General features: G+C 45.2%; 63 protein-coding genes, 1 tRNA gene and 1 pseudogene. 34 read left to right on the top strand and 31 right to left on the bottom strand.

Annotated features, from left to right (window positions below):
* Window positions 1-105 precede the first annotated feature (105 nt).
* Window positions 106-300: pseudogene (locus tag H6F44_RS09190) on the top strand (hypothetical protein); the annotation flags it as partial.
* Between the two features lie 84 nt (window positions 301-384).
* Here the strand turns inward: H6F44_RS09190 and H6F44_RS09195 are convergent.
* Window positions 385-540 carry a hypothetical protein gene (locus H6F44_RS09195; RefSeq protein ID WP_190350659.1) on the bottom strand — a complete coding sequence of 52 codons (156 nt, stop codon included), beginning with the start codon at window positions 538-540 and terminating at the stop codon, window positions 385-387.
* Window positions 541-616: 76 nt separating this feature from the next.
* On the opposite strand from H6F44_RS09195, the gene sat reads away from it, so the two are divergent.
* From sat to bchI, 3 genes are all read left to right on the top strand, one after another.
* Window positions 617-1,819 carry a sulfate adenylyltransferase gene (gene sat / locus H6F44_RS09200; RefSeq protein WP_190350660.1) on the top strand — a complete coding sequence of 401 codons (1,203 nt, stop codon included), beginning with the start codon at window positions 617-619 and terminating at the stop codon, window positions 1,817-1,819.
* Between the two features lie 90 nt (window positions 1,820-1,909).
* A complete protein-coding gene (locus H6F44_RS09205; protein ID WP_190350661.1) occupies window positions 1,910-2,431 on the top strand; it encodes a thioredoxin domain-containing protein in 522 nt (173 codons plus the stop codon).
* Between the two features lie 120 nt (window positions 2,432-2,551).
* Entirely contained in the window at window positions 2,552-3,622 is a 1,071-nt protein-coding gene (gene bchI / locus H6F44_RS09210; RefSeq protein ID WP_190350662.1) for a magnesium chelatase ATPase subunit I, read from the top strand.
* Window positions 3,623-3,651: 29 nt separating this feature from the next.
* Here bchI and H6F44_RS09215 read toward each other — a convergent pair whose 3' ends face one another.
* Both H6F44_RS09215 and H6F44_RS09220 read right to left on the bottom strand, forming a co-directional pair.
* Window positions 3,652-4,095: an RrF2 family transcriptional regulator gene (locus H6F44_RS09215; protein WP_190350663.1), complete on the bottom strand. Its 444-nt coding sequence runs from the start codon at window positions 4,093-4,095 to the stop codon at window positions 3,652-3,654.
* Between the two features lie 65 nt (window positions 4,096-4,160).
* Window positions 4,161-4,343, bottom strand: a complete 183-nt coding sequence (locus H6F44_RS09220; RefSeq protein ID WP_190350720.1) for a hypothetical protein — start codon at window positions 4,341-4,343, stop codon at window positions 4,161-4,163.
* 302 nt (window positions 4,344-4,645) lie between these two features.
* Here H6F44_RS09220 and H6F44_RS09225 point away from each other — a divergent pair, with 302 nt between their 5' ends.
* From H6F44_RS09225 to H6F44_RS09235, 3 genes are all read left to right on the top strand, one after another.
* Entirely contained in the window at window positions 4,646-5,305 is a 660-nt protein-coding gene (locus H6F44_RS09225; protein ID WP_190350664.1) for a sigma-70 family RNA polymerase sigma factor, read from the top strand.
* A gap of 19 nt (window positions 5,306-5,324) precedes the next feature.
* Entirely contained in the window at window positions 5,325-5,813 is a 489-nt protein-coding gene (locus H6F44_RS09230) for an anti-sigma factor family protein (RefSeq protein ID WP_206754449.1), read from the top strand.
* Between the two features lie 120 nt (window positions 5,814-5,933).
* Complete coding sequence (locus H6F44_RS09235; RefSeq protein ID WP_190350666.1) at window positions 5,934-7,166, top strand: HhoA/HhoB/HtrA family serine endopeptidase; 1,233 nt, start codon at window positions 5,934-5,936, stop codon at window positions 7,164-7,166.
* A gap of 123 nt (window positions 7,167-7,289) precedes the next feature.
* Here the strand turns inward: H6F44_RS09235 and arsS are convergent, their stop codons facing one another.
* Window positions 7,290-8,393, bottom strand: coding sequence for an arsenosugar biosynthesis radical SAM (seleno)protein ArsS (arsS, locus tag H6F44_RS09240; protein ID WP_190350714.1), 1,104 nt, complete (start codon window positions 8,391-8,393; stop codon window positions 7,290-7,292).
* A gap of 61 nt (window positions 8,394-8,454) precedes the next feature.
* Complete coding sequence (locus H6F44_RS09245) at window positions 8,455-9,183, bottom strand: TVP38/TMEM64 family protein (protein ID WP_190350667.1); 729 nt, start codon at window positions 9,181-9,183, stop codon at window positions 8,455-8,457.
* Window positions 9,184-9,430: 247 nt separating this feature from the next.
* Here H6F44_RS09245 and H6F44_RS09250 point away from each other — a divergent pair, with 247 nt between their 5' ends.
* The 3 genes from H6F44_RS09250 to H6F44_RS09260 all read left to right on the top strand — a co-directional run bounded on the left by H6F44_RS09250 (window position 9,431) and on the right by H6F44_RS09260 (window position 12,776).
* Window positions 9,431-10,423, top strand: coding sequence for a metallophosphoesterase (locus H6F44_RS09250; RefSeq protein ID WP_190350668.1), 993 nt, complete (start codon window positions 9,431-9,433; stop codon window positions 10,421-10,423).
* A 7-nt stretch (window positions 10,424-10,430) separates the two neighbouring features.
* Window positions 10,431-11,183 (top strand): GvpL/GvpF family gas vesicle protein, encoded by a 753-nt coding sequence (locus tag H6F44_RS09255; protein ID WP_190350669.1) that lies wholly within the window; start codon window positions 10,431-10,433, stop codon window positions 11,181-11,183.
* A gap of 108 nt (window positions 11,184-11,291) precedes the next feature.
* Window positions 11,292-12,776, top strand: coding sequence for a sugar transferase (locus H6F44_RS09260; RefSeq protein ID WP_190350670.1), 1,485 nt, complete (start codon window positions 11,292-11,294; stop codon window positions 12,774-12,776).
* A gap of 212 nt (window positions 12,777-12,988) precedes the next feature.
* On the opposite strand, the gene msrA is transcribed toward H6F44_RS09260, so the two are convergent.
* The 7 genes from msrA to panB form a co-directional block, all read right to left on the bottom strand.
* Window positions 12,989-13,642 (bottom strand): peptide-methionine (S)-S-oxide reductase MsrA, encoded by a 654-nt coding sequence (msrA, locus tag H6F44_RS09265; RefSeq protein WP_190350671.1) that lies wholly within the window; start codon window positions 13,640-13,642, stop codon window positions 12,989-12,991.
* A 217-nt stretch (window positions 13,643-13,859) separates the two neighbouring features.
* Window positions 13,860-14,156, bottom strand: coding sequence for a DUF1816 domain-containing protein (locus H6F44_RS09270; RefSeq protein ID WP_190350672.1), 297 nt, complete (start codon window positions 14,154-14,156; stop codon window positions 13,860-13,862).
* A 152-nt stretch (window positions 14,157-14,308) separates the two neighbouring features.
* Entirely contained in the window at window positions 14,309-15,868 is a 1,560-nt protein-coding gene (gene rlmB / locus H6F44_RS09275; protein ID WP_190350673.1) for a 23S rRNA (guanosine(2251)-2'-O)-methyltransferase RlmB, read from the bottom strand.
* Complete coding sequence (locus tag H6F44_RS09280; protein ID WP_322096193.1) at window positions 15,852-16,208, bottom strand: Mini-ribonuclease 3; 357 nt, start codon at window positions 16,206-16,208, stop codon at window positions 15,852-15,854. Before H6F44_RS09280 ends, rlmB begins: the two co-directional genes overlap by 17 nt.
* Before the next feature lie 260 nt (window positions 16,209-16,468).
* A complete protein-coding gene (locus tag H6F44_RS09285) occupies window positions 16,469-16,849 on the bottom strand; it encodes an STAS domain-containing protein (RefSeq protein WP_199302060.1) in 381 nt (126 codons plus the stop codon).
* Between the two features lie 228 nt (window positions 16,850-17,077).
* On the bottom strand, window positions 17,078-17,497 hold the full coding sequence (locus tag H6F44_RS09290) for a BLUF domain-containing protein (RefSeq protein ID WP_190350674.1): 420 nt from the start codon (window positions 17,495-17,497) through the stop codon (window positions 17,078-17,080).
* Between the two features lie 59 nt (window positions 17,498-17,556).
* A complete protein-coding gene (gene panB / locus H6F44_RS09295; protein WP_190350675.1) occupies window positions 17,557-18,321 on the bottom strand; it encodes a 3-methyl-2-oxobutanoate hydroxymethyltransferase in 765 nt (254 codons plus the stop codon).
* 123 nt (window positions 18,322-18,444) lie between these two features.
* Here panB and petP point away from each other — a divergent pair, with 123 nt between their 5' ends.
* The 3 genes from petP (at window position 18,445) to H6F44_RS09310 (ending at window position 20,091) form a co-directional block, all read left to right on the top strand.
* The gene (petP, locus tag H6F44_RS09300; protein WP_190350676.1) at window positions 18,445-18,639 is read left to right on the top strand and encodes a cytochrome b6f subunit PetP; all 195 of its coding nucleotides are present in this window, start codon (window positions 18,445-18,447) and stop codon (window positions 18,637-18,639) included.
* A gap of 95 nt (window positions 18,640-18,734) precedes the next feature.
* The gene (locus H6F44_RS09305; RefSeq protein WP_190350677.1) at window positions 18,735-19,052 is read left to right on the top strand and encodes an HU family DNA-binding protein; all 318 of its coding nucleotides are present in this window, start codon (window positions 18,735-18,737) and stop codon (window positions 19,050-19,052) included.
* Window positions 19,024-20,091, top strand: coding sequence for a Get3/ArsA fold putative tail anchor-mediating ATPase NosAFP (locus H6F44_RS09310; RefSeq protein ID WP_190350678.1), 1,068 nt, complete (start codon window positions 19,024-19,026; stop codon window positions 20,089-20,091). The genes H6F44_RS09305 and H6F44_RS09310 overlap by 29 nt, the downstream gene beginning before the upstream one ends.
* 85 nt (window positions 20,092-20,176) lie before the next feature.
* Here the strand turns inward: H6F44_RS09310 and H6F44_RS09315 are convergent, their stop codons facing one another.
* Both H6F44_RS09315 and H6F44_RS09320 read right to left on the bottom strand, forming a co-directional pair.
* Entirely contained in the window at window positions 20,177-20,353 is a 177-nt protein-coding gene (locus H6F44_RS09315) for a 50S ribosomal protein L32 (RefSeq protein ID WP_190350679.1), read from the bottom strand.
* Window positions 20,354-20,433: 80 nt separating this feature from the next.
* On the bottom strand, window positions 20,434-20,661 hold the full coding sequence (locus tag H6F44_RS09320; RefSeq protein WP_190350680.1) for a hypothetical protein: 228 nt from the start codon (window positions 20,659-20,661) through the stop codon (window positions 20,434-20,436).
* A gap of 221 nt (window positions 20,662-20,882) precedes the next feature.
* On the opposite strand from H6F44_RS09320, the gene H6F44_RS09325 reads away from it, so the two are divergent.
* From H6F44_RS09325 to aroC, 8 genes are all read left to right on the top strand, one after another.
* Entirely contained in the window at window positions 20,883-21,644 is a 762-nt protein-coding gene (locus H6F44_RS09325) for a HEAT repeat domain-containing protein (protein WP_190350717.1), read from the top strand.
* A 209-nt stretch (window positions 21,645-21,853) separates the two neighbouring features.
* Window positions 21,854-22,351: an allophycocyanin subunit beta gene (apcB, locus tag H6F44_RS09330; RefSeq protein WP_190350681.1), complete on the top strand. Its 498-nt coding sequence runs from the start codon at window positions 21,854-21,856 to the stop codon at window positions 22,349-22,351.
* Window positions 22,352-22,501: 150 nt separating this feature from the next.
* Window positions 22,502-23,581: a class II fructose-bisphosphate aldolase gene (gene fba / locus H6F44_RS09335; protein WP_190350682.1), complete on the top strand. Its 1,080-nt coding sequence runs from the start codon at window positions 22,502-22,504 to the stop codon at window positions 23,579-23,581.
* A gap of 232 nt (window positions 23,582-23,813) precedes the next feature.
* The gene (locus H6F44_RS09340) at window positions 23,814-24,689 is read left to right on the top strand and encodes a response regulator (RefSeq protein WP_322096195.1); all 876 of its coding nucleotides are present in this window, start codon (window positions 23,814-23,816) and stop codon (window positions 24,687-24,689) included.
* Between the two features lie 266 nt (window positions 24,690-24,955).
* Window positions 24,956-26,185, top strand: a complete 1,230-nt coding sequence (locus H6F44_RS09345) for an FIST signal transduction protein (RefSeq protein ID WP_190350683.1) — start codon at window positions 24,956-24,958, stop codon at window positions 26,183-26,185.
* A 146-nt stretch (window positions 26,186-26,331) separates the two neighbouring features.
* Entirely contained in the window at window positions 26,332-26,712 is a 381-nt protein-coding gene (locus tag H6F44_RS09350) for a hypothetical protein (protein WP_199302061.1), read from the top strand.
* A gap of 34 nt (window positions 26,713-26,746) precedes the next feature.
* Window positions 26,747-26,820: transfer RNA gene (locus H6F44_RS09355), tRNA-Arg, on the top strand.
* Between the two features lie 104 nt (window positions 26,821-26,924).
* A complete protein-coding gene (aroC, locus tag H6F44_RS09360; RefSeq protein ID WP_190350684.1) occupies window positions 26,925-28,007 on the top strand; it encodes a chorismate synthase in 1,083 nt (360 codons plus the stop codon).
* Window positions 28,008-28,168: 161 nt separating this feature from the next.
* Here the strand turns inward: aroC and H6F44_RS09365 are convergent, their stop codons facing one another.
* The gene (locus tag H6F44_RS09365) at window positions 28,169-28,597 is read right to left on the bottom strand and encodes an STAS domain-containing protein (RefSeq protein WP_190350685.1); all 429 of its coding nucleotides are present in this window, start codon (window positions 28,595-28,597) and stop codon (window positions 28,169-28,171) included.
* Window positions 28,598-29,149: 552 nt separating this feature from the next.
* Here H6F44_RS09365 and H6F44_RS09370 point away from each other — a divergent pair.
* Genes H6F44_RS09370 through queC form a run of 4 tightly spaced genes read left to right on the top strand, consistent with a single transcriptional unit; the run spans window position 29,150 to window position 32,308 of the window.
* Window positions 29,150-29,530 carry a resolvase gene (locus tag H6F44_RS09370; protein WP_190350686.1) on the top strand — a complete coding sequence of 127 codons (381 nt, stop codon included), beginning with the start codon at window positions 29,150-29,152 and terminating at the stop codon, window positions 29,528-29,530.
* Window positions 29,531-29,542: 12 nt separating this feature from the next.
* Complete coding sequence (cobJ, locus tag H6F44_RS09375) at window positions 29,543-30,991, top strand: precorrin-3B C(17)-methyltransferase (protein WP_190350687.1); 1,449 nt, start codon at window positions 29,543-29,545, stop codon at window positions 30,989-30,991.
* A 25-nt stretch (window positions 30,992-31,016) separates the two neighbouring features.
* Window positions 31,017-31,634, top strand: coding sequence for a 7-carboxy-7-deazaguanine synthase QueE (locus H6F44_RS09380; RefSeq protein WP_190350719.1), 618 nt, complete (start codon window positions 31,017-31,019; stop codon window positions 31,632-31,634).
* Window positions 31,634-32,308 carry a 7-cyano-7-deazaguanine synthase QueC gene (gene queC / locus H6F44_RS09385; RefSeq protein WP_190350688.1) on the top strand — a complete coding sequence of 225 codons (675 nt, stop codon included), beginning with the start codon at window positions 31,634-31,636 and terminating at the stop codon, window positions 32,306-32,308. Before H6F44_RS09380 ends, queC begins: the two co-directional genes overlap by 1 nt.
* Here queC and H6F44_RS09390 read toward each other — a convergent pair.
* Window positions 32,282-33,496, bottom strand: coding sequence for an anhydro-N-acetylmuramic acid kinase (locus H6F44_RS09390; RefSeq protein WP_190350689.1), 1,215 nt, complete (start codon window positions 33,494-33,496; stop codon window positions 32,282-32,284). The two genes, queC and H6F44_RS09390, sit on opposite strands and share 27 nt — an antisense overlap.
* Before the next feature lie 100 nt (window positions 33,497-33,596).
* On the opposite strand from H6F44_RS09390, the gene H6F44_RS09395 reads away from it, so the two are divergent.
* Window positions 33,597-34,313 carry a hypothetical protein gene (locus H6F44_RS09395; protein WP_190350690.1) on the top strand — a complete coding sequence of 239 codons (717 nt, stop codon included), beginning with the start codon at window positions 33,597-33,599 and terminating at the stop codon, window positions 34,311-34,313.
* Window positions 34,314-34,354: 41 nt separating this feature from the next.
* Here H6F44_RS09395 and rimM read toward each other — a convergent pair whose 3' ends face one another.
* The 13 genes from rimM to H6F44_RS09460 form a co-directional block, all read right to left on the bottom strand.
* Complete coding sequence (gene rimM / locus H6F44_RS09400; RefSeq protein WP_190350691.1) at window positions 34,355-34,894, bottom strand: ribosome maturation factor RimM; 540 nt, start codon at window positions 34,892-34,894, stop codon at window positions 34,355-34,357.
* 44 nt (window positions 34,895-34,938) lie between these two features.
* Complete coding sequence (gene rnc, locus H6F44_RS09405) at window positions 34,939-35,622, bottom strand: ribonuclease III (protein ID WP_190350692.1); 684 nt, start codon at window positions 35,620-35,622, stop codon at window positions 34,939-34,941.
* Window positions 35,623-35,627: 5 nt separating this feature from the next.
* Window positions 35,628-36,566, bottom strand: coding sequence for a pentapeptide repeat-containing protein (locus H6F44_RS09410; RefSeq protein WP_190350693.1), 939 nt, complete (start codon window positions 36,564-36,566; stop codon window positions 35,628-35,630).
* 114 nt (window positions 36,567-36,680) lie between these two features.
* The gene (locus H6F44_RS09415; protein ID WP_190350694.1) at window positions 36,681-38,417 is read right to left on the bottom strand and encodes an ABC-F family ATP-binding cassette domain-containing protein; all 1,737 of its coding nucleotides are present in this window, start codon (window positions 38,415-38,417) and stop codon (window positions 36,681-36,683) included.
* A 78-nt stretch (window positions 38,418-38,495) separates the two neighbouring features.
* On the bottom strand, window positions 38,496-39,140 hold the full coding sequence (gene ruvA, locus H6F44_RS09420) for a Holliday junction branch migration protein RuvA (protein ID WP_190350695.1): 645 nt from the start codon (window positions 39,138-39,140) through the stop codon (window positions 38,496-38,498).
* Entirely contained in the window at window positions 39,137-40,180 is a 1,044-nt protein-coding gene (locus H6F44_RS09425; protein ID WP_190350696.1) for a coiled-coil domain-containing protein, read from the bottom strand. Before H6F44_RS09425 ends, ruvA begins: the two co-directional genes overlap by 4 nt.
* Window positions 40,181-40,292: 112 nt before the next feature.
* Window positions 40,293-41,471 carry an LptF/LptG family permease gene (locus H6F44_RS09430; protein WP_190350697.1) on the bottom strand — a complete coding sequence of 393 codons (1,179 nt, stop codon included), beginning with the start codon at window positions 41,469-41,471 and terminating at the stop codon, window positions 40,293-40,295.
* A 27-nt stretch (window positions 41,472-41,498) separates the two neighbouring features.
* A complete protein-coding gene (locus H6F44_RS09435) occupies window positions 41,499-41,945 on the bottom strand; it encodes a putative toxin-antitoxin system toxin component, PIN family (protein ID WP_190350698.1) in 447 nt (148 codons plus the stop codon).
* Window positions 41,942-42,211: a hypothetical protein gene (locus tag H6F44_RS09440; RefSeq protein WP_190350699.1), complete on the bottom strand. Its 270-nt coding sequence runs from the start codon at window positions 42,209-42,211 to the stop codon at window positions 41,942-41,944. Before H6F44_RS09440 ends, H6F44_RS09435 begins: the two co-directional genes overlap by 4 nt.
* Before the next feature lie 10 nt (window positions 42,212-42,221).
* Window positions 42,222-42,437 (bottom strand): hypothetical protein, encoded by a 216-nt coding sequence (locus tag H6F44_RS09445; protein ID WP_190350700.1) that lies wholly within the window; start codon window positions 42,435-42,437, stop codon window positions 42,222-42,224.
* A gap of 21 nt (window positions 42,438-42,458) precedes the next feature.
* Window positions 42,459-43,187: an LPS export ABC transporter ATP-binding protein gene (gene lptB, locus H6F44_RS09450; RefSeq protein ID WP_190350701.1), complete on the bottom strand. Its 729-nt coding sequence runs from the start codon at window positions 43,185-43,187 to the stop codon at window positions 42,459-42,461.
* A 73-nt stretch (window positions 43,188-43,260) separates the two neighbouring features.
* Window positions 43,261-43,875: an LptA/OstA family protein gene (locus H6F44_RS09455; protein WP_190350702.1), complete on the bottom strand. Its 615-nt coding sequence runs from the start codon at window positions 43,873-43,875 to the stop codon at window positions 43,261-43,263.
* Entirely contained in the window at window positions 43,872-45,467 is a 1,596-nt protein-coding gene (locus H6F44_RS09460; protein WP_190350703.1) for a bifunctional pantoate--beta-alanine ligase/(d)CMP kinase, read from the bottom strand. The genes H6F44_RS09455 and H6F44_RS09460 overlap by 4 nt, the downstream gene beginning before the upstream one ends.
* A 239-nt stretch (window positions 45,468-45,706) precedes the next feature.
* Here H6F44_RS09460 and H6F44_RS09465 point away from each other — a divergent pair, with 239 nt between their 5' ends.
* From H6F44_RS09465 to H6F44_RS09485, 5 genes are all read left to right on the top strand, one after another.
* Window positions 45,707-46,129: an Hpt domain-containing protein gene (locus H6F44_RS09465; protein WP_190350704.1), complete on the top strand. Its 423-nt coding sequence runs from the start codon at window positions 45,707-45,709 to the stop codon at window positions 46,127-46,129.
* 235 nt (window positions 46,130-46,364) lie between these two features.
* Complete coding sequence (locus H6F44_RS09470; RefSeq protein WP_190350705.1) at window positions 46,365-46,748, top strand: hypothetical protein; 384 nt, start codon at window positions 46,365-46,367, stop codon at window positions 46,746-46,748.
* Window positions 46,749-46,809: 61 nt separating this feature from the next.
* Window positions 46,810-47,256, top strand: coding sequence for a tRNA (cytidine(34)-2'-O)-methyltransferase (locus H6F44_RS09475; protein ID WP_190350706.1), 447 nt, complete (start codon window positions 46,810-46,812; stop codon window positions 47,254-47,256).
* 123 nt (window positions 47,257-47,379) lie between these two features.
* Complete coding sequence (locus tag H6F44_RS09480; protein ID WP_190350707.1) at window positions 47,380-48,132, top strand: hypothetical protein; 753 nt, start codon at window positions 47,380-47,382, stop codon at window positions 48,130-48,132.
* Between the two features lie 17 nt (window positions 48,133-48,149).
* A complete protein-coding gene (locus H6F44_RS09485; RefSeq protein WP_190350708.1) occupies window positions 48,150-48,665 on the top strand; it encodes a hypothetical protein in 516 nt (171 codons plus the stop codon).
* Window positions 48,666-48,816: 151 nt separating this feature from the next.
* Here H6F44_RS09485 and H6F44_RS09490 read toward each other — a convergent pair whose 3' ends face one another.
* The gene (locus H6F44_RS09490) at window positions 48,817-49,248 is read right to left on the bottom strand and encodes a hypothetical protein (protein WP_206754450.1); all 432 of its coding nucleotides are present in this window, start codon (window positions 49,246-49,248) and stop codon (window positions 48,817-48,819) included.
* Window positions 49,249-49,595: 347 nt separating this feature from the next.
* On the opposite strand from H6F44_RS09490, the gene H6F44_RS09495 reads away from it, so the two are divergent.
* Window positions 49,596-50,672, top strand: a complete 1,077-nt coding sequence (locus tag H6F44_RS09495) for a PIN/TRAM domain-containing protein (protein ID WP_190350710.1) — start codon at window positions 49,596-49,598, stop codon at window positions 50,670-50,672.
* Window positions 50,673-50,713: 41 nt separating this feature from the next.
* Window positions 50,714-52,312: a hypothetical protein gene (locus H6F44_RS09500; protein ID WP_190350711.1), complete on the top strand. Its 1,599-nt coding sequence runs from the start codon at window positions 50,714-50,716 to the stop codon at window positions 52,310-52,312.
* 92 nt (window positions 52,313-52,404) lie between these two features.
* On the opposite strand, the gene murI is transcribed toward H6F44_RS09500, so the two are convergent.
* Window positions 52,405-53,229, bottom strand: coding sequence for a glutamate racemase (murI, locus tag H6F44_RS09505; RefSeq protein ID WP_190350712.1), 825 nt, complete (start codon window positions 53,227-53,229; stop codon window positions 52,405-52,407).
* Between the two features lie 187 nt (window positions 53,230-53,416).
* Between murI and H6F44_RS09510 the strand changes: the two genes are divergently transcribed.
* On the top strand, window positions 53,417-53,935 hold the full coding sequence (locus H6F44_RS09510; protein WP_190350713.1) for an inorganic diphosphatase: 519 nt from the start codon (window positions 53,417-53,419) through the stop codon (window positions 53,933-53,935).
* The last annotated feature ends 173 nt before the right edge of the window (window positions 53,936-54,108 follow it).

The following is a 54,108-nucleotide window of genomic DNA, read 5'->3' on the forward strand; positions in this document are numbered from 1 at the left end:
ACTGCATTTTCTTGTTACTATTTTTATTCCTCTTTATTCTTCCTATTTCTTCCTTGCTTGTACATAAGTATATTTACTTACCGCAAACTTGGGATGCTCCCAGAACAGCAAGCCCTAGAGAAAGAATATCAAGATAGTCTAAATACCTTGTTGCCAATCAAGCAGCAACTAACGCGCTGTGATCAACTAATTGATGCGATCGTTTATCGACTCTATGGTTTGACTGAAGCAGAAATCGCGATCGTAGAAGGCAAAATTACGCCAAATATCCTCACCAATTGCTTTCCTTTTCAAAACTAATACAAGAAGTATTGCTCCTGTCGCCAAAGTAAACTTTAATCCTGTGCGAAAAATTCTGGCATATAGTAGCGGGCAATATCATCTTTAGTAAGCAATATGAAAATGACGATGTTCGCCCAAATCTTCTAAAATATCTTCAAATTCTCGCCAGATAATTCTATCAAGGACAATGCATTGACCTGCTGCAATTGGATTTGGGCGATCGCCACTTTTGCAGACATAAGGCTTCCTGCTGCTCATATGAATTGCTATGATTTGGTGGCAAAAAAAGTTAATATTAATTTAACATTGCCGATATCTAAATATTTTCATTACCATGGCTCGACAACTCAAAAATATTGCACCTCACGGTGGTCAACTGATTAACCGCCTCGCCTCTGCCGATCAAAAAGAAGTTTTCTATAGCAAAGCTGACCACTTGCCGAGAGTGCAATTAACTGAGCGATCGCTATCGGATCTAGAACTAATTGCGATCGGCGGCTTTAGCCCCCTCACAGGATTTTTAGGACAGGCAGATTACACATCAGTGGTGATGAATATGCGCCTTGCCAATGGCTTGCCTTGGTCAATTCCGATCACCCTGCCTGTTTCTCAAGAAATCAGCGATCGCCTCACTATCGGCACCCTCGTCCGCCTTGATGACCCCAATGGCGTATTTATCGGTGTCCTAGAGCTTAGCGAAAAATACAGCTACGACAAACTCAAAGAAGCGCTCCATGTCTATCGCACCAACGAAGATCGTCACCCTGGGGTCAAAGTCGTCTATGCCCAAGGTGAAATCTATCTGGCTGGTGATGTCTGGTTACTAGAGCGCCGCCCCCATCCTCTTTTCCCCACTTACCAAATCGATCCCGCCGAATCCCGTCAGCTATTTATCGAAAAGGGCTGGCGCACCATTGTCGGATTCCAAACCCGTAACCCCATTCACCGCGCCCATGAATATATCCAAAAATGCGCCCTCGAAATTGTTGACGGTCTATTTTTACATCCGCTAGTGGGTGCAACTAAGAGCGATGATGTGCCTGCCGATGTGCGGATGCGTTGCTACGAAATCATGCTGGAACATTATTTCCCCCTCGATCGCGTCACTTTGGCAATTAACCCTGCGGCGATGCGCTATGCAGGCCCCCGTGAAGCCATTTTCCATGCCCTAATTCGCAAGAACTATGGCTGTACTCATTTTATTGTGGGGCGCGATCATGCGGGAGTAGGTGACTATTACGGAACCTATGACGCGCAATATATTTTCGATGAATTTGAAGCGGGCGAACTAGGCATTATTCCCCTCATGTTTGAACACGCTTTCTATTGCAAACTCACTAAGGGCATGGCAACCACCAAAACCAGCCCCAGTGCACCCGAAGATCGTGTGCATTTATCAGGAACCAAAGTGCGCGAAATGTTGCGCCGTGGCGAATGCCCACCGCCTGAATTTTCACGCCCTGAGGTCGCGGCAGAGTTGGCAAAGATCATGCATAAAATGGCAGTGGAAGAGGCTTCCACTAGTTTTCAAATCTGAGACAGTTTGCCCTCTAGTTTGCCCAATACCTGCTATCGAAAGATAGAATGACTGAAACTTCTATCTTTCAATATTATTTTGATATTATTTATGAATTCCCCCAATACTGAAAGTACGATTACACCGTCAAATCGATTACGGAATTTGATCGTGGCGATCGCAGCGATCATTTTGACGACAGCGCTATTTTTAGGGTTGCAGACCCAACGCAGTAGCACCTCATTGAATATGGTTGCTGCTGCCGCATTGCCCATAGATGTAGCTCTCAGTAATGATCGTCCCACCTTAATCGAATTTTATGCTGATTGGTGTAAAGTATGCCAAGGGATGGCGAAAGATACGATGTCATTGCAACAGGAATATAGCGATCGCCTCAATTTTGTGATGTTGAATGTTGACAATACAAAGTGGCTACCCGAACTAACTAAATATCGAGTTGATGGTATCCCTAGATTTATTTTTTTAGATCCGAATAACCAAGTGATTGGCGATGCAGTAGGAGAGATCCCACGCTCGATCATGGCTGCCAATCTTGAAGCGGCGATCGACCATCAAGCTCTTCCCTACAACAGCATTAATGGCGATCGCGCCTCATCAGTCAACTCACAATAAGGAAAATATTGAAAGCGTTGCAAAGCAACGCTTTCAATATTTTTCTTGGTTTGGGTTTGAGCGCAAAGCGCTGTATATTGGCTAAAGTGACATATTTATAGATACAAAACTTAAAAAGCCTTGATAGCCAATCCCGTTAAACCCAAAACCACAAGACGACCTGTATTTCCTTTCACCGCCGTGATCGGACAAGAAGAGATGAAGCTCGCCCTGTTGCTCAACGTCATCGATCCTAAAATCGGTGGCGTAATGGTCATGGGCGATCGCGGTACTGGCAAATCCACCACCGTTCGCGCCCTTGCCGACCTTCTCCCCGAAATTGAAGTTGTCGCTGACGATCCCTTTAGCAGCCACCCCACCGACGGCGACCTCCAAAGCGAAGAAGTAAGACAGCGCCTCGCCAATGGCGAAACTTTACCCATTGCCACCAAGCAAGTGATCATGGTGGACTTGCCCCTTGGCGCAACCGAAGATCGGGTTTGCGGTACGATCGATATTGAAAAAGCATTGTCTGAAGGGGTTAAAGCCTTTGAACTGGGGCTGCTGGCTAAGGCAAATCGCGGCATCCTTTACATAGACGAAGTTAATCTACTTGACGATCACCTCGTGGATGTGTTGCTAGATTCCGCCGCTTCGGGATGGAATACCGTTGAGCGTGAAGGTATTTCCATTCGCCACCCCGCCCGATTTGTCCTAGTTGGCTCTGGCAACCCCGAAGAAGGGGAATTGCGTCCGCAGTTGCTCGATCGCTTTGGGATGTATGCCGAGATCAAAACCGCTAGAGATCCCGAACAGCGCTTACAAATCGTTGAAAACCGCACTACCTTTGACAACAATCCCCATGCTTTTCTTGCCGCAAAAGCGGAAGAACAAGCAAAAAAGCAATCTCAAATTGTCAAAGCGCAACAAATCCTCAATGAGGTGAACATCGATCGCGATTTGCGTCTGAAAATCTCTACGGTTTGCGCCGATCTAAATATCGATGGCTTGCGGGGTGACATCGTAACGACCCGCGCTGCTAAAGCCTATGCCGCTTCAGATGGGCGTAAAGATGTGGAAGTTGACGACATCAAGGCGGTGATTAGTCTCTGCATTCGTCACCGCCTCCGCAAAGATCCCCTCGAATCCATTGACTCTGGATTTAAGGTAATTAAAACCTTCAATCAAGTTTTTGGCATTGAAGAGGAATAAGCAAAGCCGCGCTATGCGCGGCTTTTTTGCTAAATAATAAATCCCGAACTCTGCCCTTGAGATGCTTGCCAACTGCGGGCATCAAAATAGAGATCCTCTAGGCAAATGCTATATAGAGCATCCTTGAACTTGCGATCTAGCCTTTGCCAAAGCGCAAAAGTTACCCAATCAGAGGCGAGTTTTTCCTGTGGCTTGAGGCGCGGTAATGGATGAGTATCTTCGCCAACAGCCGCTAAAATTTCCCCTAGCGAGATATCCTTAGGCGATCGCTTTAATTGATACCCTCCCTGCACTCCGCGCACCGATTCCACCAAATCCGCCTGCCGCAATCTAATTAACAATTTTTCTAAATAGGGCGCAGGAATTGACTGGCGATCGCTCATTTCGCGCACCGATACAGGTTTGCGCTTTGCCCAAATCACCAGATCGAGCATCGCTTTCACACTGTAATGACCCTTTCTGGTTAGTTTCATAAAACCTAATTCAAGTAGATCAGCACAAAGCGCCAACCTACTTGAATCTTAGCAAAGCCTTGTCATTAAAAAAGAAACGACAAATCAATCGGCGCTGGTAACATTTCACCGCCGCGCCAATCTAGCACCTGTACCAAGATCAAATAGCCCACGCCCAAAATTACGGCGATAACGCCTGTCAAAACTGATATCCATTGCGATCGCTGCATAATATTTCTAAATAAATAACCTAATAAGTAGTTAAGCATAAGTAAACTCAAAAGCCCAAATCCTTTGACTATCAGCAAAGTCAGCAACAAAACGACTTAGATAACAACTTGGGCCTGGGTTGTCACCACAATTTATCTGGGTTTATCTGGGTATTTTTTAGCCAAAAGCGCCAGACTAACTGCTATTATCCCTTTTGCAACATCTTTTTAGGTAGGAACAAACCTTTTCAACCATCGTCTTCAACTTGAGAACACCAAGAAATTTCTGAAATCATAATTTAGCCAAGATTTTCCAGAAACTTCCTAATTTACCTAAGTCGTCAAGTAGGAGCGATAAGTTGATGAGTTATAGCCTATCTTGGTCAACCAACATCGGTGGGTATATGCCCTCCAACCCCGTGTCCGTTGATAAGCTTCCCATCGTTGAATTAGTCCAAATGTGCCAATCAGAAACGCAAAGCAGCAAGTCTGCCTTTGCCGAACTGATGCGGCGCAATCAATCCTACGTTGACCAAATCCTGTATAAGCTTGCTCCCGACTGGCAAGATCGCGCTGATTTGGCTCAAGAGGTTTGGTTGCGCGTTTACCGCAATATCAAGCGCCTGCAAGAGCCAGAAAAGTTTCGTGGTTGGCTCAGCCGCATTGCCACAAATTTGTTCTATGACGAATTGCGTAAGCGTAAGCGTGTGGGCAACTCTGTGTCCCTTGATGCGCCATTTATGTCTGGGGATGGCGATGAAATGAGCTGGGATCTGCCCAGTGCTGCCCCTAGCCCCATCGACAATATGTCCACGCAGGAGTTTTATGAAGAACTGCGTAGGGCAATCCAAGATTTACCTGCTAGTTTTCGAGAAACCATAGTCCTTAGAGAAATTCAAGGCTTGTCTTACGAAGAAATATCTGAGCTAACAGGGGTGTCTTTAGGTACAGTAAAGTCGCGTATAGCTAGAGCAAGATTAAAGCTGCAAGCGCAATTACAACCTTATTTGTCTAGTATGTAATGAGGGGTGTATTTAAGTTATGAGTGCTAACCAAATTTTTAATAAATCTATGATTATTCCCGATGAGCGCTTTCAATTGCTTAGTGCTTACATAGATGGTGAAGTTAGTGAGGCTGAAGAGCAGCTAGTGGAAACATGGCTATCCGATGATCCTAATTTTCGCTTAATTTATCAACAACAACTCAAGCTAAGGCAGTTGCTTATTGATTTGCCTGCACCAATACCTGTCAACTCTTCAGCTAGAGTCGAAACCGATCGCATGGTCAATCGGGTGATGGCAGAAATTGAGCGGCGATCGCAACGGCGCAAATGGAAATTAGCAGGGTTAGGCATATCCGTAGCAGCGATCGTGGGCGTATTTGGCTCCATGTTTACTTTTAACTCTAGTCCTCAGTTCAGCCCTGTCGCCAATAGCGTTAAACCCACAGTTATCATTAAGGAAGAGCCAATTTTAATTGCCATGGAAGAGCCGCTAGTCCCACTGCCAAAGTCTATGCATAGTAAATAAATCTGCTGATTTGCAACGGCTTAATTAGGTTCTACTAGCTGACGGTTTTCCGTCATTGGCGAGTTTTGAAGAATAGCAAATTTTTTTTGTAGAATTTAGATACTGATTGCGGAAATAGCTATGAGAGACCCAAACAAAAAATCCCGTTACAAGCAGCCATTAATCTATGCCTCCATGCTGCTGCTGGGAGTGATTCTAGGCGCTTGGGCGGTTGTGTCTGGAGTGCGATCGCCAAGTATCACAGCAGTTACGCCCTTGCCACAAGTTGCCTCAGCGTCGACAGCGATCGCCCAAAATATAGACCGTGAAAAAGCGATCGCCGCCCCCCGTAACTATGTGGTCGAAGCGGTTAATCGTACAGGTCCTGCGGTGGTTAGGATCAACGCCTCGCGCACCGTTGCCAGCAATCCTCAAATTCCTGAAGCTTTTTTAGAAGATCCTATGTTTCGCCAGTTCTTTGGCGATCAACTGCGGCGGATGCCTAGGGAAAGGGTAGAGCGTGGCACTGGCTCTGGCTTTATCATCAATAAAGATGGCGATATCATCACCAATGCCCATGTGGTTAGTGGTGCTGACAAGGTGACAGTAATCCTTAAAGATGGTCGCCAAATTGAAGGTAAGGTGCTAGGCAGTGACGAGATGACAGACATTGCGGTTATCCAAGCTAAAGCCGATAACTTGCCAACGGTGAGCTTGGGCAGTTCGCAAAACCTGCAACCAGGAGACTGGGCGATCGCGATCGGCAATCCTCTCGGTCTTGATAACACCGTCACTTCAGGGATCATCAGTGCGATCGGACGCAAGAGCGGACAAATTGGGGTAGACAAGCGCGTCAGCTTCATTCAAACCGATGCCGCGATTAACCCTGGTAACTCTGGCGGACCTTTGCTCAACCAAAATGGAGAGGTCATCGGTGTGAATACTGCCATTATCCAAGGCGCACAGGGATTAGGTTTTTCGATTCCCATTGAGACGGCTCAACGCATTGCCAAACAGATTATCGAAAATGGCAAGGTTAGCCGCGCCTACATCGGCATTCAGATGATCACGCTGGATGCCAGGGTCAAGAGTCAAGTTAATCAAGATCCTGATTTTGGCATTCAAGTTAGTGAAGATAAGGGTGTATTGGTGACAAGGGTTGTGGAAAATTCTCCTGCGGCTAAGGCTGGGGTGAAGCGTGGTGATGTAATTGCCAAATTTGCGGGGCAGGATATTTTGACTGCTGACCAAGTTACGCAACTGGTCGAAGATCGCACTGTTGGTGACAAGATCCGCATGGATGTCAAGCGCAACGGACAAACTCTGAATTTAGAAATTGAAACTGCTCAGTTCCCTCAGAAATTCCCTGAATAACGCTAAAACCCATAGAAACTATAGAAGGCGCAGCTTAGCTACGCCTTTTATAGTCTCTATACCTGATTGACTATCAAAAGCGTTTGAAATCTTGATCAGACAAGATATCTGTTCTAATTTTGATTAATCGGCGATCGCACCACTGCAAGAGCTACCGCGCCCTGCGGTACAGCCAAAACAATGGCGACCTGTAATGATTTGGCGATCGGCAATTAATTGAGGTTTAAAATCGCGAATATGCAGATGGTTTTCTGCGTTAGCGGTGCTCTTATCAGCACTATTGTCGCCGATCGCTAAATCTAGCATTTGATTAAAATCACAATCAAATAATCTGCCATCCCATGACACCGATAGCGTATGGCGACACATCAAGCCGCCGATGGTGTCAGGGTTAAAGGAATTAACCAATAACTCCATATAAGCCTGAAGATTGCCCGACTGCTCTAGCCATTCCAAATGGCGCGAAATCGGCATATTGTTAATCGCTATCAAGCGATCAAAGGTAATACCATGATTTTCCCTTAGCCCCTCTTTCCACATCTGCTCCAATATTGCCGCCTGATTGCAGGAAAGGGTGGCTTCCACAGGATTGCTGACAAGGGTCAGCTTGAGTTTCGGATTGCCCATGCCATAGCCCACGGCATTCAAACGATGCAAAGCGGCGATCGATTGCTCAAAAGTGCCATCGCCCCGTTGTTTATCGGTATTGGGCTGACGAAAATGCGGTAACGAACAGACGATTTCTACGCCATGTTCGGCTAACCATTCGGGTAAATCATGCATCGTGGGCAGCATTAATACTGTTAAATTACAGCGATCGATTACGTGCTTACCACGCACTACACATTGCTCAACCAAATAGCGAAAGTGTGGGTTTAGTTCAGGAGCGCCGCCCGTAATATCAACCGTGTGCGCTTCGGTAAGATCTAACGCTTGCAAACAAGCATCGATGGTTTGCCGATCCATATTTTCGCGGCGATCAGGGCCTGCATCCACGTGGCAATGGCGACAGGTCATATTGCAGAGCTTACCAACATTAATTTGGAAAATCTCCAATTTTGCAGGCGTAAATTCTTGCCAACCACTATCCCTTAGATGTTGAGCAAAGCTTCCCTCTGCTGGTAAACGCTCAAGATCAACCGATGCTAATAGTTCCAATTGCTTTTGAGGAATAGATAGGGCTGATTGGCGATTTAATAGGGAAGTGGTGGCGGTGGGACTAGGCATAATGGTTTGGTTAAAATTAAATAAAATCTTTTTGGCAGTAATGGTGGCGTTTTGCAGTGCTTTACTCATCCACTCTTTCGGCTAAAGCCTTACGCGCTATGCCTGTGACATAGACCGTAACCGCAACTGTGGCAATAAAACCAACAATGCGAATAATCCATTGAATTGTGGGATTGGTGGGCTGGTTTTCGCCGCCAATGCGAGCGAGATCCCCCGCTAAGGAACCAATATAAACATACATTATTGTTCCTGGTAACATACCAATTGAGGCAAGGGCATAGTCTTTGAGGGAAACCCCTGTCACGCCAAAGGCATAATTAAGTAAGTTAAAAGGAAATATTGGTGAAAGTCTGGTTAGTAAGACAATTTTGAAACCTTCATGGGCAACGGCGCGATCGATCGCCGCAAATTTTTGATTGTCGGCAATCTTTTGGCTAACCCAACCCCTTGCGATGTATCGTCCCACCAAAAAGGCGGCGATCGCCCCCAGAGTTGCACCGACAAATACATAGATCGCGCCAAAGACAATCCCAAAAACCACACCAGCGCCCAAGGTCAAAATCGACCCTGGCAAAAAAGCAACGGTGGCAATGATATAAATTCCCATGAAGGCAATCCCACCAATATAACCAAGGCTTTCGATCCATTTCAAAGCATCCCGTAATAATTCCTGTGGGTTCAAACTATTTGCGGTAGTTTGGGCAAAGGCGGGGTTGGCTGCAATTAGGGCGATCGCATTGATGCCTAAGAGAAAGCAAATGAAAAGCCTAAACCTTGTAAGTCGGTTCATAATTAATCGCCTTGATGGGTTTTGGAAGAATTGAGATGGAAGACTTGAGATGGTTGACAAGCAATATATGGTAAAGGTTTGAGGCAAAACACGAAGCGATCGCCCCTAAGTTTTATCCAATTGATTGCAGCTCCAGCACAAGCGATGAAACTTGCAAAAAAGTGATGCAATGATGACTAGCAATAGTCAAAGCCTTAGCCCTAAAATATGGTAGTGCCAAACCTAGCAATAATTATTTTAAGTACCTATGAAGCGCCGCCAACTTCTGATGACTATATTTGGCATTTCCCTCGCCGATGCCACAATTCGCGGAACCATCTTAAAATCAGGACTTCTAGCTGATACATCTGTCGGTAATTCAATTCAACCTTTTGCCGATCTCACCAATGACCTCGCTAGTGGTAGTACTGAAACTGTCAATGAGCCATTGTTACGCTTTGCGGCGATCGCGGATACAGGCGTTGGCAGCTTCGATCAATATGCTGTGGCTCAAGCGATGGCACAGATCTATGAGCATAGCCCTTTCGCGTTGGTGCTGATGGCGGGAGATAATATCTATCCCTATGGCGAAATGCAGTATATTCAATCGGCATTTGAGAAGCCCTACGCTCCCTTATTGAGTCAGGGGGTCAAGTTTCATGCGGTGTTGGGCAATCACGATATTATCAAATCCAACAATGGACAGGATCAGATTAACTATCCACTCTTTAATATGCCCGATCGCTATTATTCCTTTACCAAGTCTTTCCCTACATCCTTGCCCCAAGCCACAAATTCTAATCACAATTCGGAACTAGTGGAATTCTTTGCCCTTGATACAAATGACAATGCCGATTGGCGATCGCAGTTAGCTTGGCTCGATCGCCAATTAGGCAACAGCAAAGCTCTGTGGAAGATCGTATTTGGGCATCATCCCCTCTATTCATCGGGCTTACATGGCAGCGATCAGCAATTAGCATCGATGCTTGCGCCATTATTTGCCAAGCATCAGGTGAAATTATATTTATGTGGTCATGATCACGGTTATGAGCGTTTTGTGCCCATCAATGGCACAACCTATATTGTCAATGGTGGCGGCGGCGCTCCTTTATATCAATTCGGCAGTTCTGGGCAGACCGCTTTTGTCAGTCAGCGATTTAGCTTTATGATCTGTGATGTCTATCAAGATAAAATCATCACAAAAGCGATCGCCACTGATGGCAAAGTATTCGATCGCTCGATCATCACCCATACCATCTGAATACCTAATGAGTCTATACCTGTACGCGATTTTGCAAGCCGAAAATCTCGATCTGATGAAAAATCTTGATCTTCAAGGGATGAATGCTCAGCCCGTGCAGTTTCACACCTTGCCCCCCTTCGCGATCGCCTATAGCGAGGCGCAGCAAGAGCGTTATCTCGCCAGTCGCGCTAACCTGCTCACCCATGAGACGGTTTTAGAATCCCTGATGAAATCCGTTGATCCCCACCAAGCCGTGCCATTGCCTTTGCAATTTGGGCTAGTCGTGGAGTCATGGACAGAGATGCAGCAGGATTTGCTAGTTCCCCATGAGGATAAACTGAAGGGATTGATCGCTAATTTGATTGGCAAACGGGAGGTCAGTGTCAAATTATTTTGGAATCAAACCGAAGAATTAAATCTGGCGGTTGTGGAAAATGCCGAATTGCGACAAAGGCGTGAATCGCTGATGGGTAAAATCTTGAGCATGGATGAGGCGATCGCCATTGGTCAAGAGCTAGAGGCAGCGATCGAGCAACGCCAGCAGTTAATCATTGAGACTTTTTATAATGCGCTCAACCCGCTAAGTTATGAATATGTGGAGGGGGAACTGCTCACAGAAAATATGATTTACAATGCTTCATTTTTGATTGCTTGGGATGAAGAACCCAAGTTTGCGGCGACAGTTGAGGAACTGGACAAACAATTTGGCGATCGCCTCCGCATTCGTTACAACGATTTTACGGCTCCCTATAATTTTGTCAAATTGGAGTCCGACTAAGTATCTAACCAAGAAATAGCTAAGCCATTTCTTGGTTTTGGCGCTTGTCTTAGTACAGGTGACGACAGCTATACTACTCAACAATGCAATAGGTTAAGGGTAAATAGCGTGGGTAGCGATCGCCAATCTCCAAATAAAAAACCCAGATCAAATCCAAAGCCCCATAAACATCATCAACAGGATCTCCGTGCTGCCACTGTCAGCCATCGGCTCAAAGAATTTGCCACCACAGATGCCAATTGGTTGCGATCTCTGTTATTGATATTTAGTGACATTACGGGATTGGCGATCATCTGGAAAATTTCATCTAGTTTTAATCGCATATTTTCGCCATTGCCCCCCGCCCTCAATTGGGGCAGCTTTTTAGGCTTTACAGGTTTATTTTGGGCATTTGCGGCATTGATAATCATTTCCTTTGCCCACCACAACTTCTATAGCGGCGATTCGCAATGGCGCAACTACGTCAAACAAGCGCAACTGATTAGCAATATTTACCTTGCGTCCTTGATTGTGAGTTACTTTTATGACCCGACCGTGGATGCCCCGCGATCGCTATTTTTGCCTGTATGGATCGGTAGCATCGTTACGATCATTAGTTTGCGACTATTACTGACCCTGATCCTCGCCCAATTTCCCATCGCCCGCACCAGCAAGCCTATATTTATCATTGCCCACAGCGATCGCCTCACTGACCTATCCGCACTAATCGCCAAACGTACAGGCTATCGGGTGGTGGGCGTTCTCTCTGCATCCCTTGCCAATAGCGCCCATGCTCTCACCGCGATCGTTAACTCAGGGGCGCAGGAAGTCATCGCCGAAGGACTACCCGAAACGCAACTGGCATCCCAACTATATTGGCAATTGCGAAATGCTGGCATAGGGCTACGGCTAATTTCCTCTAGCTTGATGGTCTTACATCGGCGGGGCAATCCAGAAATCTTTGCCTCGATCCCCATGATTCGCATCGAAGCCCCCCTCTGGGGCAACTGGGAATATATTTGCAAGCGGGTTTTAGATATCTTGCTGTCGTTTTTGGGGCTGATAATTTTGTCCCCTGTATTTGTGGCGATCGCCATCTCCATAAAAGTTAGCTCTCAAGGCAGCATCTTCTATTCCCAAGAGCGCATTGGCTTACATGGTCAACCCTTTCGGATGTGGAAATTTCGCAGTATGTTCATGGATGCCGATCGCCGCCAAGCCGAACTAGAACATCTCAACAAAACCAGTGACGGCGTAATGTTTAAAATCGAACGCGATCCCCGCATCATTCCCATCGGGCATTTCTTAAGGACGACTAGTTTAGACGAATTGCCGCAACTATTTAATGTATTACTAGGGCAAATGAGCTTAGTGGGTCCGCGCCCCCTACCCGTCAGAGATGTCGCAAGGTTTACGCAGTGGCATCATACAAGACACTTAGTCATGCCAGGGATCACGGGACTATGGCAAATTTCGGGGCGATCGGATTTAGACACCATTGACGATGTGGCAAAACTCGACCTCTTTTACATAGATCGCTGGACACTCAACTTTGATCTAGAAATTCTCATCGAAACCTTAAGGCTTGTAATTTTTGGCAAGGGTGCATATTAAAAACGTTAAAGACGCGGCTTAGCCGCGCCTTTAATGCAGATATGAAACCTTAAGGCTTGTAATTTTTGGCAAGGGTGCATATTAAAAACGTTAAAGACGCGGCTTAGCCGCGCCTTTAATGCAGATATGAAACCTTAAGGCTTAAATCTTTGGCAAGGGTGCATATTAAAAATATTAAAAGCGCGGCTTAGCCGCGCCTTTAGGTCATATATCTAAGCTGTTGCCACCGCAGGATAACAAACATTCGTACCGCCAAGTCCACAGTAACCATTAGGATTTTTGGCTAAATATTGTTGATGATAGCCCTCAGCATAATAAAACTCACCAACATCACGGATTTCCGTAGTGATGCCCTGCTTCATCCCCGAAGCCTTCAAAGCATCTTGATATACTTCCCGCGACTCTTCGGCAAGTTTGCGCTGGGTATCATTATAAACATAGATTCCCGAACGATATTGAGTGCCAGTATCATTACCTTGGCGCATTCCCTGAGTCGGATTATGGGATTCCCAAAACACCTTCAACAAATCACTATAACTAATGATTTGGGGATCAAATACCACCAAAACCACCTCATTATGCCCAGTCATGCCCGTGCATACTTCCTCATAGGTGGGATTAGGGGTTAAACCTGCGGCATATCCCACTGCTGTTACATAAACGCCCTTTTGTTGCCAAAAACGGCGTTCTGCTCCCCAAAAGCACCCCAAACCAAAGACAGCAGTCTCCATGTTGGCTGGGAACGGGGGCTTAAGCGCATTGCCATTCACAAAATGATGTGATGCGGTCGGGAGTGCGGTCGATCTACCTGGCAAACATTCTGTCGCCGTTGGCAAATTCAACTTCTTACCAAATCCAAATAACATAGAGATACTCAAAAATATTGTGTTTAACTTATGTTTAATTTATGTTTAACTTGCGTTTAAAAAGTATGAACTGCGGATCGTCAAGCTCAGCAAATCCAAGCCTACAAATACTTAAACGGATATGATTGCCAAAGAAATGTTTAAGTTAGTTAAGCATTTATCTCCAAAAAAATTAGGGGCTATAGCCCCCCAACCTTAATTATTGCTTTGAGAATAACTAAAGAGTCTGACCGCTAAATGCAGGAAAACGGTCAAGCTTAAAATCCAGTGATTCGTCATACACAGTTAGCTTCTCTGGTTTACAGCGCTTGATCTGCGCCACTAACCCCTTAGAGCCTTCAGATTCCAGATCATCAATATAGCCTTGCTTAGCAGATGCCGCTTCAGACTCACTGACAAATGGACCAAAATAATAAGTACAACGTGGTGAATCGGTGGCAATTTCGATCCAGACAGCCAAACCAAATGTTTCTAGAATTGATGTGAAGATGTTTTTAAACAAGTTACCACCCATAATTTTTATGTAAAGAGAGTGAATGGTTCAGGTCAACGACGGAAACCTCAGCCTAATCTGTTTGACTGTACAGATGTGAATCTGAACAATAACTAATAGGCTTTAAAGTTAAGAAATTCCGTACATATCTTTATATAACTTAAAACAGGGTTTCAAGACAAATTGTTCAGACTTAACGTATTTACCCAACGTTGTCTGAAAATCTCATAGAGAGCCATTCCTGTTGCTACAGAGGCATTTAAGCTATCCACTTTTCCATCTAAAGGTATAGAAACGAGGAAGTCACAGTTCTTCTGGATCGAGAGACTCAAGCCTTCATCTTCAGAGCCAATCACCAAAGCGATCGCCCCAGAAAATTTTGCCTTGTGAATGGCATCACTTGCGCCTGCCATTGTACCGTATACCCAGAATCCAGCTTCTTTAATTTGTTCAAGGGCGCGATTAAGGTTGACAACACGGGCAACTGGCAGAATTTCAAGCGTGCCTGCGGCAACCTTGGCAACGGTGGCAGTAATGCCAACGGCGCGGCGTTGGGGGATTACGAGGGCATGAGCACCAAGGGCGGCAGCACTGCGAATAATTGCGCCCAGATTATGGGGATCGGTGATACCATCCGCGATCACGATTACAGGCTGGGTGGATTTTTCCTTGGCTGTCGCAATTACATCATCGAGTTCAGCATATTCGTATGCGGATACCTGTACGGCGATGCCCTGATGCCTACCACGATCAGTAATGCGATCTAGCCGCATATTGTCAACTTCATCGACAACAGCCCCTGCCGCTTTAGCTTCATTGATTAGGGGCAGAAAGTCGGGCGCATAGCGCAGCCTTGATGTCACCCATACACGGTTAATGCTGCGGTTGCTATGCAATACTGCTTCAACGGCATGGCGACCATAGACAATATCAGGATTTTCAGGATTCTGTCCTTCTATGAATGATTGCGAATGTTCAGCCGATCGCTCAATAGATTGCTCCATTTGATCAATATGCCCATTAATGGGTTGCTCAAATCGCTCTATGGGGGGCAGCGATCGCCTTGCAAACTGGGGATCAGGCTTACGAGCAAACTTCTGATCAAACTTGCGCTCAAATCTGGGGGCAGAGTCCCGATCGCCACGTTCAGAATATGCAGATCCAAAGCGATCATCTAATTTGCGACCACCACGGCGATCATCTTGACGATCATTACGCTTGTCAGCATACTTGCCTGACTTGCCTGCATATTTTTCAGGGTAACGCGCATCAGACTTTCGCAGCAATGGCTTGACCTCTGGACGAGATTCAAAAGACTTGTCAAAGGGCTTGGCAAAAGGTTTATCAAAGGATTTTTCACCATTGCGCTGACTAGATGAGCCAGAATACCGCGCCGAGTCCTTGTTAGAGTATTTATCTGAATATTTATCTGAATATTTGCCAGAATCTCTACCAGAATCTCTGCCAGAATCTCTGCCAGAATATTTACCACTAGGGCGGTCTGATGGGCGATCGCTATAGGGTTTGTCAGAAGATTTATCCGAATATTTATCTGAATATTTCGCAGAGCGCTTATTGCCGTAATTATCTGAGGATTTACTAAAGCTTTTTTCTGAACTTTTTTCGGAACGTTTGGGGCGATCGCCTGCACCTTCGTTATTGCGATCAAAATTGCGATCGGGCTGATCATTGCGCTCAGATTTTCTGAGTTTTAGTCTAGGTTGAGTTGTCATTTGCATCTATGTAGCTAATAAGCTGAATGAAAATTTGATCGAGCCGATCAGGATTGGTCAGATAAAGATAACCAATCAAAGCTTCTAGTCCTGTTGCCTTTTGGTAAATATGGGGACTCACTTTACGCGGTGTCGATCCCGCAGCATTACGACCGCGCCTCACTAAATCAGATTCAGATTCTGTGAGGTCGAGCTTTTCAAGGAGATTGGCTTGCTGCTCCGCCCTAACTTGATTGACCACGAGTTGGTGATATTGCTTGGCAGTACGCGGCGGTAGTAAGTAATGCAGGCGTATCTGCATCTCATATACAGCATCACCAAGATAGGCTAGGGCAGACACAGGAACATCGGCAATGTTGTTAAACTTCAGGCTAAAAATTGGTTTCAGTGTTGGACTTTCAGTATTGGACTAAGCTAAGTATTTAAGACTTCTTGGCGCACAAGATCACAATCGAAGCAACTTCAAACAATCTGGATCATCAAACTTTTGCAATACCTAAATCACATTATAAGCATTACAAACTGCATTCGATCAACTTTCCCCCTAACGTCATCAGTTTCGGACAAGTTAAGATGATCCTGATATTACTCAAAACCGCCCTAGGTCTGATTTAGATTCGCTAGAGCCTCATCAATGGATGCTCGTAATGTCAGAAACTGATCTAGCCTTACCAGCTTGACGGTTTGAGTTACCCTCGCATTGGTAATAATTTGTAATTTGCCACTTAAATTCTGGGTTTTCTTGGCTATTTGCACTAAAATCCCTAATCCAGAGCTATCAACAAAATCAATCGTTGACAAATCTAGAATTACATTAAAAGGCCCATCCTCAACGCACTTGCCAATGACCTTCTTGAAGGCTGGCTCAGAGAAAGCATCAAGTAGCCCAGTGAGGCGGATTATTTGATAGATGTCCTTGACTTCGCGGCTGCCTCTTAAACTCACAGTCAGGGTTAGCGGTTCAGGAATAATAACCTCCAAATATTGCGAACGTATTCTAAATTTACAGATCTCAAATTTGCCGATCTTAATTTGCTGATCTTAATTTGCCGATATATTCTATTTGCTTTCTTCTCACTTGTCCAGAAAATTTTTGAGTTTCCTGTAACAGTGATCTCAGAAAGCCTCAAAGCTTGACAAGTCAGATATGTAACGGAGCAATGTCTATGATCACTACCTTGGCTTTTTTTAGGGATTTTTTAGTGTTTTTTAACGATAGGTATCGATCAATTCCCTTAAGAAGCTAAGGCTTTGCTTGCCTGTCATCGATACGGGAGAAAAAGTTGACGATGCAGAATATTTAAGGATGATCTCGCGAATCGCAGGCTGATTGTCCAATTGGACGGCTTTCATCGACCATATTGTAAAGTCGCGATGTTCAATTTCCGAAAATTCAATTAATTCGGCATTAGTATGGCGTTTGTCTAGCAGAATGCGGTTGTAGGTCTGGCTAACGACGCGCCGACTGCCTTCTAGTACTTGCAAAAACATAGAATCGCCAAAGCTAAGCATGCCTGTAATGCCAGCCTGTCGGTTATTTAGTTCTGACTTATTCATAATATCTTTGAGATCGGCGTAATTTAATCCCGCGATCGCTTGACTGACATATATGAGGCGATATAAAGCCATAGGTTTATTGACAATGAATAATGTATACAAATATATCAAAAAAGCATGAGTTTTTGATGCTAGATTTGGCGCACATCTTGGCAATATTGCTGCACAGCCTCGGTGATAACACTAGATAGATCGATATATTTATGGGCAAAAGGCGGCTGCCAGTCCGATAGTCCTAAAACATCATGGGTGACGAGAATCTGTCCATCACAGCTTTTGCCTGCGCCAATGCCAATCGTGGGAACAGGTACTAGCTCAGTGATTTTTGCGGCTAGTTCGGCGGGGATATTTTCTAAAAGCAGAGCAAAAATGCCAGCTTCAACTAATTCTTTGGCTTGGTGAATGATCAAATCCGCCGCATCGGTCGTAGTACCCTGTACCCGATAGCCAATGCGGTGAACTGATTGAGGGGTGAGTCCTAAATGTCCCATCACGGGCATTCCCGCTTGGATAATTTTATGAATGGTGTTAATCATTTCGGGATAGCCACCTTCTAGTTTGATCCCCTTTGCCTCAGTTTCTTTAAAGATGCGTCCTGCGGATTGGATCGCTTGTTCGGGGCTGACCTGATAGCTGAGAAATGGCAGATCAACGATCAGCAGGGCATTGGAGATGCCGCGTCCAACGGCTTGGGCGTGACGAATCATGTCATCGAGGGTGACAGGTAATGTGTTTTTGTAGCCGAGGGCTACCATTGCTAGGGAGTCGCCTACCAAAATTAGGTCAATCCCTGCTTTGTCTAGTAACTTGCCGATCGCATAGTCAGTTGCTGTCAGCGCCGCGATCGGCTTTTTTTGATGTTTCCATTTTTGCAACTGGGCGATCGTGACGGGCATTGGTTGACTCTCTGCGTGATGATGGTGTTGTTTATCAAAAAGTTAATAGCATCAACATCTAATGTAAACTTTTTAGAGCAATCATTTAGGGTTCGTTAATTTTCTGTACGAGAAGTAAATATTATGCAAATTGGTCAAAGAGTTCGTGTTCGTGGTCTTAAAGATGGCGGTGGCAAGGCGATCGCTAAGAAGGTTGGTGAAGTTGGGGTGATCAAGGAAGAAAAAATTGTCGATGGTGGCAAAATGGGTTATATCGTCACCTTCCCTGACAGTACTAAGACTTGGTTTTTCCCAGATGAGTTAGAATCTGTTGCTTAGTTAAACAATTAGCAAATGTGGAGAAGTATGGCTTAGTCACTATTCTCCACAGAACCCCAACCTGCCCATTCAATTTTTAATAATCCACTTGCCCTATGGCAGATATTAACCGTCAAGATATCATTCGGGGCATGATGGCAGAGGTGGATGGACTGAGCTATAGCATGGCTTCGGCAAGCCTAGAAGCAGTATTAACCTGTGTTACCCAAGCGCTTGCTAATCATAAATCAATTATGTTGAGTGATTTTGGTAAGTTTGGGGTTAGGCTGCGCCGCGCTCGCTCTGGTAGTCACCCTCGCACGCATCAACCGATTACAATTCCTGAAGCTGTAATCCCACACTTCACTCCTAGCCCTCATCTCAAAAAATTAGTTCAAAAGTCCAATGAGCCTAATTCTGACGTTCCTCGGTAAGGGTGGTGTTGGCAAAACGGCAACTGCGATCGCGGTTGCCCGCGCTTTTGCCAATCAAAGCAAACAAGTTTTATATGTTGGACAGCAAAGTGGAGAAGAACTTAGCATGAGGCTAGGTTTAACTCTAACTAGCGATCCGCAGAATGTTGCCCCCAATTTCACAGCTGTAAATCTCCAGTCAACAGTTTTATTAGAAAGATATTGGGACAAAATGAAGGGGCTAGAAACCCAATATTTACGCACGCCTTTTTTTAAGGAGGTCTATGGTCAAGAGCTTGGCATCTTACCAGGGATGGATGCGGCTCTGGGTTTGAGTTTCCTGCGGGAGCGCGATGCTGAAGGTAAATATGATGTGATTATTTATGATGGGCTGGGGGATCTTGAAACCCTGCGGATGTTGGGGATGCCAGAAATTTTAGGGTGGTATTTGCGCCGCTTTAAACAGGTTTTAACAGGTTCGGCGATCGGGCAGGCAATTTCGCCCTTTGTTGAGCCAATTTTGCGAAGTATTCTCCAAGTTTCTAGCACCGATGATATTTCTCAACAGGCGGGGGAGATGTCATCAGTACTTACTCGCGGTCAGCAAGCGGTCAATGATCCCAGTCGGGTCGCCGCATATCTCGTCACCAGTGACGATCCCTATGCGATCGCTAAGGCCAAATATCTGTGGGGCAGCGCTCAACAGGTGGGTTTGACCGTGGCGGGGGTGTTAGCTCGCGGTCACGCCCATTTAGATGACGATTTTGCGCCACTGTCAATTTATGGTATTCCCGAAGGGGTCAACGAACTGACGATGCCCGATCGCCTCAGTCCTTTGTTTGCCCCCAAACCTATTGAAATTGATCCCATTGCCAAGCAGGTCAAATTATTTTTACCCACGTTTAACAAAAAGCAGGTTAAATTAATTCAGCTTGGTCCCGAAGTAACGATCGAAGCGGGGGATCAGAGACGCAATATTTTTCTGCCCAAGGAGTTGGCAGGCAAGCAAGCAACTGGGGCAAAGTTTGCTGATTCATATCTACTTATTTCCTTTGGCTAGAATTGCCGACCGCAAAAAAAAAGAGCCAAGCATTGCTTGACCCTCTTTTTTGTAAACTTCTGCACAAGTTAAAAAAAGCAATTGCCTATTCTTCTTCTTCAGCTTCTTCTGCCAAAGGATAGACAAAACCACTATTATTGCCTGTGAGAATGGACTTACCTAAGGAAATTGCTCTTTGGGCGTGAACTGCGGCTTTGCGCTTCCATACTGCTTTACGGCTATCTCGCTTAGATTTAGAAGTGCGTTTCTTGGGTACTGCCATGACGGGATCTCTATACTAAATATGATTATTTTCTGACTTAGAGTTAGATTTTCAATCAGAAATTTTTGACAACTTTTCTACTATACAGCAGTTTTTATAATTATTATTATTGTTGTGATAAAAGCGATCGCCCCTACAGCCAAAATCGATAGAAAATTAGTGATCTGCTCAGAAAACTGCATCACCTCAGCCGCAATTACCTCTGGGGTTTTATGGCGATCTGCCCACCAAAAATAGCTCAGACTAAAGGCTATGCCCAAAAATAGGGTGACAAATAAGATAAAACCAATTAAAGAGCTATAAACCATAGGACTAGTTGTGGGGTAACTATGTGACTGACTATACGGTTGAACTATGTATGAACTATGTAGTCGAAAAGTAGGTCAAAGGGCTGTAATATAGCAGCTAAACCTTGTAAATCTACGGATCACTATAGAATAAGTAATCTTAATTCTTGAGTTTTTGTGTTTTTACAGCCTATTTACTAATCTGTTTAATTATTTATTGCTATTCTGCCATATTGATCGCCATGCCTCTCAATGACGACCTTAGCCTTCTAAACAATGTTTTAGACAGCCCTAGTTCTCCCCCACTTAGCCCCCTAGATCTTCCTCCTGAAGAAGAGATCCCTCTTCCCGATCCTGAGGAGATGTTGATCATGCTTGATTCGGAGGTGGTGCTAGAGAGAATGCAGGCGGCTAGGGCTTTTTGTGAGCTAGAGGATAGCCGCGCCGTACCTAGGTTGATTGAACTATTGAATGACGAATGTCCATTAGTGCGGGTCAGTGTTGCCTATGCCTTGGGACGTAATAAAAGTGAGCAGGCGATCGCCCCTCTAATTGAGCAACTTAAACGCGATTGGAATGGCTATGTCCGCAAAGGCATCGTCTGGGCTTTAGGAACCTGTCGCGCCACTTTGGGGTTGCCATCTTTGATCTCATCTTTGCAATATGACATTACGGCTGTGCGCCTATGGGCAGCGAGCGCATTGGGGCAGTTGGGGGATCTAGCCGCGATCGCCCCCCTCGTTGATGCCCTGACCCAAGATCCCATGTCCGCAGTTCGGGCTAATTGTGTGTGGGCTTTGGGCAAACTGATGGTACAAAAGCGCCGCGAGCTTAACTATGATGAACTTTACCACGATGCGATCGATGCCCTAATCTACGCTCTTGAAGACAATGACCTCAGCGTCCAGACTGACGCAAGGACTGCTCTCCGCAAGATCGGCGATGCTAGAGGTTTAAAGGTTCTAGACCGCATTGAAATGGATCAAGGTTACTGTGAATTTTAAAGAAATTTTCATTCAAGAATAACAGCGCTGACACTCCTATTCTCTTACTGACTAAAGCGCAAAGCACTGTAAAATAATTTGGGTACTCATTCCTAATAATTAGCCATATCCTCTAAGTTTAAGTTATTTATACTTTACGAAGTTTACAAATACTTTACAGATACATTTTAAAAAACAATTAAAAAATAAATTTACGGAGAAGACTAGATATGCAGGATGCCATCACCAGCTTAATTGGTGCTTATGACTCAACTGGCAAATATTTTGACCGCGATGCGATGGATGCCCTCAAGTCTTACTTTGCCACAGGCAATGCTCGACTAGCCGCATCTTCGGCAATTACCGCCAATGCTGCCTCCCTTGTCCGCAAGGCTGGCTCACAGCTATTTGAAGATGTGCCTGATTTAATTCGTCCAGGTGGCAACGCCTACACAACCCGCCGTTTTGCCGCTTGCTTACGCGATTTAGACTATTACCTGCGCTATGCTTCCTATGCTTTGGTGGCAGGCAACAATGATGTGCTTGACGAGAGAGTATTGCAGGGCTTGCGCGAGACTTACAATTCCTTAGGTGTACCCATCGGACCTACAGTTCAAGGTATCGAAATCTTGAAACAACTCGTATTTGCGCTTGTGGGCGAATCTGCTGATTGGCTGGGCGCTCCTTTCGACTATATGATTCGCGAACTCAGCGAAAAGAATATTTAGTTAAAAGTTAAAACGCAGAAAAACAGGGGGAGCGCAAAGTGTTCCCCCTGTTTTTGCGTTTTAATTTTTTGATTAGGTATAAGTCTTCAAAATGATTTAAGATTGTAGCAATCGAAATAAGCTCGATCTAGTCTAGGAGAGATTTTATATATGGCTTTAGTCCCAATGCGTTTGCTGCTTGATCATGCAGCCGAAAACGGATACGGTATTCCTGCATTTAATGTTAACAACATGGAGCAAATCCAGTCGATTATGCAGGCTGCGAATGAAACCAATAGTCCTGTAATCTTGCAAGCTTCTCGTGGCGCACGTAACTACGCAGGTGAAAATTTCTTACGTCACTTAATTTTGGCTGCGGCTGAAACTTATCCCCACCTCCCCATCGTGATGCACCAAGATCACGGTAATGCACCAGCAACTTGCTACTCAGCAATTCAAAACGGCTTTACCAGTGTGATGATGGATGGCTCTTTAGAGGCAGATGCCAAGACACCTGCTAGCTACGAGTACAACGTAGCTGTTACCTCTGAAGTGGTTAAAGTAGCCCATGCTTTTGGCGCAAGCGTTGAAGGTGAACTTGGTTGCTTAGGCTCCCTCGAAACTGGTAAGGGTGAAGCTGAAGATGGACATGGCTTTGAAGGTGCTTTGGATCATTCGCAACTTTTGACCGATCCCGATGAAGCTGCTGACTTCGTTGAGCGTACTCAAGTTGATGCTTTGGCTGTAGCGATCGGTACTAGCCACGGTGCTTATAAGTTTACCCGCAAGCCAACTGGCGAAATCCTTGCGATTGGCCGCATTGCCGAAATTCATAATCGCTTGCCTAATACGCACCTTGTCATGCATGGTTCATCTTCAGTTCCTGAAGATCTATTGGCGATGATCAATGAGTATGGTGGCGCAATCCCTGAAACCTATGGTGTACCTGTTGAAGAAATTCAAAAGGGGATCAAGAGCGGTGTGCGTAAGGTTAATATCGACACCGACTGCCGCCTCGCGATCACTGCTGCTGTGCGTGAAGCTATGGCTAAAAATCCTAAGGAATTCGACCCTCGCCACTTCTTGAAGCCTTCGATCAAGTATATGCAAAAGGTATGTGCCGAGCGCTATACTCAGTTTGAAGCTGCTGGTCAAGCTAGTAAGATCAAGCAAGTCAGCATTTATGACTTCGTTCCTAAGTACGCTAAGGGCGAATTGAAGCAAGTAAGCCGTGAAGCTGTTAAAGCTTAATTGAGCTACCCGCATTTATCTCGTGTTTGTGGCTAATGTCATTGTTTAAACAAAAAGTAAGGGACGCAATGCGTTCCTTACTTTTTGTTGTATAGGTTGGTATATTTGTTTTGTGGATTTTCTGTGTCAATGGGCGTAAAATCTCGAAATATGTTCATAAAATATGTTCATAAAATATAAAATAGCAAGGCCGTTTTGAGTATCTCTAGACCTTATTATTGGGGTTTCTGCTGTGGAAATAGATAAAACTGCAACTACTAAAAAGCCCAAGCTGTTGGTGGTGGATGATGAGCAAGATAATTTAGATTTGCTATATCGTACTTTTCGGCGTGATTTTACAGTGTTTCGGGCTAATGGGGGGGCAAGTGCTTTAGAGATTTTGTCTAAAGAAGGGGAAATGGCAGTGATTATTTCCGATCAACGAATGCCAGAGATGAAGGGTACGGAGTTTTTGAGTCGAACCGTATCGGAGTTTCCTGATACGATGCGGGTGGTGCTGACGGGATATACTGACATTACAGATTTGATTGAGGCGATTAATTCGGGTCAGGTACATCGCTATATTACGAAACCTTGGGAGCCTGATCAATTAAAGAAGGTGATCTTTGAGGCTACACAGATTTATGATTTACTGAAGCAGCGATCAGAGGAATTGGTGCGATCGCAGGCTCACAATGCTTTGCTGTCGGTAATTGTGACGATCGCCCAAAAGTCAAATCATTTGGCTGACTGTGTGCAGCCTTTGGTGAGGGCGTTTGGGCAAAATTTTGATACAGATGGGGCAGTCTTGCAACTGGTGACAAAGAAGATTCTCAGCGATACTTCTGCGAGTTGTGGGGATTATCGATGGAGCTTGGCGGATGATCCTTTAGTCCAAGCTGTGATGGCTACGGGCAAGTCACAGGTGAGCTTGGAGGGGAAACCTGACGATGTATGCCAAACTAGGTTGGCGATCGCCGTTAGTTTTCGGGAGGAACTGTTGGCAATTTTGGCAATGCGATGGTTTCAACCCCATGCGGTTAGTCAGGATGATATAGCGGTGATGCAGCAATGCGCCGATGAGGTGGCGATCGCTTTGACCTGTATTCGTTACTTCAGTTTTCTCTAGGCAGGATAGAAAGACCTGATTGACTGACAAATCCTAGTCACCAATAGGCAAGATATAAGTTTCATAGGGATTTTGTGTTTGTGGGTCAGACATCTTGTCTGACAAGACTTGCAAACACTTTTGCCAATCAGCAGGGAGACTTGTGAAAGCGTTACTTCGTGGTGTTTTCAAAAATCTTTCTGGCTTTTAAGTCAGCGCAAAGCGCTGTACTATAGGTATCTACCAATAAAAATGTATAGAAGTCAACTTGATCTGGGGCTAGATTTATGAAGTGGGTTACTAGTCTATCGACAAAAATATCTCTAGAAGCAGCCGTACAGGATCTGTCTCAGCAAGTTTTGGCGGCTATGGGCGATCAATCTTTGGATTTAGGTTTCTTGTTTGTATCAACGGCATTTGCTAGCGATTACCCAAGACTATTGCCGCTCTTAGCGGAGAAGTTAGCAATTAAAAATTTAATTGGCTGTTCTGGTGGTGGGATTGTGGGAAATACGCAGGAGTTTGAGGATAAACCTGCGATCGCTTTATTAATTGGGCATTTACCGAAGGCAGAATGCAAAATATTTCATATCGGTGATCATCAGTTGCCTGATTTGGACAGTCCACCCGATCGCTGGGAAGCGATCACCATGGTTGACCCTAGCACAAATCCCAATTTTGTATTGCTAGGCGATCCCTTTTCTTTCCCCATTAGTGATCTGATTCAGGGTTTAGACTTTGCCTATCCCAATGCGGTGAAGGTGGGCGGACTGGCTAGCAGTGGCGGCATGGGTGCTAATGCTTTGTTCTGTTTCCACGATTACAATCACTATAAGCTTTACCGCACAGGTTTGTTAGGGGTGGCGATCTGGGGCGATGTGGTCATTGATCCTGTGGTTGCCCAAGGCTGTCGCCCTATCGGTAAAATCTTTCAGGTTTCAGAGTGCGAGCGCAATTTAATTTTGGGACTAGAAGGCAAGCCACCTTTGACGCTGTTGCAGGATACGGTGGGCGATCTGAGTCAGAGCGATCGCGAGTTGGCACAGCACTCCCTGTTTATTGGCGTGGTCATGAACGAATTTAAAGCCAATCCCTCCCAAGGGGATTTCTTGATTCGTAATATTATCGGTGTTGATCCCCGTTCTGGGGCGATCGCTGTGGGGGATCGCATCCGTCCTGGACAAAGAGTGCAATTGCACCTGCGCGACAGCAAAGCCTCGGCTGAGGATATTAATGAGGCACTGGTTAACTACACAAATCAATTGAGCCTTGAAGCCCCCAACACATCTCCTAGTGCGGCATTGATGTTTGCCTGTATGGGCAGAGGCGAACGGCTCTATGGTCGCCCCAATTTTGATGTTTCCCTATTGCAAAAGCATCTGGGCGAACAATATGCAGGCTTAATTCCTGCGGGTGGTTTCTTCTGTTCGGGTGAAATTGGACCTGTGGGCGGCACAACTTTTCTGCATGGCTATACTTCGGTATTAGGTATTTTTCGTTCTAAAAGTAATCAATAAAAAGATTGTGAGCGGAGCGAAGCTCCGCTCACAATCTTCATGGTTTTGCGTCAGCGCTTAGCTTTGTAAGTTGCGATTAGTAACAAATACTTAGGGCAGAATCTTGATTGTGATAGATTGGCTGAAGTTCTTAGAATTTGTCCGTTATGCTTGATTTGCATTGTTTAAACGAGTTTTCCCGATCGCATTGTGTGACTATCTGTGCATTTCTCGTTCCCGCCAACCTCATTGCCACCGCGCAAACAATTTTATTTACAATTTTGCGGCGATCGCCTATCCAGATTTTTAGCATTAGCACTATGGCGATCGCCTATGCCACACTAATGATCCTGCACGTAATTAGCTGGTACATCGTGGGCGTGGTAATGGCTCCGACATTTATTTTGATGTTTTTGGGAATAACCTGTCTAATCATCAATTGCATCGCAATTTGGCTAAAACAGCAAAGGGTGGAAATTGATTACCTTAGCGCCCTCAGCAAAATTCTGTCTGTCGCCATTGTCAAAACTGGAATTGCCAAAGCTTAGTTTTTGTTGTAAAATACTAAGCCGATAAATATTTGGGCTAGTAGCTCAGTTGTATAGAGCAATCGCCTTCTAAGCGATCGGTCGATGGTTAGAGTCCATCCTAGCCTGTTGGCAAAAAAAGACAAAGAGAGCGCAATGCTGCGCTCTCTTTGCTTTGTGTTAAAGATTGATATAGATAACTTTTTAATTTTCCTTTTTAATGGTCATGGCACATGGGTAGTACATTCGGGCATTTATTTCGCGTCACAACTTTTGGTGAGTCCCATGGGGGAGGCGTGGGCGCGATCATCGACGGCTGTCCTCCCCAATTAGAACTTAGCGAAGCGGATATTCAAACCGACCTCGATCGCCGCAAACCAGGGCAGAGCAAAATCGTTACGCCAAGGCGTGAGGATGATCGCGCCCAAATTTTATCGGGTGTATTTGAAGGTAAGACCCTTGGCACGCCGATCATGGTGTTGGTGCAGAATAAAGACGCTCGCAGTCAAGACTACTCAGAAATGGCGGCAAAGTTTCGCCCATCCCATGCCGATGCTACCTATCAGGCTAAGTATGGCATTCGTAATTGGCAAGGCGGGGGGCGATCGTCAGCACGGGAAACCATCGGCAGAGTGGCCTCAGGGGCGATCGCTAAGAAAATCTTGCGGCAGGCGGCGGGTGTGGAAATTATCGCCTATGTGCGGCAGGTGAAGGATTTAATCGCCCCTGAGATTGATGCCAATACTGTGACCTTAGAGCAGGTGGAAAGTAACATTTTGCGCTGTCCTGATCCTGTGATGGCGGAAAAAATGATTGATTTCATTGACAAGATTCGCCGCGATGGTGACTCTGTGGGTGGCATTGTCGAATGTGTGGCGCGGAACGTGCCTGTGGGTTTGGGCGATCCTGTTTTTGATAAGTTGGAAGCGGAATTGGCAAAAGCGGTGATGTCTTTGCCAGCTAGTAAAGGTTTTGAGATTGGCTCAGGCTTTGACGGTGTGCATCTGACGGGGCGTGACCATAATGATGAATTTTATATGGATGGCGATCGCCTCCGCACGCGCACAAATCGCTCTGGCGGCATTCAGGGCGGCATCTCCAATGGCGAAAATATCATTTTGCGGGTTGCCTTTAAGCCCACTGCCACAATTTTGCAAGAACAAAAAACCGTATCTGTAACAGGCGAAGAAACCACGCTCACGGGGCGCGGTCGCCATGATCCTTGTGTGCTACCCCGCGCCGTGCCGATGGTGGAGGCAATGGTGGCACTCGTATTATGCGATCGCTACCTCATCCAAAAAGCGATCGCCCAATAAACAAGTTTTTTACGTTAGGCGTACTGCCTTTTTTGTTTTTAACAAACCCAGAAATGGAGACTCCCTTCACCCTCAAGAACTAGCGGCAGGAAGTTTAGCACCACTAATTTTTGAGAGGGAAGGGAGTTGGAATTTATTCCACGGCAAAGCATTGTATGAAACTACGCAGCTAGTAAATACTGGGATTGCTCTTGATTTAGCAGCACAGAGCTAGCAACTAGGGAGTCAAAACAAGGGAAGATGGCAAATACTTGATCAAATCTGGTGATTTCAAATACCAAATTAACAGATGGTTGTTGAGAGCAAAGGATAAGATTGCTGCTTTGAGACTGCATTAGCTTCAAGGCTGCCAATAGTTTTCTTAGTCCCTGACTGTCGATAAATTCGACATTTTCCATATCCACAATCAGTTGTGGCAAGTCGTTATCATTGAGCAGGGCATTAGCTGCAACCCAAGACTCAACTTTTGCCAATAGCTTTGCACCTGCAAAGTTGTCAAACTTGCTATCAGTCAATTTAATGATAAAAGCTGACTTGCTACCGAAACCCTGAGCGAAGGATAGCTGGTTGACCTTTGTAATTGTATCCATTGTCTTTCCTTTCAACTTTCTGAGAGAATAATAAATCTAGACTTGACTCAATTGTGTGCGGACAGCAATAACTACGGTGTGATGCTGATCATTGAACAAATCTTGAGTTGCTTGATCAAGCAATCTCTGCTTTTGTTTCTTGAGTTCCATTATTCCCCTTTTCCCAAAATAGAGAATACACAATAGGTATATAAAAGTTATAAAAAAGAAACTCAAAAGTTACATAAAAGTTATATAACCCTATTTTGCTTGTATATCTGACAAAATTATGTGATTTCAGATACCAAGCTTAGTAAATCAGCCCCAATATTTTGATCTTTAATTGGGGTCTTTAATTTTGGCTCTCAACTTTGGCTCTCAATTTTGGCTCCTAATTTCATTCTTTTATTTGTCAGTCAAGTATTTTTACTCACTGGAGATGATAGTCAGTCATGACAGCTTTAGCAAGTTTTGCTGATACAGCCCCATAATTTAATTGGTATGGTGAGTGCCAAGCGATAAGACTGCTAGACTTTATGTAAGACTGTCACTATTGATTTTTACGAATTTGTCATGAGCTTACCTGATTCTCAGTTAGAGATGCGATCTGAGCCTATTTATGAGTTGATGGATGTTGAAGCAATCCAAAAGGTGTTGGGGCGATCGCGGGCTTCAGTCTATCGTTATGCCAATACTGATCCGCGCCAGAAAATTCTGAATCTGCCCTATGATCCGCAAAAATTAAATCCCGAGTTGCGACAAAATGATCAAGAGCAGTTGTTGTTTCACCCGACAGAGGTGTCGCGATTTGCGCGGGATGTTCTCAAGATCAAGCAAATAACGATCCAAGTACAGGAATCGATCCCCAATGAGACGAATCGCCTGTTACGGGAGATTTTGCAAGAATTACGATCGCTGAATAAGTCCCTTAACCAATCAATGCAAAATTTATAGGCAAGAACTTTTATGAAATCTCTCCATTCGCCTGTCATTGTGGTGCTAGGAGAAACTAGTATGGCGATCGCGCGGCAAATTCAAGAGGCGGTTTCCGATGCCATTATTTATGGATTGCGAGCGCGTACTCAGTCTGCTGACCATACCTATGAGCATTTTGGGGCAACGGTTACAGAGCTTTTTGGCCAAGGGCATCCGCTTATTGGTATCTGTGCCGCAGGTATTTTGATCCGATCGCTTGCGCCATTGTTATCGGATAAGCGATTAGAGCCACCCGTGCTAGCGATCGCTGAGGATGGTAGTGCGGTTGTGCCACTATTGGGCGGCTTAAATGGGGCAAATACCTTGGCTAGGGCGATCTCCAAATCATTAAAGGTGCAGCCAGCGATTACTACCACAGGGGAGTTGCGGTTTCAGACCGCGCTATTAGCGCCGCCCGATGGCTATCGTCTTCTCAATAATGATCAACAGGCGAAAACTTTTCTATCGGATCTGTTGGCAGGGGCTGAAGTGCAGTTAATTGGTGATGCGCCTTGGCTCAGGGCAAGTCAAATCCCTTTTGTGAAATCGGCTGAGCATCAAATTGAGATTGTGGCAGTGGGCGAAGAAATCATGCCGAATCTTGATTTAACTGCCAATTTAACTGCTAAACATTTAATTTATACGGCTCTTACAAATCACCCCCGCAAAGGTGAGTTGGCGATCGTGGGCATTGGTCCTGGGGCAGCCAAATGGATGTCCCCTGAGGTTGCCAATATTTTAGAAAAGGCTACGGATTTTGTCGGTTATAAAACTTATCTAAATCTTGTCAAAGGCTTCACCCAAGGAAAAACTATTCATGCCTCTGACAATCGGGTGGAAATTGAACGCGCTCACCAAGCGATCGCCCTAGCCAGATCGGGTAAATCGGTGGTGGTGGTATCTTCGGGGGATGCAGGTATCTATGGTATGGCGGCGGCTGTCTATGAGGCACTAGAGGCGGAGCGAGATCATGTTGCGAATATTAATGATATTGAGATTCGGGTTGCTCCTGGCATTTCCGCAGTGCAGGCGGCGGCGGCGGCGATTGGCGCTCCCATTGGGCATGATTTCTGTACCATCTCGCTATCGGATATTCTCAAGCCTTGGGAGATCATCACCACAAGACTGGCGGCGGCGGCACAGGCTGATTTTGTGATTGCCATCTATAACCCCATTTCCACACAGCGCCGATGGCAACTCACTGCCGCTAAAGACCTACTATTGCAATGGCGATCGCCTGATACACCTGTGGTTTTAGGTCACAAAATGGGTCGCCAAGGTGAAAATGTTAAGGTCATTAGGCTGTCTGAGCTAGAGCCTGAGTTGGCTGATATGCAAACCGTGATCATTGTTGGCTCTAGCAAAACAAGGATAATTAATAGCGGCGATCGGCAGTGGGTATATACATCACGCAGCTATGCAAACCCAAATAAGTTGTAAATCGCGGCTAGACTGCTCAACTATGCTGGCAAACTCTTCTATGTCTCAAAATTCTTTACCAATTGTCGAAACTTTCCATTCCATGCAGGGGGAAGGGGCTTGGATGGGGGCGAATGCCTTTTTTATGCGCCTTGCGGGTTGCGATGTGGGCTGTCCTTGGTGTGACACAAAAATGTCTTGGAATGCCCAAAAACATCCTCAAGTACCGATCGCTGATTTAGTCGCCCAAGCCTCATCTGCGAAACCTGCGATCGTGGTAATTACAGGAGGCGAACCATTGATGCATGATTTAACAGCATTGACGGGGCAGTTAAAAGAACAAGGATTGCGCGTACATTTAGAAACTTCGGGGGCGTATCCCTATAGTGGCAGTTTCGATTGGGTCACTTTTTCGCCCAAGCGCTTTAAGCTTCCCCATCCCAGCATCTACAGTCAAGTGAGCGAACTCAAGGTAGTGATTAAGGAACCTTTAGATTTGGCATGGGCGGAGCAGAATGCCAAAATGCTGGATGCTCAAGTCTTGAAATATCTGCAAGCGGAATGGTCAACGAATATTAGCAAGGAACTTGTGATGCAATATGTATTGCGGCATCCAGCTTGGCGTGTGAGTATGCAAACCCATAAACTATTAGGAGTGAGATGATGGCATTAGTTCGAGATTTAAAAAAAGCAATTATATTGCTATCGGGTGGTTTAGATTCGGCAACGGCGGCAGCACAGGCGATCGCTGATGGTTATGAGGCGATCGCCATTTCCTTCCGTTATGGACAGCGCCATGAAAGGGAACTATTGGCGGCAAAGCAGGTTGCTGATTTTCTGAAAATTAAAGAGCATTTTATTGTCGATGTAAATCTGGGGCAGTGGGGTGGCTCAGCCTTAACGGATGCCAGTCTTGATGTGCCTACAGATGGTGTGCAGAGCGATCAGATTCCCATTACCTATGTGCCAGGCAGAAATACCGTATTTATTGCGATCGCCCTATCACTAGCCGAGTCCAAAGGAGCCGAAGCAATTTATTTAGGCATTAATGCTGTGGATTATTCTGGCTATCCCGACTGTCGTCCAGACTATTTAGAAGCATTTCAGAAGTTAGCCGCCCTCTCTTCTAAGGTGGGTGTGGAAGGTCATGCGCCCAAATTAATTGCGCCCTTAGTAATGGATGCTAAGGTGGATATTGTCAGACGTGCTAAGGGTTTGGGTGTCCCCATTGAGCTTACATGGTCATGCTATCAGGGGGGCGAGGTTCCTTGTGGGGTTTGTGATTCCTGTCGGATTCGCGATCGGGCAATGCTAGAGGCTTTTATAGATTTGACCTAGTAAAACCGATCGCTTCGCACCCGTAACATTGGGCAGATTGCCATAACGTTCGTTGACCCTTAAATATGCCAACAAAGCAAAAGCGATCGCCTCCTTAAAGTCGCTATCTAACCCTAAATCATCAGTACGCATGACGATCGCTGGCTGCAATACATCCTGTAAACGTTCCATTAGATACTGATTGCGTCCGCCGCCACCACTGATTAGCACCTGATCGGGAAATTGCGGCAAAAAGTCATGATAGCTCTGGGCGATCGCCTGAGCGGTGAATTCGGTTAACGTGGCGAGAATATCGTGATTATTGCCACCAGTAAATTCGGCTAACCGCGCCGCCAAATATTCAGGGCTAAATAATTCGCGACCCGTGGATTTTGGTGGTGGGGCAACTAAAAAGTCTTGGCGTAACCATTGCTGCACTAGTTCTAAATTGGCAACCCCTTGACGGGCAAGAGCGCCATGGCGATCAAAGCTCACCCCAAATAGTTGCTGCGCTGCCATATCGATCAACACATTGCCAGCACCATTATCAAAGCCGAATACCTGATCTAAATGGGCGATCGCCTGTGGAGGCAAATAGGTCAAATTACTAATGCCGCCAATATTTTGACATACCCGATATTTAGTATCGTGAGACAACAATAAGACATCCGCCATCGGCACAAGGGGAGCCGCCTGCCCTCCTGCCTCAATGTCGGCAGCCCGAAAATCGCTGACAGTCGGAATCCCCGTTAATTCGGCAATCACGGCTCCTCGTCCAAACTGTACCGAATAGCCTAAGCTAGTTTGATCCGATGCACTTAAGCTGGGTGGACGATGAAATAGGGTCTGACCGTGGGAGCCAATCAAGTCGGCGGCGCGATCGCCCTTAGCCATAATTGCCAGAGCCGCCTTAGCAAAGCTTTCGGCAATGCGATCGTCCAGTTCACATAGCTGCGGTAGCGATCGCGGTTGCCCCGCACATACTGCCAAGATCTGCTCCCGCAATTCGTTATCATAGGCGTAGGTATGACCTGCAATTAATTTTGTGGTTAAACTACCTTGGCGTTCACTAATCTCCACAAGCGCCGCATCAATGCCATCCACTGAAGTACCACTAATTAGACCGATGACTAATTTGCAATTGATCCCAGAATCTGATCGTATTTCTGGACTGTTTAGTGATCTCTGACAAATCACTGGGTTTGTCATCGCTTTTTGCCCTTGTTTTCTTGTCCTTTAATGATAATCTACAATATGTTTATGAAAGGATCGAACTGGGATCTAGTTTTGAGCGATCGGGAGGTTAACCATGACTTACGGGCTGAAAACCTCAACGATTGAGCTGTTGAAACGCTTTAACACTAGTTTTCCCCAATTTTATGAGCAGTTTGTCAGTAGCGACATTCAGCTCCAAAATCTGCGCCTCGCTTATCAGCTTTACCAAACTAAAGAAGCTGTCATTGAGCTAAAGCCCGAAAGCGGTAAGACCGTGTTGTACTTTGCCTATCGCAATCAGTCATTTCTGCTCAATGATATTTTTGGCGTGTTAGCAGCCTATGGTTTGACCATCCATAATTTGAGCTTATATGGTCAGATCCATGCACCAATGTTGGTATTTATCAAGTTGGTCATCTCGCGTGGGGGTAAAGCTCTGCCCAACAAAACTGCTGAAAATGTGCGAAAGGCGATCAAGGAAACCATTCTGGGGCGTTTTGAGGTGGAGGAGATGCTGGCGCTAGAGTTCAACCTTGACAGTGGCTTAAAAAAGGTGGAAACCAATTTCTATGTCGATCGCGTGTTTCATTTGCCAGCATTGCTTGTGGAAGCGGACAGCCAACCAGGATTATTTTATAAAGTGATGAATGCGATCTGGCAGGAAGATTTGCTGGTGGTCAATGCCAATTTATTAGTATGGCGGGGACGCACAAGGTTAATTTTGTATTTATTAGGTCCTAACGAAAATCTAATCCCTGAATATCTTGGCACTAAGATCGCTGAAAGCCTCAAGCATCGCTTGTCGGATTAATTATGTTAAGAGTGGCAGTGCCAAGCGTCGCCACTCTTGTCTTAAAGCCAATGATCGAGCAATCCTTTAGGCGGAATCACTTCAATGCGTTTTTGCGTAATATCCACTAAGGGGGCGATCGCCTCAACAAACGGAATTAATTCAATTTGATCCCGTTCTAAATTATGTACTTCCAAAAGATCATTACCTGCGGACATAACGCTAATTACTATACCTAGCAGCTTGCCTGTGGGTTGATAAAATACCTGACAGCCCACCAAATCGGCAATCATATATTCATTCGCTTCGAGATGGGGGCGATCGCTGGTGGGAATCATCAGCAAATGGTTACGCAAAGACTCAGCGCGATCGCAATCATTAACCCCCTCAAGGCGAATCACAAATAAATTGTTTTTGCCCGTCACTTCGCGCCCCGACAGCAACATTACTTCTTGGGGTATCGCCTTTTCCGAGGCAGCTAACCAACGTTTGCCTGCGTCTTCAAAACGCTCAGGAAAATCTGAGTAAGACAATACTCGCAATTCTCCTTTTAGCCCTTGCGGGGACACAATTTTACCAATTACTAGCCAATCTTCTGTCATATCAACTTACTGCACATTGGTAAGTATTCTATCTAGTTTCATCCCTAAAACATTCTTTCGATTTGGGAGAGGGCATCGAGGGCGGCGGCACGTTCTGCCTCTTTTTTGCTGTGGAAATGGCGGCGGCTTTGACCATAGAGGCGATCGCCCACATATACCGCCGAAGCAAATTCGGGCGTGTGGTCACTGCCCCCCACTTTTTCGGTAATATATTGGGGCAGCATATGCCCAATGTAAGACTGCACCCATTCTTGCAAACGGTTTTTAGCATCTAAATCAGCGCGAGTATTCACTAGTTCAGGGGGAACAGACGCAAATAATGCCTCTACCGCAGGACGAACCATCTCCACATCACAGTTGCAGTCTAGATAAAAAGCGCCAATCATCGCCTCAAACACACAACTCAAAAGATTATCACTGCGATTGCCGCCATCCCGTAGCGCCCCTTTCCCTAATAAGATTTGCTGATCTAATCCTAAGGCGATCGCAAAGTTTGCCAACTGCTTCTCGTCCACAAGGGCAGCACGACGGCGGGTTAGCTCATCTTCACCCAAATCTGCGTGTTGACGATATAAATAAGAACCACTCAAAAAATTTAAAATTGCATCCCCCAAAAATTCTAACCGTTCATTATCGGTTTCCACATCGGGATGCTCATGGACATAGGAGCGATGGGTTAGCGCCATTCGCAATAGATTTGGATTCGTAAAAACAAACAAATTTCTCATATTAGCTAACAAGTTCTATGGCAGATGCTACCATCAGGCAAAACTGCCAAACAAGCTTTGACATTTTGGAGCCATCCCACATCCAGTACCGCGTTTTCCAAAATTGCACTATTAAAATTAGCTCCGCGCAAATCTGCCCCCGTTAAATCCGCCCCTGTCAAGTCTGCTTTTGACAGGTCTGCATTCCACAAATTTGCCCCACGAAAACAAGCTCCACGCAAAACTGTACCACGCAAAATTGATTTACTCAAATTACTATCGACAAAGCTGACGTTACAGAGATTTAGTTCACTTAAATTGGAAAGCCGTAAATTCAATTCACTGAAGTCCACCCGATCAAGATCAGCTCCACGTAAATCCACCTCACTCAGATTTGCCCCCTGCAAATTTGCCCCATGCAAACTAGATTCACTCAAATCTGCCTCGCTGAGATCCGCATTCTGTAAATTTGCCCTACTTAAATTTGCCCGAAACAAAAAGGCATGGTGCAGGTTCGCATGACTGAGATCGGCATTCGCTAGATTTGCTTCCAAAAGATAGGACTTTTGCATATTGGCGTATTGCAGATTTTTGCCACTTAGGTTAGTACAGTTCAAGATCGCGGTTCGCAAATCGGCGGATTGCAGATCTACCCCAAGCAAACGCACACCACTCAAACCTGCGTAGCTAAAATTAGTACGGCAGATATTGGCATAGCTAAGATCGGCATCTAGCAAAGAAGCGCCACAAAAGTCAGCATCTGCTAAATTAGCCCCAGATAAGTCGGTATTACAGAGATTGGCTTGCCATAGATTCGCAAAAGCTAGGTCAGTATTCCTTAAATTTGCGTTACTCAAATCTACTTTGCTTAAATCTACACCTTGCAAGTTCCACCCCTCAAAGTTCCGATCTCCTTGGCTGTACTGATCTATCAAATTGCGTTTTTGAGCAATGTGATTCAACATAAGCGTTATATGTTTTTCTTGTGGTGAACGGATGCGTCTCTCTCGTTCAGATGTTTATGCTAGTAAAACTACTGCTACTGTTCAAAGACTAAATCTGGATCTAATCATGGCATACTACTTTGCCCTTGTTTTTTGTTGTTGCTTTTCTTGACGTTTTTCGGCTTGCTTTAGCTTTTCTTTCTCTTTTTTTATAGCATCTTTCGCTGCCTTCGCCGCCATTTCTGCCTTATATTTTGATTCCCTAGTTTCCTCTTCTTTTTTTTCTTGATAGTAAGCATAGTCGCCAGCATAGGTGAATAGCTCGCCATCACGAATTTCCACGATCTTGTTGGCAACTTGAGAAATGAAATAGCGATCGTGGGAGATGACCGCCACTGTACCTTCATATTCTCGCAAAGCTGCTTCTAGCATTTCTTTGGCAGGAATATCGAGGTGGTTGGTCGGCTCATCAAGGATCAAAAAGTTGACGGGGGTAAGCAGCATTTTGGCAAGGGCAAGTCTTGCCTTTTCGCCGCCGCTAAGATCGCGCACTTGTTTAAAAACTGTGTCGCCGCTAAATAGAAATTTGCCCAAAACACCACGTACTTCTTCATGGGTCATCTTCGGGAAATCATCATGGATCGTGTGAAAAACATCTTTATGCAGATCTAATGCTTCGGCTTGGTTCTGCTCAAAGTAACCGATGAGAACGTTATGTCCTAATTCGATTGTCCCTTCGTTGTAAGTCTCTTTGCCCACTACCATTTTTAAGAGCGTCGATTTACCTGCGCCATTGGGTCCTAAAAAGGCAACGCGATCGCCCCTTTCAATTTCCAGATTAGCTCCCAAAAATAAAATCTGTTCGCCATAGGCATGGGTGAGATCTTTAATGGCAACTGTGACCCGACCACTACGGGATGCGGGGGGAAAGTGAAATTTGAGAGTGCGGACATCGCTATCGGGGGCTTCGATGCGCTCAATTTTGTCGAGTTGTTTTTCGCGGCTCTTGGCTTGGGTGCTGCGGGTGGCACTAGCTCTAAAGCGATCAACAAATACCTGTTGCTTTTCAATATATTTTTGCTGACGCTCAAAGGCTGCCCCTTGGGCGGCTTTTGCCTCGGCTTTTTGGGTGAGGTAAGATGAATAATTGCCGAGATAAGTATTGGATACGCCCCGTTCAGTCTCCACAATTGAGGTGCAGAGACGATCTAAAAATTCGCGGTCATGGGACACGATCACCATCGGCGTACTCAGCGATCGCAGATATTTTTCTAACCATTCGATCGTTTCGAGATCTAAATGGTTGGTCGGTTCATCAAGGAGTAAGAGATCGGGCGATTGCAGGAGAATTTTGCCTAAGCCCATTCGCATCTGCCAACCACCGCTATATTCACTGACAAAGCGATCGCCGTCATCGGCTTTAAACCCTAGTTCTGGCAGGAGTTTATCAATACGGCTTTCAAGTTCATAGCCGTTGTGATCCTCAAACTGGCGCTGATAGCGATCCATTTTTTTGAGGATCGGCTCGTAATCTTCGCCATCTTGCAAATTTTCGAGATGATGATGGATTTTTGCCAATTCTTTTTGAATTTCGCGCACTTCCTGAAAGGCTTGCCACATTTCCTGTTTGACAGTGCGTGTTTCTTCGATATCAAATTCCTGACTGAGATAAGCGATCTTGAGGCTAGAGGGACGCACGATCTGCCCCGCCGTTGGTTCGATTTCCCCCGCCACAATCTTCAGTTGTGTAGATTTACCAGCGCCATTGACACCGACTAAACCGATGCGATCGCCTGTTTTCACTTCCCAATTGACATCCTTGAGGACTTCGCCCGTGGGATAGATTTTCTGGATATGTTCAAGACGAAGCATAGATTTAGAGGTATAACAAAACTTAACTTTTTATTAAGATTATCATTTTTATGTAATAAATGTACAGTTTTGTTCTGTTTATCTTGATAGCCAAGCGATCGCCTCCTTGATCCAAAGTTCGATGTTTTGGGTTTTCGCCAATATGGGCAAACTGGCGATCGCATTGAGAGCATTGCTGATTTCGAGGGGACTATAACCGAGCGCTAGTAAAGTCATTTCTAACTCTTCTTGCAGGGCATTGCTAATCAAGCTATTGACCGAGCGGGTTTCGCCAACTTGGGCAAGCCTGCCATCGGCTAACTTGGTTTTTAGCTCTAGTGCCAACCTCTCCGCCGTTTTTGTGCCAACCCCTGGGGTCAGACTCAGCACCCGCGTATTCCCTGAGACAATCGCTTTCACCAGATCTTGAATACCCAGACTATTCAGTAACGCCAAACCCACCTGTGTACCGATGCCTGAAACATTGATCAATTGTCGAAATAGTTCGCGCTCCGCCAAACTCAAAAATCCAAACAAAGTCATTTGATCCTCACGCACCAATAAATGCGTAAAGATCTGCACATCTGTACCGACGGGCGGCAATTTGTTGGCAGTACTAGCCGTAATTTGCAGATCGTAACCCACACCCTGCACGTCAAGGGTGAGCCAATAAACAGGATTGTTTTTTCGAGAACTGTCGGCGGCTTTGCAAGCAGCGATCGCCCCACGCAAGAAACCGATCATCGGCGTGGTAGGGGTGGAAACTGAGGCAACTGCACGGCAGCAAGGGTCGTGGGCTTACGAGAACTGGCGATCGCCAATTCTTCCTCTTCTTCAGGCTGTTCCTGTCCGTAAGCATAGAGCGATCTCATAAACTTTGGCGCAACCACTGTGTTTAAAACAGTACTCTTCGTAAATGTCGAAGAGTTTATGGGATCACCTACTCCAGCTAATTTAGGGGATTCTGTTGGTGGCTCTTGAACTGGGGCAGCGATCGCCTCATTGAGGGCTGGCAAATGTCGAGATTGTGGTAGTTCAGATTGTACTTTCGGTAAATCCACAGCGAGCGGTGAGCCTTGATAAGCCTTATGGGGTCTGACAATCAGGGGAGAAATTGGCTGATTTCTCGCAGGTAAAGCACTTGCCGCTTCTGGGATATGTGGAGTTGCCAACGGTTCGGGCTGTGGATTAATGGGGCTATTGGGCAGATCACTGGGTTCGAGGCGATCGCCCATGGGCGAAATCTTGATCACATTTTGCAAAGGCGAGTCGGCAATTGCACCCACAGGCGAAATCTTTTCATCCGCTAGCTTTGCCACCGACCAAGACTCAAGGGCAGAAAGAGCCGTTTGATTAGAAACAGGGTTAGCGGTATCCAGACAACGCTCTAGTGCTGCCTTTAGCTGGGAAGTATGATGTTGCTGCCTTTTGAGGCGATCGCGCAACTCATCACAATTACCATGCACATCCTGCAACTCCCTTTCCAGTTGATCTATGCGCGATTGCAGTGTCTGGGTTAATGTCTCCTGACGCTGAATTACTAATTGCGATAGCTGTAACTGCTCCTGAGCCTGCCGCAACAGAACTTGAGCCTGCTGACTGCGCTCATTACAGAAGTACAACTCCTGCTCTAAAACTTGCCTTGGCAAAGCACTAAGTTGGCTCTGAACTTCATCACTAGATTTATCATCCGATAAGGGTGACTGGGACAGTGGTGCGGCGGAGTAAATGTACTCCTGTACGTTATCTTGTAATGATGAATCACCCAACTCTGCCTGACTCATGACTTACCCTGCACGCCAAGAATTTAACAATATTCAAATCTTATCGCAAAAATTTGTTTTTTGTATCATTAATTTTCATTGCTTATCAAAAAGCCTAAATTTCAAATAAAAATCAAGTAACACGGGTGAGAATCACCAAGCCTGCGGTAATGCCAATTAAATTAGGGAGCCATGCCGCCGCGATCGGTGATAAAAACTCCACCTGCCCTAAAGCACCGCAAATAAACAGCAGCAAGTAATAGCCAAAAATAATTAACACACTTAACCCAAAGCCGATCGCCGCCCCTGTCCGTTGCGGACGCATCCCCAAAGAAGCCCCCACCACCGCAAACACGACACAGATAAAGGGTAAAGCATATTTCTGCTCAAGTCTGACCTCTAACTTGCGAATTTCTTTATTATTACCCGATTGACGCAATAGCTCGATATTACGGCGAATATCAGCAATATTCATCTCCTCGGCGCTGCGTTGCTCTTGGGCAAGATCCAATGGCGCACGCGGTAATTGCAGATCTTGATCGTCAAAGCGAAGAATGCTGCGATAGTTGCCATCAGTACCGATCAAGTAAGTTGTGCCGTTGTTAAAGCGCCAGACATTTTGATCGGGTAGCCATACTGCCGATTCCGCCGCCAAAATTTGTTGCAATTGCCCTTGCGAAAAATCTAGCACCGTTAGTCCCCGCATTTCCTTACCGTCAAAACTACGGGCATAAAAGCTGCGAATTAAACCCTGTTTGGTTGTGCCATCTTCCTGCTCAATTTCGCCATATTGCTGATAGAAAATATCCTGATTTTTGAACTGGACATTTTCTTGGTTAAGGGCGGCGCGAAGGGTACTGCGCGATTGCCAATTTGCCGCAGGCACGATCGCCTCATTAAATACATAGGTCATACCAGTCACAAATAGGCTCAGCACGATCGCTGGTAATACTAGGCGATAGGCGCTTACCCCACAACTGCGGAGTGCTGTTGTTTCGCCATCCCCCGACATCCTGCTATAGGAGAGCAAAGTCGATAGCAACATCGACATGGGGAAGGAATAGACCATAAACCCTGGGATTTGATAGCCAAAGATTTGCAGCGCTGTCCATACGCTTAAGCCCGCATCCGTAATCAAACGGATCAGTTCAAATAGGGAGCCAATCGCCAAAATGACCGATGAGAATGCACCCACACCAAACAAAAAAGGGGTGAGCATCTGCGTGGTCAAGTAGCGATCCATGATCGATAGTCTCGGCAGCCAGTCTAAGGACACATTATTAACTTTTTGCCTAGTTTGGGTCGTTGCCATTTTCTAGATTATTGACTTAGGTTGAGATTACAGGTTTTTGGAGGTTGATGACAAATAATTACCAAAGTATCTTTGCAAAAAATCTTGGGCATTCATAATCGGAATATTTTTATACTGTGATAATACTAATAAATCTTGATCGCCTGTAATAATCACCTGAGCTTGAGCCGCGATCGCTGTCGCTAAAACTATACTGTCATCGGGATCTCGTAGTTCAGGAACAAATAATTCTGTGATCGGATATAAAACAACTGATTCCCGTATGAGGCTGATTACATCGAGAGCAGTTAATTTCATTGCTGCTAGTTTGGGCTGAAATTTTTTCTTATTAAATGTTCGTTCTAACTCATTCAGCAATTTTTGGGAAGAAGCTATTTCTATTAGTTTTTGCTGCTGTAGGGTAACAATCCGATCTGGGCTGCCTCCCCAAATAATAGCTGACACCCAAATATTAGTATCTAAAACTACGATCATTTTGTTGCTTCTTTGCGTAATTCTTTACGGACTTCCTTGACAATTTCACAAATCTCTTCAGTCGAAAGAGCATCTGGATCATCATCGAGCAAATTTCGTCTTTGTCTGAGTTCTTCCCAACTTAATTTAGGCGCTTTCTTGAAAGTGATGGTATCCTCAGTTGTTGTAACCAAATACTCTTCACCGTTGGAGAAGCGATCACGGATTTCTAGCGGAAGTTGTAAGTTTCCTTCGGGGGTTAAGTTAATTGTGATAGTTTTTTGCATCGTTTTTTATTTAGAAGTTAGAAATATTCTGAGCATCTGGTTCACTACCAAACAGATTAAGCAAATCTTGCTTTGATGAGTCATTTATCGCCATGCTTATTGACGGCGTTATCGTTGCTCGCTCTTCAAGAACAGTGATAAACACGCGACTCGATCTAATATTTGGTCTTTCAGCCAACCACTTGACTTGTCCATCTTGAATTATGGCTTCGTAGGTTTTGAGCATTGGTTTATCTTCAGTATTGATCTAAAAATGAAACTTTTCGCCGAGGTAATATTTCCGCACATCGGGATCGTTAGCTAGTTCACGGCTAGAGCCGTCAGCAAAAACTTCACCTTCACGCATGATGTAAGCGCGATCGGTAATCGTCAGGGTTTCGCGCACATTATGATCGGTGATTAGTACCCCCATATCCCGATCGCGCAAATTACTAATGATTGTCTGAATCTCGCTCACTGCGATCGGATCGATCCCCGCGAAGGGTTCATCTAATAAAATAAATTTGGGACCATGCTCACCCACTGCCAATGCCCTCGCAATTTCAGTGCGGCGACGTTCCCCTCCCGATACTTGAATGCCCATCGTATCGGCAATCTTGGTCAGCCGAAATTCTTCCAACAAAGTTCGCAAACGATGAACGCGCTTAGATTTCGGCACATTGGTTTGCTGCATTACCAGTAGCAAATTATCGCGCACCGATAGCTGTCGAAAAATGGTTGCCTCTTGAGCCAGATAAGCCATGCCCATCCGCGCTCTCTGGTGAATTGGCAAGCGGGTAATATCCTGTTGATCGAGCCAGACACTGCCGCTATCGGGCTGGACTAACCCCGTTGCCATATAGAACGAGGTGGTTTTGCCTGCACCATTGGGACCTAATAAACCAACAATTTCTCCTTGTTTGACCATGAGGCTAACCTGCTTAACCACTTGCCGACCACTGTAGTTTTTGCTGACATTATCGAGGGAGATTTGCATGGTTTGCGAGGTTGGTAATTGGGGGATTGGGGATTGGGGATTGGAGGATTGGGGATTGGTTTATGTTGGTATGTTAATTGCTTGGGGGTTGTGGTGTGATGGGACTGATGCGTTGCTTTTTGAAGGATGGCTTGATCTGTTCGACTGGGGTGGCGGAGGTGGCGGGGCTGCTGGCAAGATCGCGATCGGGGACAACGTATATGGTTTCGACTTGCTGATTTGTTTGCGGGGCTGCCACAAAGCGTCCTTCGCTCACAAGATAAGTGATGGTTTGGGCTTTGATGCTATTTACGCCCTCTTGCGTAACTACGACATTGCCCGTGAGAACAACGCGCTGTTCCTTAGAAAAGTATTGGGCTTGTTCGGCAACTGCATCGATCTGACGGGCAGGATAGGTCATTTTTACATTGCCTGTGGCGGTAACTACCCCTGTAAGGGAGTTAGCTTCCTGTACATCGGCGCGGATCGTGAGGGATGTGTTGGCATTCTGTGCCTGACTAGGTAATAGGGGGCTAGAGGCGATCGCTGTTATTGATAGGGACAACAAAAATAGCTGAGTAAGATGCGCTTTGGGCTTCAGTCTTGGGGATGGTTTCACTGATATTGCAGGATTGCGTCTAGCTAATAGCCAACTGCTAAAAGCTAATCGCCAATTGCTAATAGCTAAAATCTGACGGCGTAACTTCATGGTTGCTGTACCTTTTCTTCATACAAATTTATAATAGTTGCGACCACCTCATCGATCGATAGACCATCAGTATTTACTAATGTTGCGTTGGCGGCTTGGGTGAGGGGGGCATGGGTACGGGTGGAGTCTTGGCGATCGCGTTCGCTAATCTCATGTTCAAGGGTGGTAAGGTCGGGAGGGATTTGTCCTTGGGCGATGAGGTCAGCATAGCGGCGATTTGCCCTTTCCTTGGCTGAAGCGGTCAAAAATATTTTTACCTCTGCGTCAGGAAATACATGAGTGCCAATGTCGCGCCCCTCCATCACTACGCCCCCATTTGCGCCGATCGCTTGCTGTTGCTTAACGAGGATTGCGCGGACGGCAGGTTGCGCGGCGATCGCTGATACATTAGCAGTAACTTCGGGGCTACGAATGGCAGTAGTAATATCTTCACCATTAAGCAAGACGCGCATGGGCTGCTCTGCAACAGGGTTATTGAATAATTGGATTTTAGAAGCATTGGCGATCGCGGTAACCTGCTCTTGATTGCGAAGATCTAACCCTTCGCGCAAGACTGCCAAAGTAATACTGCGATACATTGCCCCAGTATCTAGGAATAGCAAGCCCAATTTATGGGCAACGCGCTTAGTGACAGTGGATTTACCTGCACCTGCGGGACCATCGATCGCAATAATTGGTTTTCGGGAAGTAGTAGGACTTAGCAAAATATTATCAATTAAACGAGTATTGCCAATGCGGGCAGCGATCGCCAGCATTAATTCAGACTGGAGGTTAATTTCCTCACATGGACGCAAGGAACTTGCTTCAACTAACTCAATATACTCTAGGCTAATGGCAGGGAAGTTGGCTAGATAATTAGTAACTACACCCACAATCGCCGATGCGGAAATAGGAATAAACGCGGCTTGGTTTTTGGCATCTTGATAAACCTGATGCGCCTTTTGTAAGCTTTGATAAATTTGCGGTGCTAACTCGCGCTCCATCGCTGACAAATACTGATTGCGAGAGCTATATGCTAGTCCACTAGGTTCGCGCACCGTGGCACAGCCGACAATTTTGACGGGTATATGCAGATCCAGCGCCAACTGACGAATGATTGCCAACTGCTGACCATCCTTGTTACCAAAATAAGCGCGGTCGGGCTGCACAATATTTAATAGCTTGCAGACAATCGTGGCAACACCTTGAAAATGCCCCACCCGCGATCGACCACACATTACCTTGGTCATCGCCTCAGGAGGGATCACCTGCGTTAACTGCCGTTTCACCCCCATCTCCTCCGCATTGGGAGCAAAGATCACATTCACCCCCGCATGCTCACAAATGCGGCGATCGCGCTCGATACTGCGGGGATAGCGATCAAAATCTTCATTCGCGCCAAACTGAAGTGGATTTACAAAAATACTGACCACAACACAGCTATTTTCAAGCCTAGCGATTTCCATCAGCCGCAAATGCCCACTATGCAAAGCGCCCATCGTTGCTACTAGTCCAACTGTTGATGAAAATGCTGATACATGAGGTTCTGCCCCCCTCCTGTATATGTTTAGATAATCACGCAAAGCTGCGATCGTTGTAATTACTTGTGTCACTTCTATAACCAAAAACAATCAGAATTAACTTTTATTAAATTTTTAATTCTTAAAACTTTAATAGACTTTACAGCGCTGTGCGCTAACTTAAAAACCAATATCCTGCCTTAGTTTTACTTAAAACCTCAATAGGCTGTACTATGCCTAAGCAGTCTATAATTCTAAATTATCTCCTAAATTAGTACTGTAAATATTACACAAACATTATAGTTAAGCCATGTTAGAAAACGGTAAGATCAATGTACGAATTACAACAAGATAGTGCTGAAGAAGTGGCAAAAGAAACAATAGTTTTTACAAGCTTCTTAGAGTTATCAACACTTGAATGTCAGACTATTCAAGATCTTCGCGCCATGATTGACGATGATCTAGCTTTCTCAGACCTGATCACTGTTTATATTAACTCAGCCAAAATACTCATAGACAAGATTCAAGAAGCTTTTATAGACAATGATACAGAAAACTTAAGAATTGCATCACATTCTCTAAAATCCACTAGTGCTAGCGTCGGCGCAACTAAATTATCACAGATATGTAAATTTGTGGAACAAACTAGTAGGGAAGGAGAAACCACGATAACAGCAGAATTTATCAACGATGTTCTTGTGGGCGAATATAATCTATTGGTACAAGAAATTAAAACCTACGTTACAGCCTATTGAGGCTTTGAGTAGTACGAAAGTGTTTCTAAAAGTATTGCGAAGCAACGCTTTTAGAGTTTTTTTCTGAATTTTAAATAAGCACAAAGCGCTGTACTGACAATATCAGTACGCCTATTTAATAAATTCAAGTTAGCATTAGCCAAAAGCTAAAAGCTAAAAGCTAAAAGCTAAAAGCTAAAAGCTAAAAGCCAAAAGCTATGAAAAATAAAAAATAAAAAGTACAACCTCAATAACCATGGCAAAACTCGATCGCTTGATTATGATGGCAGAAGATGAATTGACGCAGTACAGCACCACGGCGCGTAAAATTGAAAAGCTGCGTCCCAAATTTTGCTTGTCCCTCTCTAGTTTAGAGCGCAAGCAAGCAAAGGCAGAACTGCTTGAAGTTATGCCCACTGACGATCTTAGTAAGATCGTGGAAAATAACCGTCAGTCTGTTTCTTTGCCATTGTGGGGCATCGCGGGTTTGGGTTTACTATTGGGAATCTCTATGGAGCAGCCAATCGACTTTATCGCCACTGTGGTGGGAACGGCTGGGGCGATCGCTGTGCAAAAATGGGGCTGGAAACTGCAAGCAAAGCGCCTTGTGCTACAAACCCTTGAAGATATTGAGAAATAATGACATCAGTAACTTTTAGAGCCAAAAGCGCTAGAGTGTCTAAGGTTTGTTTGTTAGAAAAATGTTGCAAGTTGCCTTAATTTATCCAGAAATTCCGCCCAACACGGGCAATATTGCCCGTACCTGTGCCGCTACGAATACGCATTTGCATTTGGTGGAGCCGTTGGGCTTTGAGATTAGCGATCGCCAATTAAAACGCGCAGGTATTGACTACTGGGAATATGTGAATGTCACAGTTCACCCTAACATTGAGTCTTTGTCTCTGGCAGCTAATGGGGCGCGATGGATTTGTTTTAGTGCTAGGGGCAAGCAGCATTTTCGAGAATTTGCCTATCAAGATGGTGACTGGCTGCTATTTGGTAGTGAGTCGCAAGGGTTGCCCGCCAGTTTGATTGATCACCATTCTTCGGTATATATCCCGATGGAGCATCCTAAGGTTCGTAGTCTCAACCTTTCAGTTAGTGCAGCTCTAGGATTATTTGAAGCAAGACGACAGTTAGGAATCTAGCGATCGCACGTTAGCTAAATTCTTGAAAGTACAGTTTCGCGCTGTTTTCAAAATTTTTCTGGGTTTTAATCTAGCGCAAAGCGCTGTAAAGTAACTACAGTGCATAGATAAAGTGGTTCATCAGTGGTAAACAATTCACCTTATCAAAATCAAGAAACTACAGTTGCATCATCTGCATCAGCAACATCTCCTCAACCACGTCGCCCAACGCGATCGCTTTGGTTAGAGCGCGAATATGGCTGGTTGGTGTGGATATTGCTGCTAGTTTTTGGCGTTATGCTGTTGTTTTGGAACTGGCAATTAATCGCCGCCACGATCGCAGGCATATTAGTAATGGTAGCCATGTATGCGACCCAAGATAGCAATTGGAATCTATTGCTATGGCGCATTCATCGGTTTTCGCAAAGCCCCTATCGACATCTGACCCTATCGGTAGCAAGCGGGACGCTAACTGTGATGCTGACCTATACGGTATTAGCATTATGGTCAACCCAAGAAAATCATTGGTTAGCCTGCGCTAGTATCTTGCAGCTAGTTGGCACATTGGGCGCTTTCGCAATGCTATTGCGGCAATCTTTTCAGCAATGGTTACAGCGTCAACAAAATAATTTTGATCAATTAATTTCGCAATTGACCGCTAAGGATGATTTAGCAAGGCTAATGGCAATCAAGCATATTAATCAATATGTGAAGGATAATTATTTGCCTGCTGCTCAAGAAGAAGCGATCGCCGATTATTGTCAATTGCTGCTTAGCCGCGAAACAGAATCCACCATGCGCGAAGCCTTGTTTGCCACCCTAGAGTCACTAGCGCCAATAGCAGTAAATCCTGTTCTTAAGAAATCGGTTAATCCATCAATACAGTCCGATCATTAAGCTAAACCCTCTAACCTATGTCATCTCAATCGCTAACGCACAACCAAATCCTTGATCACCAAGTAACTTTGTTAGTCCAAAGTACTCCCGATGCCGAAACCGCCAGCGCTGTTAGCATGATCGCCTCCGTTTTGAAGGCGATCGCCCAAAATCTCAAATATACATCCTACTTTGTCATCCAAGATCTAGAGGGCGGATGGCTGCTCACACCCCTTAGCAACCACGAAAACCCTGAGATTGAAAAGGTCACGATCTATGCCTATTGCGATCGCATCCCTGCGAATATTGAATGCCTCAAGCTCAATGACGAGAATCTAGAATGTGCCGAATATAGTGTGGTTGAAATGCTGTTTCGGTTGATGGGGATGAAACAGGTCGACAGCATTGTATTCTTTGATCGGGCGACAGATACGCAGCATGGGATCGAAATTAGCCGCACTGACATTGAGCAGTTATGCGAAAAGCAGATCAAACGCGCTCAGTTTGGTTTGCAGAAATTAATTGAGGTCAAGAACAACTCTAACATCGCTTAGGCTTACCGCGTCTTGCGCTCGGACAAGAAATTTTAAAATGCCGCAAAGCGTCATAATAAAAAGCTAAAAAGCCTTGCTTTGCAAGGCTTTTTAGCTTTTATGGATTGAAATTTGGGCGCTCAGCGCTGTAAAAAGAGGATAGGTACTCTTATTATTCGTAATCGATCAATCCGCACATTACAGCGCCATCGCTAGAACCTTGACCATTTACCAAACAGGCAATCCCTTGGCTGCGGCTCATTGTAACAATGCGATCGTAAGGTTCGTTTATAAGCATATTTTCAGTGATCGCCATTACTTCAGGACTATCGCTTAAAGCGATCGTGATTTGGCCAATACTGGCATCACGATTTTCTCGCTGCATCTCTGATTGGGGCATTGGTGGATTTTGGTAAAGCGCAGCCATGATTGTGGTTTGGGCATTAGCAGAAGCAGCGATCGCCAAACTAGAGATGGTAAATCCTGAAATTGCTAAGATTGCCACTAATACCTGATGCTTAATGACCTGAATTTGTCTAACCGAACATTTGATTGAATATTTCATGACTGCCTCCTGCGCTCTAACTGCTTCTAAATGAATCATCACTGCCTAACTTAATTATTTACTAAAAGTAGCGATCGCTACATCCTGCTATTAATTCAATCGGTCGGGTGATTTATCTAGCAATTTATTTATGTAGTTATCATCTAGCCTTTGCAGAGGAATCGCAGTGACAGCTAGGCTTTGATCCTGTGATCTCGATCGCCATCTTCATTGCCATAAGTAACAGACAGGTTGTGAAATGTGTAGAATTGTATATAAAGGCTTGAGAAAGTTGGAAGAGTAGTATCTAAAACCGCAATAAGCATCTAGGCTAGGAATTGTCTCGAAAATTATTTGCAATCATCTCAATTATTTATTCATAACTCGTCTAAGCGGAGTTCCGCCCTATGATTGATGCTATTATTATTGTTACATTCATTCTCGCTGGCGCTGGTACTGGCTTTCACGGCATCGACTTTTTGCCAACCGACACGATCTCCCAAATTAATGTCCAAAACTTCCGATGGGTGACCATGGGACTCGGCTCCTTTGTCGGACTGGTGGCAGGTTTGATCGTCCAGCACACCTATCGCCGCATCGAGTCAGAAGTGAGGGCGCTGCCCATCGAAACTATTCTCGGTCGCGCTGTGGGGCTAGTCTTTGGTTTACTGGTGGCTAACTTGATGTTAGCGCCATTATTTCTAATCCCCATTGCCGATGACTTTACCTTCATCAAGCCTTTAACCGCAATTTTAGTTAGCATTATTTTCGCCTATTCGGGCATGACCCTTTCCGACACCCACGGGCGAGCGCTATTGCGATTGATCAACCCCAACAATGTCGAGAGCAGCTTGTTAGCCGATGGCACTCTCCGCACCGCCAGCGCTAAGGTACTAGATACCAGTACTGTGATTGATGGCAGAATTCAAACTCTTATGGAGACGGGCTTCCTAGAAGGACAGCTATTGATCCCGCATTTTGTGATTCAGGAGTTGCAGACGATCGCCGACAGCTCTAACGATCAAAAGCGCGTGCGTGGGCGTAGAGGGCTAGATATTCTCAACAATATGCGTGAGCAGTACAGCGATCGCATCACCATTCACTCCGCCGACTACGAAGACGTGCATACCGTTGATGCCAAATTAGTGCGCCTTGCTCAAGAGCTAAGCTGTACCCTCATTACCAACGACTACAACCTAAATAAGGTCGCTAATTTGCAGCAGGTAGAAGTTTTAAATATCAACGATCTGGCTCAGGCATTGCGCCCCACCTACTTACCAGGAGATGCACTGGAAATCAAGGTACTCAAAGAAGGTAAAGAAGCTTCTCAGGGGATAGGCTATCTCGAAGATGGCACAATGGTGGTAATTGAAGAAGGTCGGGAATATCTGGGTAAGCAAATTATTGTGATTGTTACCAGCGCTTTGCAAACTTCGGCAGGAAGGATGATTTTTGCGCGTCACGAAGCGATCGCCACAGTTTAACGAAAATACGCCAATTACCAATTACCAATTACCAATACCCTATGCAAGTTTCACCACCTCAACCACAGCGACAACTAGTGTCAGGCAAAGTTGGGTGGGGTTGGCGGCAAGCGACTTATCCCATCTCTCTGAACTTCGGCCTAACAGGTGGGGTGATGTTAGCTGGAATTATGGCTCAGTTTTTGTCGCAGACAAATATAAATTTATCAATGGATTTAATTCCCCATTTATCGATAAGTCTAGGGGATTTAGCATTAATTTCAATCCTAATGCTGCTCACTGGCTTGATTATAGGGATATTCACGACCAAAGATATTATTTTGGTGTGTCAGCAAAATAGTGAATATCGATTTTCACAGTGGCAAATTCTGGTGATCGCTTTGTATTGGCTGATTTTGATTGCTGGGCTAAGTACTTTGCCAGCCACAGACAACATAGCCAAATCCTTTATGGCACTCTGGTGGATTTTGCCCACATCAATTTTTATAAGTATTTCAGTTAACTTACTATGGCGATCGCTGCATTCTCAAGCTAAAGCAAAGAAAAATAAAAAGTTGCAACTAGCCGCCGATCCAGCAAATATTGATACTCTCAATGTTGTTGCTTATTCCGATCAAACCGTATTAGTCAGCCCTTCAGCACTAGGACAGCAACCAAGACAGTTTAGTGGTTTAGTTTTGTTAGTCTTCGGCTTCTTTCTATGGACAATGCTAGATTTTTCAGCAAATATTAAAGCTATCGCCTCAATGATCGTAGCGATCGTGGGCTTGACAGGTTTCTTTACTTGGCAAATCCAATTACGCCCCTTATCTAAGATTTTACATCTGCGGTTTAGCGGAATGTGGGGCATGGCAGCAGAATATGCGATCGACTTGCGGCCATTTACAAGCTTGTCGATTAGTAAATTGCAGGAAGCGGGAGGAGAACTAAGTTGGATGCAGCTAACGGGTTCCCATCGCGAAGTTACTATGCCTCTCACCATGACGATGATTACAATCGGCAGCAATTACGAGCATGGTCAAGCATTGGGCAAACTAAGTGACCCAACGAGTAATAAATCTCATACTTCAATAAAATCGAGTAACACAAGCCCAGAGAAAGTTATTAACCATCCTAGCCATCAATTAAATGACCAATTGGGGCAGGTAATTCGCCATGAATTTCATCTTGCCAAACAGGAGGCGGAAAGGGACAGTGTGGGTATGTCTAACGTTTTGTTACCTCAAGGTGCAGGAATTTTGGCAGGTATTTCTTTTATGACCATTGGTTGCCTAATTTTATTTCTCTTACCGTTATCTGAGCAAATAATGATTAATGCGATCGCTTGGTTGGCAGTTTGCCTGATTAGCCCAGCGATCGCTAGAACTCTTTTTAAAGCGATCGCGCCTAATAGTTTGCTTAGCTCTAAAGATTATGCCAATCAACATTCTCGTTATAATATTCAGTCTTGGGAAATTGGCACAGCCCTATTATTAATTTGCGTAGCGACTATAGTCCCCAATAGTAACAACTTTGTTTCAGTATCTATCCCCAATCAGCTCTTGCTTTTACTTACCATTGTCTCTGGGTGGTCAGGAGTAAGTATTGGCATTTGTATCTTGTCCTTTGTGAGGCGTACTCCCCTCTCTCATACAAACTAGCCATGGCTACAGCCTATGACAGAAAAAGTCTAAAAACAGCGCATCGCAGCACCACTTTTAGACTTTTTCTGGTTCCCAAGCGCTCAACCAATCTAAGAAAGCAACTCCAAAGAAGACAAAGAAACCTTCTGCACCACAGGTAACTTACCTAACCAGCGCCGCGAAACTTGCGCGAATCGATCAGGGTCACCACTTACGAAAAAATTAGTCGATGCCTTACCACTACAAGAGCATTTTAACCCCATCAGATCTAACTCCTGACTAGCAGCTTTCACCACATAAGAAGCTGGATTCACTAAAGTTACATGTCCTGGCAAGATTATCCGCAATATCCCTGACAAATGCGGATAATGCGTACAACCTAAAACCAGCGTATCGATACCCACCTCAACCAAAGGTCGCAAATAATCCCTTGCCACCTGCAAAGTATAAGGATCATTAATGCGATCGGATTCAATCAAAGGCACAAACTCTGGACAATCAACCTGAAACACCTGCGCTTGGGGATCACTCTCACAAATAGCTCTTACATAAGCTTCACTTCTTACCGTTGCCGTCGTTGCAATTACCCCAATTCGCTTACCCTTGCCCACAGCAGCCCTAGCTCCTGGCAAAATCAAGCCTAAAATTGGTAAATCAAAATCTTTTCGCACAATATCCAAAGCTAAAGCAGAGCTGGTATTACAGGCCATAATTGCCATCTTGACCCGCTCAGATTGCATCCAGTGCAAAATCTCATATACATACTCAATAATTTCCGCAGGCGATCGCTTCCCATAGGGCAGCCTTGCCGTATCACCAAAATAAACCACAGACTCATTGGGCAATTGGCGGTGAACTTCTTGTAAAACCGTAAGTCCCCCAACCCCACTATCAAAAACACCAATAGGGAATCGAGCTTCCTGATGCACAACCATGCAAATCCTCACACTTCACATCCTCACAGTAAAGCATACTTTTTTGCGTGTGAATATCAGCGTAACTAATTAACCTCAAACACAAGCACCATAGACACCTATACTTTTTTATGAGGCAGCAATTTGCCAATCGATCTCTACTCATAAACCCTCAAAAAAAATCTACAAACAAACACAAACAGAAAATATGGACTTATCCCTCATCCCACCCCAACCCAAAGCAGGAATTCTCAACGTCCTCATTGAAATTCCTGCAGGCAGCAAAAATAAATATGAGTTTGACAAAGATCTTAACGCCTTCGCCCTAGATCGCGTCCTTTACTCCTCAGTACAGTACCCCTACGACTACGGCTTTGTCCCCAACACCCTTGCCGATGATGGCGATCCTCTAGATGGCATGGTGATCATGGATCAGCCTACCTTCCCTGGATGCGTTATCCCCGCCCGTCCCATCGGAATGCTAATCATGATTGACGGAGGCGATCGTGACGAAAAGATTCTCTGCGTTCCCGCCAAAGACCCACGCTACAACGAAGTTAAAACCCTAGCCGACATTGCCCCCCATCGTCTCGAAGAAATCGCCGAATTTTTCCGCTCTTATAAGAATCTAGAGAAAAAAGTAACCGAAATCAGAGGATGGGAAGGCGTAGAGGCTGTACAAGCCCTCGTAACCAAATCTATCGAAGCAGCGTTGCCTAAATCCTAAAACTTTTTTTAGAGCTACAATCCTTCTACCGTAAGGAATAGACCAGCTAATTTGAATCTGTCGAAAAACTTTTTCAAAGAAGGGGTTGACAAAGCAATTTAAACAGGTTAACTTAATAAAGCGCTGAAGGGAAAGCGGAGCGAGAGCGAAGCAAACCTGACCCGAAAGGGAGA

It is taken from the genome of Pseudanabaena cinerea FACHB-1277 (assembly GCF_014696345.1).
GTDB classification, from domain to species: Bacteria; Cyanobacteriota; Cyanobacteriia; order Pseudanabaenales; family Pseudanabaenaceae; genus Pseudanabaena; species Pseudanabaena cinerea.

What these genes read in the sequence shown, in the direction of transcription:
- H6F44_RS09500 (WP_190350711.1), top strand. Translation starts at nt 50,714, where the DNA reads ATGCAAGTTTCACCACCTCAACCACAGCGACAACTAGTGTCAGGCAAA.
- fba (WP_190350682.1), top strand. Translation starts at nt 22,502, where the DNA reads ATGGCTTTAGTCCCAATGCGTTTGCTGCTTGATCATGCAGCCGAAAAC.
- H6F44_RS09485 (WP_190350708.1), top strand. Translation starts at nt 48,150, where the DNA reads ATGTCATCTCAATCGCTAACGCACAACCAAATCCTTGATCACCAAGTA.
- ruvA (WP_190350695.1), bottom strand. Translation starts at nt 39,140, where the DNA reads ATGATCGGTTTCTTGCGTGGGGCGATCGCTGCTTGCAAAGCCGCCGAC.
- H6F44_RS09475 (WP_190350706.1), top strand. Translation starts at nt 46,810, where the DNA reads ATGTTGCAAGTTGCCTTAATTTATCCAGAAATTCCGCCCAACACGGGC.
- H6F44_RS09350 (WP_199302061.1), top strand. Translation starts at nt 26,332, where the DNA reads ATGCTTGATTTGCATTGTTTAAACGAGTTTTCCCGATCGCATTGTGTG.
- aroC (WP_190350684.1), top strand. Translation starts at nt 26,925, where the DNA reads ATGGGTAGTACATTCGGGCATTTATTTCGCGTCACAACTTTTGGTGAG.
- H6F44_RS09290 (WP_190350674.1), bottom strand. Translation starts at nt 17,497, where the DNA reads ATGGCTTTATATCGCCTCATATATGTCAGTCAAGCGATCGCGGGATTA.
- H6F44_RS09215 (WP_190350663.1), bottom strand. Translation starts at nt 4,095, where the DNA reads ATGAAACTAACCAGAAAGGGTCATTACAGTGTGAAAGCGATGCTCGAT.
- H6F44_RS09425 (WP_190350696.1), bottom strand. Translation starts at nt 40,180, where the DNA reads ATGAGTCAGGCAGAGTTGGGTGATTCATCATTACAAGATAACGTACAG.
- msrA (WP_190350671.1), bottom strand. Translation starts at nt 13,642, where the DNA reads ATGTTATTTGGATTTGGTAAGAAGTTGAATTTGCCAACGGCGACAGAA.
- H6F44_RS09270 (WP_190350672.1), bottom strand. Translation starts at nt 14,156, where the DNA reads ATGGGTGGTAACTTGTTTAAAAACATCTTCACATCAATTCTAGAAACA.
- H6F44_RS09430 (WP_190350697.1), bottom strand. Translation starts at nt 41,471, where the DNA reads ATGGCAACGACCCAAACTAGGCAAAAAGTTAATAATGTGTCCTTAGAC.
- H6F44_RS09410 (WP_190350693.1), bottom strand. Translation starts at nt 36,566, where the DNA reads ATGTTGAATCACATTGCTCAAAAACGCAATTTGATAGATCAGTACAGC.
- H6F44_RS09490 (WP_206754450.1), bottom strand. Translation starts at nt 49,248, where the DNA reads ATGATTCATTTAGAAGCAGTTAGAGCGCAGGAGGCAGTCATGAAATAT.
- H6F44_RS09225 (WP_190350664.1), top strand. Translation starts at nt 4,646, where the DNA reads ATGAGTTATAGCCTATCTTGGTCAACCAACATCGGTGGGTATATGCCC.
- H6F44_RS09495 (WP_190350710.1), top strand. Translation starts at nt 49,596, where the DNA reads ATGATTGATGCTATTATTATTGTTACATTCATTCTCGCTGGCGCTGGT.
- arsS (WP_190350714.1), bottom strand. Translation starts at nt 8,393, where the DNA reads ATGCCTAGTCCCACCGCCACCACTTCCCTATTAAATCGCCAATCAGCC.
- H6F44_RS09325 (WP_190350717.1), top strand. Translation starts at nt 20,883, where the DNA reads ATGCCTCTCAATGACGACCTTAGCCTTCTAAACAATGTTTTAGACAGC.
- H6F44_RS09250 (WP_190350668.1), top strand. Translation starts at nt 9,431, where the DNA reads ATGAAGCGCCGCCAACTTCTGATGACTATATTTGGCATTTCCCTCGCC.
- H6F44_RS09465 (WP_190350704.1), top strand. Translation starts at nt 45,707, where the DNA reads ATGTACGAATTACAACAAGATAGTGCTGAAGAAGTGGCAAAAGAAACA.
- H6F44_RS09455 (WP_190350702.1), bottom strand. Translation starts at nt 43,875, where the DNA reads ATGAAGTTACGCCGTCAGATTTTAGCTATTAGCAATTGGCGATTAGCT.
- H6F44_RS09445 (WP_190350700.1), bottom strand. Translation starts at nt 42,437, where the DNA reads ATGCTCAAAACCTACGAAGCCATAATTCAAGATGGACAAGTCAAGTGG.
- H6F44_RS09435 (WP_190350698.1), bottom strand. Translation starts at nt 41,945, where the DNA reads ATGATCGTAGTTTTAGATACTAATATTTGGGTGTCAGCTATTATTTGG.
- H6F44_RS09235 (WP_190350666.1), top strand. Translation starts at nt 5,934, where the DNA reads ATGAGAGACCCAAACAAAAAATCCCGTTACAAGCAGCCATTAATCTAT.
- H6F44_RS09315 (WP_190350679.1), bottom strand. Translation starts at nt 20,353, where the DNA reads ATGGCAGTACCCAAGAAACGCACTTCTAAATCTAAGCGAGATAGCCGT.
- H6F44_RS09230 (WP_206754449.1), top strand. Translation starts at nt 5,325, where the DNA reads ATGAGTGCTAACCAAATTTTTAATAAATCTATGATTATTCCCGATGAG.
- murI (WP_190350712.1), bottom strand. Translation starts at nt 53,229, where the DNA reads ATGGTTGTGCATCAGGAAGCTCGATTCCCTATTGGTGTTTTTGATAGT.
- rnc (WP_190350692.1), bottom strand. Translation starts at nt 35,622, where the DNA reads ATGAGAAATTTGTTTGTTTTTACGAATCCAAATCTATTGCGAATGGCG.
- H6F44_RS09220 (WP_190350720.1), bottom strand. Translation starts at nt 4,343, where the DNA reads ATGCTTAACTACTTATTAGGTTATTTATTTAGAAATATTATGCAGCGA.
- H6F44_RS09320 (WP_190350680.1), bottom strand. Translation starts at nt 20,661, where the DNA reads ATGGTTTATAGCTCTTTAATTGGTTTTATCTTATTTGTCACCCTATTT.
- cobJ (WP_190350687.1), top strand. Translation starts at nt 29,543, where the DNA reads ATGAAATCTCTCCATTCGCCTGTCATTGTGGTGCTAGGAGAAACTAGT.
- H6F44_RS09255 (WP_190350669.1), top strand. Translation starts at nt 10,431, where the DNA reads ATGAGTCTATACCTGTACGCGATTTTGCAAGCCGAAAATCTCGATCTG.
- H6F44_RS09370 (WP_190350686.1), top strand. Translation starts at nt 29,150, where the DNA reads ATGAGCTTACCTGATTCTCAGTTAGAGATGCGATCTGAGCCTATTTAT.
- H6F44_RS09245 (WP_190350667.1), bottom strand. Translation starts at nt 9,183, where the DNA reads ATGAACCGACTTACAAGGTTTAGGCTTTTCATTTGCTTTCTCTTAGGC.
- H6F44_RS09345 (WP_190350683.1), top strand. Translation starts at nt 24,956, where the DNA reads ATGAAGTGGGTTACTAGTCTATCGACAAAAATATCTCTAGAAGCAGCC.
- panB (WP_190350675.1), bottom strand. Translation starts at nt 18,321, where the DNA reads ATGCCCGTCACGATCGCCCAGTTGCAAAAATGGAAACATCAAAAAAAG.
- rimM (WP_190350691.1), bottom strand. Translation starts at nt 34,894, where the DNA reads ATGACAGAAGATTGGCTAGTAATTGGTAAAATTGTGTCCCCGCAAGGG.
- H6F44_RS09195 (WP_190350659.1), bottom strand. Translation starts at nt 540, where the DNA reads ATGAGCAGCAGGAAGCCTTATGTCTGCAAAAGTGGCGATCGCCCAAAT.
- H6F44_RS09470 (WP_190350705.1), top strand. Translation starts at nt 46,365, where the DNA reads ATGGCAAAACTCGATCGCTTGATTATGATGGCAGAAGATGAATTGACG.
- H6F44_RS09440 (WP_190350699.1), bottom strand. Translation starts at nt 42,211, where the DNA reads ATGCAAAAAACTATCACAATTAACTTAACCCCCGAAGGAAACTTACAA.
- H6F44_RS09390 (WP_190350689.1), bottom strand. Translation starts at nt 33,496, where the DNA reads ATGACAAACCCAGTGATTTGTCAGAGATCACTAAACAGTCCAGAAATA.
- apcB (WP_190350681.1), top strand. Translation starts at nt 21,854, where the DNA reads ATGCAGGATGCCATCACCAGCTTAATTGGTGCTTATGACTCAACTGGC.
- H6F44_RS09395 (WP_190350690.1), top strand. Translation starts at nt 33,597, where the DNA reads ATGACTTACGGGCTGAAAACCTCAACGATTGAGCTGTTGAAACGCTTT.
- petP (WP_190350676.1), top strand. Translation starts at nt 18,445, where the DNA reads ATGCAAATTGGTCAAAGAGTTCGTGTTCGTGGTCTTAAAGATGGCGGT.
- H6F44_RS09415 (WP_190350694.1), bottom strand. Translation starts at nt 38,417, where the DNA reads ATGCTTCGTCTTGAACATATCCAGAAAATCTATCCCACGGGCGAAGTC.
- H6F44_RS09305 (WP_190350677.1), top strand. Translation starts at nt 18,735, where the DNA reads ATGGCAGATATTAACCGTCAAGATATCATTCGGGGCATGATGGCAGAG.
- H6F44_RS09365 (WP_190350685.1), bottom strand. Translation starts at nt 28,597, where the DNA reads ATGGATACAATTACAAAGGTCAACCAGCTATCCTTCGCTCAGGGTTTC.
- rlmB (WP_190350673.1), bottom strand. Translation starts at nt 15,868, where the DNA reads ATGACAACTCAACCTAGACTAAAACTCAGAAAATCTGAGCGCAATGAT.
- H6F44_RS09205 (WP_190350661.1), top strand. Translation starts at nt 1,910, where the DNA reads ATGAATTCCCCCAATACTGAAAGTACGATTACACCGTCAAATCGATTA.
- queC (WP_190350688.1), top strand. Translation starts at nt 31,634, where the DNA reads ATGGCATTAGTTCGAGATTTAAAAAAAGCAATTATATTGCTATCGGGT.
- H6F44_RS09310 (WP_190350678.1), top strand. Translation starts at nt 19,024, where the DNA reads ATGAGCCTAATTCTGACGTTCCTCGGTAAGGGTGGTGTTGGCAAAACG.
- lptB (WP_190350701.1), bottom strand. Translation starts at nt 43,187, where the DNA reads ATGCAAATCTCCCTCGATAATGTCAGCAAAAACTACAGTGGTCGGCAA.
- H6F44_RS09510 (WP_190350713.1), top strand. Translation starts at nt 53,417, where the DNA reads ATGGACTTATCCCTCATCCCACCCCAACCCAAAGCAGGAATTCTCAAC.
- sat (WP_190350660.1), top strand. Translation starts at nt 617, where the DNA reads ATGGCTCGACAACTCAAAAATATTGCACCTCACGGTGGTCAACTGATT.